The organism is Paenibacillus amylolyticus, assembly GCF_036894225.1.
GTDB lineage: Bacteria > Bacillota > Bacilli > Paenibacillales > Paenibacillaceae > Paenibacillus > Paenibacillus amylolyticus.
On record NZ_CP145892.1, the window covers coordinates 1,903,159 to 1,960,829 of the forward strand.

The window sequence follows — 57,671 nt, forward strand, 5'->3', positions numbered from 1 at the left end:
ACGTTGGTCGGAGTGGAGCAAACTTTCTCATATGCAGATGGAGAACATCTGCAAGGCGTCGGGAAGATGTGGCAGGAAGCGTGGACAAGCGGTACAGAGGATCGTTTATTTGAACTGAACAACGGGGATATATCAGGGTTACTTGGCGTCGTTGTGGATCAGAGCGAAATCCAGGAGAAACAGATGCAATACTGGATTGCTACGACTTACGATGGTGAAGTGCCGGAAGGATTATCAAGCTTCACCATGCCTGCTTCCAAATGGAGTGTATTTGAGGTAGAAGGCCCGATGCCGGAGAGTATGCAGCTTCTGTGGAAACGGATTATTTCGGAATGGTTTCCATCCAACCCTTATGAGCACGCATATATGCCGGAGCTGGAAGTATACCCGGGCCTCAATCAACCGCCACAAATCTGGATACCGATTAAATAAATTTTAACCGTTTCTAACTCGATCATTGTCGCCCATAAACATTCGGATAACCGAACCTGTTTATGGGTTATTTGGTTGTGATTAATCAGAGTTCGAAGTTGTACAGAGGATGTTCAAGCGTTGTTCATTTTATTGCAGATAGGTAAACATGATATATTGGAACGAAGGTTAACAGCAATAAGAGGACAACGAGGTAAACCGCAGGAGGCAGATATGTTATATGAGAACCCATTCATTCAGACGATCATCAAACACGAGCAATTAATGCATGACCTGCGGAGAGTTCGTAGTCTCCATTTGCCTCAAAGTTACATAGGTGCAGGATATATTCGTAATTATTGAATAATAAGTGATTTGCGGAATAATGGGTACAAGAAGGAGTGTCTACGGATTTGATAAAAAAGTTCTTACAAAAAAATGGACTGATCATTGATCTTGTCCTGTTGGCATGTTTTGTGGCATTTCTGGCCTTCTGGGGGCAAAAATTCTCAGTCATGTTTTTTGGAATGATCACGGTGGCTTTTATCGTACTAAGACGGATTGACTATCAGAAGCATGTTATTCTGAAACGGATTATCCTTACCGGAATTAGCGTGGCTGTCGTCTCTTTTGTCATTATCGAAGCCCTTGTATTCACACAGCTTGGTTCGAATGATCCGGAAGAAGCGGACTATGTCATTATTCTGGGTTCAGGCATCAGAGGAACGGAATTGTCATTGACCCTGAAGCAAAGGTTGGATGCCAGTCTGGACTACATTCGCAGCCACCCTCAGACACCGGTCATTGTATCGGGTGGGCAGGGACCTGGAGAATCGATTCCTGAAGCGCTCGCCATGAAAAACTATCTAATTGAACAGGGGATTAACCCCGCCCAAGTCATTATGGAAGATCGCTCCACAAGTACACAGGAGAATTTGGCCTTTTCCAAAAAAATCATTCTTCAATCGGGGTTAGAGCACCCTGAGATCATGATTGTCACCAGTGACTATCATATGTTTCGCTCCAAGTATATCGCTGCCAAGAACGGTTATGCGGCAGAATACGGCATATCGGCTCCGTCACCGGGTTATCTGAAACCCGTCAATATGATCCGTGAATATTTTGCTACGATCAAAACATTTATCTAATGCACATGACAGAGAAACGGAAACAGGACGAAGCGGAGATCTATGATCTATGCTTCGTCCTGTTTCCATATAAGGATGGCTATTGCTCTTTAACGATAGGTTATTTTTCTGAAGGAGCAGGTACAGTTACTGAAACCTTATCCCCAGGAAGAGCTACCATTTCAGGAGATTCACCGGTAAAAGGAACAGTGGCTGATTCTACAACTTTAGCCTCAGAAGGTTCAGTAGTAGATGGAACAGTAGTAGAAGGTACAGTAGTAGAAGGTACAGTAACAGACGGAACTGGCACAGCTTCGGAAACTTCATCCTCAGGGAGAGCCACGATCTCAGGAGTTTCGGAAGTAGAAGGAGCAGTTACAGCTTCGGAAATTCCAACCTTGTTGGGAGAAGCTACGATTTCAGAAGATCCACCCGTAGAAGGAACAGTCACAGCTTCAGAAGCCTCAGCCTCCACTTTAACTGTGTGGTTTGATGCCCATACGGCGGTGGACGTACTTACACCTGTAATAAGCAGGAGGGCTCCCATACTTAACATCCAATGTTTCTTTTTCAGTTTCTTTACATTAAACATAATCATCAATCTCCTTTTTAATTGTTTGCCTTCACCCGATAGAGACGAACAAAATTGAGCAGGCATTTTCTTGGTTCCCGCCATCACATTTAAAATTGTCTCACCATATCGTCTTCGTTCTTCGTGGGACATCTCTTTCACCACATCTTCATCACAGGCCAACTCGCTCCAGGTATGAATGTCCCGGCGAATGATATGAATCAGGGGATTGAACCAGTGCAGGGCACTAACCCCCAAGGTCAAAGCTTTGACCCACAGATCTTTATGTTTTAGATGTACCAACTCATGATGAATTACCATGCTGATGTCCATTTTCACCGTATTTTCGGGTGGCAGATATATCGTTGGTTTAAACAAGCCAACCAGTATAGGGCTTCGTACTAGCGTGCTGTGAGCAAGCGTGATATTACGTTTGAGACCCAAAGCTTCTTTGATTAATGGTAGCTGTACAGCTGCTTCACTATGACAGAGGACTGGGGTACGTGTACGAGATAATTCATTCAAAAATCTTCGATAACAGTACACCTGCCATGCAGAAAAACCAATGACTCCAATGCCCCATACGCATAACAAGAACCAGGCTGTGGTTACCGAAATGGTTTGTTCGGGGATAAATGTTCCTGCAACTACACCCGAAGCTACTGCATTCTCCGTGCCCGGTATAGTTGATGTCGTTTGGAATGCAATATCCAAAAGCCTCGAAAGGCCAAGAGATACCGGGAACAGATAAAACAAGAGAGCCAGTTTACCGAGTCTGTAGAGCCACTTGGTCGGAAAAACAGATATGGGTATAAGTCGTAGTGCCAAAATACAAACAGAAACGATACTTCCCGCCACGGTCAGGCTGCACAGAATCTCAAAAAAGATATTCATCATCTGCACCTACTTTTCCGAAAGCCATTTTTTCAATTCTGAAATGTCATCGTCTGAAAGCTTGTCACCGTCATACATGGCCGAAACCAAATTTTTAACTGAACCTTGGTAGAGTCCATCAAGAACGTGCTGCGTTTCCTGTAGTTTGTAATCTTCGGGCTTTAGAAGAGGTTCATAATCATTGGTTCGTCCACGTCTCGTGACGGTAAGTGCGCCTTTATCCACCAACCGTGACAGAAAGGTAGACATGGTCTGCGCTTTCCACGCTTTCCCTTTCTCAGCAAATATGTCTAATAGTTCTGTCGAGGTGACCGGTGGGGCGCATGACCATATAACAACCATTAACTCCATTTCTGTTTCGGATAATTTTTGAATCTGGTTCACAGTGAACACTCCTTAACATCGTTATGCGTCCATAACGATCGTATTACTACACTACGTAGTACGTATAAACTACTACAACTTGTAGTGGATAGTCAAGTTATCCTGATAGATGATTGCCAAACCATGTTATAATATAGGTCATTAATAGAAGAACGATGTAGGAGTGAATGATTATTACAGCATATCAATTACCTGCTCTTTATGAGCAGAAGCGAGTTTCAATGCAAGCGATGGAAGAGATTGTACGCCTGTTGGCGCAGGCACCACTATTATATGATGATGGACAGGGCATCCAGGTTCAGGATTACATGGGAGGCTTGGAGGTCGAACTTGAACATGAGGTACGCCGTGCAGTGACCGAGTTGTACGAACTAGCTGTTCAGGCCTGCCGGGTCTTCGCCGATCCATTGGCGTACGAGCAACTTCAGGATGCGCTTGGGTTACAGGCTGAGTTATGGCAGGAGGAAGTGCTTACTCTTGCAAAGTGGATGGACTGGCTGAAGCAGATCAGTGAAGGAAAGAGAACACTGCCCGAGTACAACTTTACAGCCATGCTTGGCAATCTGCCAGATGGATTCATGATCCATGATTTTTATGATGAACTCCGATATCAGCTGGAACAAAACCCTGCAAACGCATGGGCTATCGAAGAGCGGGATCGCTTGTACGCAGCTCTGGGTGCGAAATAAATCAAACCAACGGGTCACCGGCGGTGTTAATCTAATATCTGTATTTTGCATGCATAGAAACATTCCAATCTATATCTTGCGAATTCTTTACCCAGTATGGGAAATGAGGGGATACCGTGAAGAAGGTTGTATTAGCTGGTGGAACGGGATTTGTTGGACAGGATTTTGCCCAAAGGTTCAGAAAGCTGGGGTATGAGGTGTTAATTATCTCGCGTCAGCCCGGTCATATTGCCTGGGAGGATCCTGCAGGAATTATAGGGGCACTGGAAGAGGCGGAAATGTTGATTAACCTGGCAGGTAAATCGGTGAACTGCCGTTATACGGAGGAGAATCGCAAAGTCATTCTGGAATCCAGAACCCGTACAACGCGCATTCTCGGCGAAGCCGTCCTGGCTTGTAATCAACCTCCTGAACTATGGATTAATTCGAGTACAGCGACCATATACAGACATGCTGAAGATCGTCCCATGACGGAAAAAGAGGGCGAGATAGGCTCCGGATTCTCGGTCGACGTTGCCAAGGGATGGGAACAGGCTTTCTTTGAATTCAGTCTGCCGTCTACGCGTCAGATTGCACTGCGGATCGCGATTGTGCTGGGCGAGGGTGGCGTTATGGTGCCCATGACGAACCTCGTCCGTTTTGGACTGGGAGGATCTCAAGGCGCAGGAACACAGCAGTTCAGCTGGATTCATATCGAGGATCTCTTCCGCATGGTAATTTATCTGCAAGAGCATCCACACTTGAATGGTGTGTTCAATGCGTCCTCTCCGCATCCGGTGACGAATCGGGAGCTAATGGCGCGTCTGAGAGAACAGATGGGGGTGCGGATTGGACTACCTTCTCCTCGCTGGATGCTTGAACTGGGCGCACGCTTCATTCAGACCGAGACGGAACTGGTTCTCAAAAGCCGTTGGGTGATTCCCGAGCGAATGGAGAGTGAAGGCTTCACGTTCACATACGGTACACTAGATGCCGCTCTTGCCGAGATTTTGAATAAGAAGAAATGACACTTCATACAAAAGAAAACACAACAGGAAGGGCAGAGGCATCTGCCCTTTTGTTATATATGTTCAACTAAACATTTACACGATAACAGCGATCGGAAAGTTGTTCTGTCATCGCAGTGTCTGTGTAAATACTAATTAGCTGAACTTATAGAGGTTTTTCAAAAAGTCCGCTTTTGATTACGAAGGATGCCTATCGGCATCATCAGCATCGAATATGGAATTCAGCCGAAATAAGCTGGAGGCTTACGAAGTATGTTTCCTTTGGAAACATTGTGGTTGCTCACGTAGTTTGCCTACGCTCCGCTACTCCATTTCTAGCTTCATCCCATCTTCTCGGTACTGAAAACCGGTCTTTTTGAATACGAGCTTATATTATATCAGTCAGATGAACAGAAAGAGGTTGGGGAAATGCAACTTAGAAGAGTAAGGATCGCAGGAACAGGGAAGTACCTGCCTGAACAGGAAGTCACCGATGAGGAACTGGATCGCCGCTTGGACGTGCCTGCGGGCTGGGTTAGCAAAGCTACAGGCGTAGGTGTGCGACATTATGCTTCGGGTGAAGAAACTTCCTCTTTCATGGGCGCACGGGCTGCGGAAGCTGCACTGGCGGATGCAGGATTACAATTCAGTGATATCGACTGTCTGGTGTGTACCAGTGGCACGAAGGAACAACCGTTGCCAAGTACGGCGGTATTTATCCAGCAGGCCATGGGGCAGCAAGATTCGGGCGTACCTGCCTTTGATATGGATGCAACCTGCCTAAGTTTCCTGAACGGACTAGATGTGATTTCCTATATGGTAGATGCTGGACGTTACCAGCGAGTACTGCTCGTAGCCACTGAGATTGCCTCAGCCGGACTGAATTGGTCGGATAAAGAAAGTGCGGCCCTGTTCGGAGATGGAGCGGCCGCTGTTATTATTGAGCGTTCGCCTGAAGGGTCATCCTCTCAGATTGTACATGCTTCCCTTCAAACCTACAGCCGAGGTGCTCGCTTCTCGGAGATTGCAGGTGGAGGTACACGGCTGCATGCTTCGAATTATAAGGCAGATCAGCCTGAACCCTACCTTTTTCATATGGATGGACAGGCGATCTTCCGCATGGCTTCCAGACTTTTGCCTGGATTCATTGGTGATATGCTGCAGGCGACCGGGAATCGAATGGAGGATTTCCAATTGGTCATTCCTCATCAGGGAAGTGCCATGGCGATGAGACTGATTCGCAAGAAGCTTGGCATTGCTGAAGATCGGTTTATGGACATCACACGAAATCACGGCAATACGATTGCGGCATCAATCCCGATGGGGCTGCATGAAGCGATTAAACAACAGCGTATTCAGCGTGGAGATCGGGTGTTGATGATTGGCACGGCTGCCGGATTATCATTGGGAGGACTCATTTTTGACTACTAGATCTGGGGAAACTGGACATCGTACAGCTGCTTCTCTCCGTGTGTTACTTACAGGCGGAAGGGCTCCCGTAACGCTTGATCTGGCACGCATGCTTCGCCGAGCAGGCCATCGGGTCTATGTTGCGGAGAGTGCCGTACGGCATCTGACCAGATCATCCAGTGCAGTGGAACAGTGCGCTGTGGTCCCGTCGCCACGTCATGACACAGGTGCGTATCTGGCGGAGTTGGAACGGTTGGTTCAGGATTGGCAGATCGACCTGTTGATTCCGATGTGTGAAGAAGTCTTTTATGTTGCTCAAGGGGCAGACAGACTGCGTGTATATTGCCGTGTTCTGGTTACAACCTTGGAGCAGCTGCATGAGCTGCACCACAAATATGATTTTATCCAGCTTGCAGGGTCACTCGGTCTTTCGGTTCCGGATACACACCTGATCCACAGTCGGGAGGAATGGATGGAAGCTCAGTCTGTTCTGGGAAAAGTAGGAGATTGGGTGTGGAAACCGGTGTATTCCCGTTTCGCAGCCAAAGTTCGCATGCCAATACTCGTGACCGATGACGCTGGGGCAGGGACGGATCAGCAAGGAAACGTAAGTGAAAAGAAACGTCGACATTTCCGTAACGACCTTCCGGACGAGGTAGCACTATCATCTATTTCACCTTGGGTTGCACAGGCCTACATTCCTGGTCAGATGTTGTGTACATACAGCATAGCGCATGAAGGGCAACTGGTTGCACATGCCACTTACGACAGTCGCTATCGTACAGGAAGCGTGGGAGCCAGTGTTTTTTTTGAACAGGTGGAACATGAAGGTGCCCTTGCGTGGGTGAGACAATTTGTTGAGGCAACGGGGTTTAGCGGACAGATTGGGTTTGATTTTATAGAAGGTCAGGATAGGCGAGTGTACGCGATTGAGTGTAATCCGAGGGCAACGAGTGGAATTCATCTGTTTCACCCCGGAGATGACTTGGTGCGTGCACTAACTGAACCGGAGACGTTGGTAAAAGAAAGAAAAATGATCACGCCCGCACGGGGCAGCAAAGCCATGCTCATGCTCCCCATGTTGGGAAGTGGAGTACAGCAGATCTTTGGCAAAGGGAAGCTCCGTGCATGGATAGCTGCATGGCGTGGAACCAGGGATGTGGTCTATGTAGGGCAGGATATCCAGCCTGTATTTGAACAATTCGAAGTGGTGCTAGCTGCATGGCGTCTGGCAAGATCGCAGAAGTGCTCGCTGACTGAAGCTTTGACTCATGACATAGAATGGAACGGTGAACAACAATGAATAGAGCATTGGTTACAGGAGCTACGGGATGTCTGGGCAGGCATCTCGCGATACGACTTGCTAAAGAGGGATGGGAAGTCACTGGCATGGGCCGACAGCCAAAGGTTGGTGCAGAACTTGATTTGGCAGGAATCCGATTCCTGAATGGAGATATACGGGATGAGGCTGCAGTGAACAAAGCGTGTACGGGACAGGATGTGGTGTTTCACTGTGCAGCTCTATCCTCGCCATGGGGCCGATATCGTGACTTTTATAGCAGTAATGTAGAAGGCACACAAAACCTCATTGATGGCTGCCTGCATAATGAGGTGCAGCGATTCATACATGTCTCAACTCCGAGTATATATTTTAACTACAACCCGCGGTATAACGTACATGAGAATGATCCGTTGCCATCCAAACCAGCCAATCATTATGCAGCCACGAAGCTTCTCGCTGAGCAGGTTGTAATGGAGGGGCATGCGAAGGGACTTCCATCGATCATGATTCGACCGCGAGCCATTTTTGGTCCGTATGATCAGACGTTATTTCCCAGAATTGTCGTAGCAAACGCAAAATCAGGCGTGCCCATGATCGGTGGTGGACAGGCGTTAATCGATCTGACATGTGTGGATAATGTGGTGGATGCCCTATTATTGTGCCGCGATGTCGGTGCAGAAGCACTTGGCAGAGCCTACAATATTTCCAATGGCGATCCAAGGGCGTTCAGTGAGTTGGTGAGCAGCCTGCTTGGCATGCTGGATATGCCCTTGCGTCGTCGAAACATTCCTTATCGGATGGCATATGGTGTGGCAGCGTTGCTAGAGCGAGTTCATGGCTTTATCCCTGCGATGGGTGAACCTGCATTGACACGGTATACAGTCGGCTCCTTATCTATTCCACAGACATTGGATATTACGGATGCAAGGGAGCAATTGGGGTATGTCCCTCGGGTGTCCATTGAAGAGGGATTACAACAATTTGCAGACTGGTGGAGGGCTGAATCATGCTGACAACAATTCCTGTTGAACTATATTTGGGTGCGGCGGGTTATTGTACACATCCAGAGTTTCTGACGCTGCGTGGTGGTCGATTGAGCCCAGTACCTTTCCCGGCAGGATTTGCCTGCATCATTCATCCCGTACATGGACCGATCCTGCTGGATACGGGATATAGTTCCCGCTTTTTCGAGGAAACGGCTCATTTGCCTAACGCACTGTATCGTCATATTACACCTGTGGTCTATCGTGAAGAGGATAGTGCCGTTCATTTTTTGGTTCGAATTGGACTGAAAGCTTCGGATATTCGGTATATCATCCTCTCGCATTTTCACGGCGATCATATCGCGGGTGTACGAGATTTCCCGGAGGCACAATTCATCTATCTGCCAAGAGCCTATGATGCTGTGCGCTCACTTGGTCCGATTGCGGCTGTAAAAGCAGGTTTTCTTGCGGGGCTGTTGCCCGAGGATTTTATAGTCAAATCATTGCCAGTTACGTGTGAGCCTGAGCGATGGATAAGAGCGGGGGAAGCTTTCCCTTTTGATGAGGTCTACGACATCTTTGGTGATGGCAGTCTGCTTGGGGTGGATGTATCCGGTCATGCGGAAGGCATGATGGGACTCCTGTTGCGTACAGAAGAACATGACTATTTTCTCTGCGCGGACGCGGTATGGTCAAGTCGGGCTTTTCGGGAACAGCGCAGACCGAATATTCTTGCTGGAATCATCATGTCGAATCGACAGGAATACCATCGTAACTTTGACAAGCTGGTTCAGCTGCATCAGCAGTTTCCCCACATTCAGATTGTGCCGAGTCATTGCCGAGAGGTATTGGACGCTTGGGGTACAGGAGGGCTGAAACGATGAGTAATACCTTTCGTATTGTGGTTCATTATGCACTCGCACGTGGGCTGCGAACATGGAAAACACGAGAACAACTTGAGCGCTGGCAAGAGCGCCGGATTATTCGGCATGTTCATCAGATCCGTGCCCGATCTCCGTTTTACCGGAAGTGGTGGGGTGGCGTGGACGCAACCGACTGGAGAAGCTTTCCGTTGATTGACAAATCAACCATGATGGAACATTTTGATACACTGAACACGGTGGGTATTACCAAGGACAAAGCGCTGGCTCTTGCAGGTGAAAGTGAAGAAACACGTGATTTCAAACCTTCCATTCAAGGCGTGACGGTTGGACTGTCTTCGGGCACGTCAGGGAACCGGGGGATATTTCTGGTGAGTGATCGGGAGCAGGATGCGTGGACGGGTACGGTGCTGGCCAAGTTGCTGCCTGGTGGACTGTGGAAACCTGCGAAGATTGCGTTTTTCCTGCGGGCCAACAGTAATCTGTATGAATCGGTGCAACGTGGCAAATTGCAGTTTCAGTACTTTGATCTGCTGGAACGTGTGGAGACCTTGGTTAAGCGGCTGGAAACCTACCAACCTACCGTGTGGGTGGCTCCTCCATCCATGCTGCGTCTGTTGGCGGATGCGTATGTGGTAGGATATCTGACTGCTGTACCGGATAAAATCATCTCTGTTGCCGAGGTGCTGGACCCCCTGGATCGCAAGGTGTTGGAGCGGGTCTTCGGACAGACCGTTCATCAAGTCTATCAGTGCACAGAAGGGTTCCTGGGTGCAACCTGTCGTTATGGCACACTGCATTTGAATGAAGATATCGTGCATATTGAAAAAGAGTTCATTGATCCCGCCACCCGACGGTTCGTGCCCATTATTACGGACTTCTCCAGAACATCACAGCCGATCATCCGATATCGGTTGAATGATATTCTGACCGAGGCGGCGCTGCCATGTGCCTGTGGTTCCCCGTTTACTGCCATTGAGCGGATTGAAGGCCGCTGTGATGACACGCTTTATTTTTCAAACATGCATACGGGTGAGGCGGTACCGGTCTTTCCGGATTTCGTTACCCGTTCGGTCATTGCGGCTTCGCCGGATATTGAACATTATCGTGTGGTGCAGCAAGGGGACGGAACAATGGAGGTATCCCTTCGACTTGGCGGGAACGCAGTGATGGCTCAGGTTGAGACCAATGTACTGCTGGAACTGATGAAGCTGGGAGAGCGGCTTGAATGCACCTTACCTGAGATCAGATTTGTACCGTATACGTTTGAACCGGGACTTACGAAGCTGCGCAGGGTGGAGAGACGGCATAATGGAGTGGCGGATTAAGCAGCAGGGGCCGTGCGGTATAGGTAGGAACGGGAAGTAAGTAATTTACCGAGGAAAGAAGGACACACCGTGACAGTAGAGGAAAACTTAACAGAAGCCGGACAGGGACGGATTAATGCAGGTTCTGATGTAGTGAAAAAGACGAAGGAAGGAACTAACGCTCCGGTGGCCTTAATTACGGGTACCTCCAGTGGTTTTGGTATGCTTACCGCGATCACCCTTGCCAAGCAGGGATACCTTGTTGTTGCTACAATGCGTGATCTGAGTCGAAGAGAAGAATTGGTGAAACTGGCTGAACAGGCGGGGTTAGCTGATCGTTTGCAATATGTGCAACTGGACGTGACCGATGCTGAATCGGTGCAGAAAGCTGTGGGGAGCGCACTTCACAACAATGGCCGAATCGACATGCTGGTGAACAATGCAGGATTTGCGGTGGGCGGGTTCATTGAGGAAGTATCGATGGAGGATTGGCGGCGCCAGATGGAAACGAATCTGTTTGGATTAATCGCCGTGACACGGGCGGTCCTGCCTGTGATGCGTGAACAGAAGCAGGGGTTAATTATAAATTTGTCCAGCGTCAGTGGGTTGTCCGGTTTTCCAGGGTATGCGCCATATGCTGCCTCCAAATTCGCTGTGGAAGGATTCACGGAAAGTTTGCGGCATGAGATGTCTTCGTTCGGTGTTCGGGTGGTATTAGTTGAGCCTGGCTCTTATCGCACACCGATCTGGAATAAAGGTTTGGGTGAGATTCACCGGAGCGAGGACTCTCCGTATAAGCATAAGCTGGACGCGGTTCTTCGTTATTCCAAATATGCGAGCGAGACAGCGCCTGATCCACAGGAGGTAGGCGATTTGATTGGCCGAATTGCACGGATGCGTGCACCAAGACTTCGATATGCGCTCGGAAAAGGTTCGCGTGTGCTCATCATAGGTAAAGCACTGCTACCCTGGAAGTGGCTGGAGCGGATCATCGCCCGTGGATTAAAATAGAGATTAGGCAGGAACCAAAATTGTACAGTTTGCAGACGGGAGGGGTTAGCCATATTCGAATTCATCGTCATTATTTTACTTCTTGCGATTGTGGGTCTGCTCTTTCATATCAATAGCAAGCTGCCAGCGCGTGACCGGGTGAAGGAAGCAATGGAACGGGATCGGAATCAGAAACATAATCAGGATGCTCCAAATTAAAACGCGGAGGTTACCAATGAAAATGGCATTCGTTTTGTTTGATGGACTGACTTTCCTTGATTTTGCAGGATTTTATGATGTGATCAATCGGTTGAATTTCTTTGAACCTACCAAAGGAACGACGTGGGAAACCTGTGCCATGACAGACCAGGTCACGGATGAGTCTGGTCTAACATTGAAGGTGGATCGAGTGAAGCCTGACCTATCGGAATATGATCTCGTGTTTATCCCCGGAGGCATGGGAACGCGCAAGCTTCGATATGACGAGGCCTTTGTAGGTTGGCTGAAACAGGCTGAGTCTGTGCCTTTGAAGGTTTCGGTGTGCACAGGCTCTCTGCTGCTGGGTGCGGCTGGTTTTTTATCCGGCAAAAAAGCAACAACACATCCCCGTGCATATAATTTGCTTGAGCCGTATGTCACCGAGGTGATTCAGAAGCGGATTGTAAAAGATGGAAATGTAATAACTGCCGGTGGTGTGGCCACGTCCATTGACCTTGGGATTTATGTTGTTGGGTTGCTTGCAGGACAGGAAGCGGCAGCGAATGTAAAACTTCAGATCGATTATCCTTATGAGATGCAGGGAGTGGTCGAAGAATGAATGCAGATCGCAAGCAAGAGACTTATATCATTCGCAATATTCAGCGGGATGAAGCAGACATCTACTGGCCTTTGCGACTGGAAGCACTGAAAACACATCCTGAAGCCTTCGGGGCTTCGTTCGAGTTGTCCATTCAACTCCCCATGAGTGAAGTGCAGGAGCGCATACATAATGAACCGGATGATTATATTCTGGGAGCATACACAGAAGAAGGAACCTTGGCGGGAATGATGGGTTTCAAAAGAGAATATGGCCTAAAGCTCAGGCACAAAGGCATGATCTGGGGCGTCTATGTTGCTCCGCCATATCGGGGAAGTGGGCTGGCTTCGCTCTTGCTCCGCGAGGTGCTGGATCGTGGAAGACATCTGGAAGGCATCAAGCAGATTAATCTGAGTGTAGTGACAACGAATGAATCAGCCCGACGTTTATACGAGCGATATGGATTTGAAGTTTTCGGCATCGAGCGTAACGCATTGGAAGTCAACGGTCAGGGATATGATGAGGCGCATATGAATTACTTTTACACGGAGCATTCAACATTGAATGAAGATACCAGCACAGGAGGAGTCCGATGACAGATCAATTTGAACTTGAGATCGACGGTGTTTCCTTTGTCTTAAAAGAGTCTCATTCTTTCGACTGGTTACAGCCCTTGGGTACGGTCTTTCGCGTATTCGATCAGCAGGATTCAGGGAATCTCTCTTTTGGTATTGTGCAAAAGGATGGAAAGCGATTGTTCGTTAAATATGCGGGAGCACATACAATTCATGCGAATCATACGGGAAGTCCCCCGGAAGCCATTCGTAATCTGAAATCATCTGTTTCCGTTTACGAAGATTTGGCGCATGACACGTTGATTCGACTAACGGATCATTTTGCAACGGATGAGGGGTATGCCTGTGTATTCGATTGGGTGGATGGGCAGTGTCTGCACTCCCATTGGTATTTTCCGCCTCCGGCCAAATATGAAGATCCGCGTTCACCCTATTATCGGTTCAGAGAGCTTCCTGTTGAGACACGCATTCGGGCAATGGAGCAGATTCTGGATTTTCATATCGAGGTGGAACGAAGAGGTTATGTGGCTGTAGATCTGTATGATGGCAGTCTGATCTATGATTTTGACAGAAACTTTATGAAAATTTGTGATATCGACTTGTATCGGAAGGGCTCTTTTACCAATACCATGGGGCGCATGTGGGGATCTTCCCGCTTTATGTCCCCTGAGGAATTTGAGTTGGGTGCACCCATAGATGCGGTTACCAATGTATTCAACATGGGGGCAATGGCGTTTGGGTTGCTTGGTGGGGAGAAAGATCGTTCCTATGACAGATGGGATGCCGGAGAAGCATTGTATCAGGTTGTGATACGTGCAGTGAGCGATGATCGGTCCGAGCGGTACGCATCGATTGCGGAACTTGGTGAGGCCTGGAAACAAGCTGCGATTTAAGGTCAATGAGTGAGTGGTTGAATTTTCGCAAATGTGCAAAATCCATTCGTATATGTGTGTGAAATCCCGTATAATGGAAATTATTAAGGGGGTGCAGATGATGTGCAGATATGCCTTGTCAGGACCATATAAAGACATCTATGCATGTTTCATTTGTCGCAAATCATTTAAACAAGTTTCCAGACATGACCTGAGCCCTGAGGTGGTGGCACAACTTGAATATAAATGCCCGCAATGTGCCACGTCTATGGTCAGCATGGGACAGGATTTCCAGGCGCCCAAGCAAAATGATACCAAACAATGGACCAAAGTGATGATGTTGTATCGTCATGGTTTTACCTATCATAATTGCGGGTGCGGGGCTGGATATCGACCGGCTGATTTACGTGAATTATCCGATTTTCTGGAGCAGCAGGAAGCTGGTAAAGGCAGTGAAGGCAAACGATTATTGCAAAGGTTAACTTCATAGTTATGGTTCCAAAATCCAACCTGTCGTCTATGGAAATGTTGAAAATACAGGTGAGCACGTTGTATACAATCAATGAGCAGCAGCGTCTATTAAGCATTAACGAGCCAGGTGGTGGGCAAGCTCCAGCCATTTTTATCGGCATGACTTCTGCTGGTTCACTGATCTATTACCATGAGCAGTTACCGCCGGATCTAATGAATGAGTTGGGTAGGTATTGCGAGCTTCCGTTGGATATTCCGAAACTGATTCGCAAGGTGGAAACCTTTGAGCCAGTTAACCGTGTGTGGATGGGACCCGCCTATGCTTTTCCTGAGATATCTCACGAGTGGAATCAGAAGGTTCAGTTGATTGGTCAGGAGCAGCATTATTTGCTGGCAGAGCATTTCCCTGAATTAACAGACTACTTGTATGAGAAAAGCCCTGTTGCCGCTTATGTTATTGGGGATTCTGCTGTGGCAGTGTGTTGCTCCGCGAGGCTCTCCGATCATGGGGCGGAAGCGAGTCTGTATACGGCACCCGGTTACAGAGGACATGGATATGCAGTGGAGACGGTAAAGTGCTGGCAGTATTATGTCAAGGAGCGTGGACGCATGCCAATCTACAGTACATCTTGGGATAATCTCGCTTCACAGCAAGTTGCCCGTAAACTCGGATTAATTCAGTTCGGTGTGGATTTCAGTATCACAACTGTGGATTTGAGGAAGGACTGTGATGTCTGATGATTCGCACTTTCGTACAAAAGGATCTGCAGTATGTCATTGAAGCGCATATCCGAATTTATCGAAACGAGTATAATTATGATCATAGCTTTACTGAATTTATCACCAACTCGGTGAATTCGTTTGGACTTAAAGGCAATCATTCGAGGGAGATGTTATGGATTGTTGAGTTAGATCAGACAGCTTCCGGCTCCATAGGACTTACTCAGGTGAATGAAAATACGGCTCAACTTCGCTGGTTTTTGATCGAACCGGAAGCACGTGGTGCAGGCTGGGGCGGGGAGCTTATCAAACAGGCAATTCTTTTTGCAAAAGAAAAGGACTACACATCCGTGATCCTGTGGACCAATGAGTCTTTGATCAGCGCGCGTAGATTATATCAATCTGTGGGCTTTGAAGTGAAGGAAGTCCGCAAGCAGATGTTGTCAGGTCAGGAGCTTACCGAAGAACAATGGGAACTTGTTCTGTAGTTGGCCGAGGGATTGAGCATGAAAGTCGAATCTGTTGCGTTAACTCGTTGTTGAAAGGAGTGGTACAGTGAATCGGAGAAGACTGATTCTGGGTTTGTTATCCGTATGCACAGCATTGACGGTAGCAGCATGTTCGATTCGGACAGAAGACCAAGCATTAACAGCATCGATTGAAAGCAACCTGCAGCAGATGGTTAGCGACCCTGTCCTCCTGACCAGCAGCAATCCGAATGATTATATTGCTGGTAACCGGGAGGCTTACGACGACATCTTGAATACGGGGGAGGCAGGACTGCCTTTCCTGCTACAGCAGCTCGAATCCAGTCCGGATAATGGTCTCAAGGAATGGATCATGGCTCAGGCAAGTACTGAACTGCTTGGAGAGCTTAACCCTGTAGAGGCGTGGCATAGTGGCAAGGACTGGCTCAGACAGTATAAAATGAGCGTAGAATAATGGCTCATCTTCTCTATAGTACCTGACTTAGCGGAAGTAATGGAGGGGGCGGAATCGATTCTGAAGAAGCGATAGCGTTCGCCTTGTCTCCGAATTTATACATCTATAAGGTTATTTAAGAAAATTTGGAGACAACAGCGATCAGAAGAACGATCCGTAACCGGAATGGTTCCCGCAAGCCGTCAAGCACTGTAGTGTGTGATGAGCCGGAAGTACAAACCTCACCTCCAGTCAGCATGAGCAGCATTGAGAGGTTCTTGGAACCCGAAAGAATACATTATAGAGGTGAAATCCTTGAATAAAAAAATTGCTTTTTTTGATTCAGGCATCGGTGGTTTAACCGTTTTGCATCAGGCATTACAACAGTTTCCTGAAGAAAAATTTCTGTATTATGCGGATACCTTGCATGTCCCGTATGGAACCAAGTCTGCGGATGAGGTTAGAGGACATATTTTTGATTGTGTGGAAGCCATCGTTCAGGAGGATGTTCAAGCAATCGTGATTGCTTGTAATACAGCAACAAGTCTGGCTGTGAAGGATCTGCGCGCCAAGTACGATATCCCGATCATTGGCATGGAGCCTGCGGTGAAACCAGCCGTGGAGATGAATCGTGATAGTGGGAAGAGAGTACTTGTATTTGCCACGGCCCTCACCTTGAGCCAAACCAAATATAACGAACTGGTATCGCGTGTTGATGATCACCACAGTGTGGATTCCATTGCGCTGCCGGAACTTGTGGAGTGGTGTGAACAGCTGGATTTTGATCCGGGCAAAATCGCTGATTATTTCCGGTTCAAGCTGGCAGATCTCGATCTTCAAGGGTATGGCACAGTGGTGCTTGGCTGCACGCATTATCCATTCTATACGTCCATTCTGCGCACGGTTCTGCCCGATCATATACAGATTATTGATGGCAGTACAGGTACAGTGAACCATCTGAAGCAGCGGCTTGGACTGGTGGCTCAACATGGAGACAGAACAGGGAAACAAGTCACTTTCCTCAGTTCATCAGGCCGACCGGAAGAGCAGGAGAAGATGTACAGTGCACTTCAATATCTTGAGATGAACTCGAAGTAGGTTACACCATAGGAGGTGATAGCTATGCAGTCCATTTATCTTATCCGTCACGCCAAGGCCACAGGGCAGGAACCCCATGCAGAGCTTACAGATGAAGGGATCAGGCAGGCTGAAAAACTTGCAGATATCTTGGCTCATCACTCCATAACGTATATTGTCTCCAGTCCATGGAAAAGGGCCGTTCAAACGGCTATGCCACTGGGCATAGCAACGCTGCAACATATACATACGGATGAACGTCTCCAGGAGAGGGTACTTAGCTCTCTTGATCTGCCTAACTGGATGGATGTATTGAAACGTACATATGATGATGTGGATTGGGTGGAAGAAGGCGGGGAATCTTCGAGAAACGCGGCTGCAAGGGGGCTGGCACTACTGGAAGAGTTGTGGAGCAGACCGGAACAGCATGGGGCCGTGGTTACACATGGAAACTTGTTATCACTGCTTATTCGTGAGTATGAACCATCCTTTGGTTATGAAGAGTGGAGCAAACTGTCTAACCCAGATGTGTATGTGCTGGAGCGACAACGACCAGATGCAGGGTTGTCCACCATTCGAAGAATTTGGACAGATTAAACAGTAAAAGAGTGCTCCAGCGATATTATATCAGCCAGAACACTCTTTTCGTTTATCCACGGAGCATATTACAATGCAGCAATCATGATCATAACCCATCCAGCCAAAAATGCGACTCCGCCAAGTGGGGTAATGGCTCCCAATCTGCGAACACCCGTTACACTTAAAACGTACAGGCTGCCAGAGAACAGGATGATTCCGGCGAACATCAGCCACCCGGCAAGCATGACGAGTGAAGAGGATTCAAGACGGTCTGCCAGCAGTCCGATCAGGATGATGCCCAGTCCGTGGATGAGGTGATATTGAACACCGGTTTCATAGATTTTGATCATGTCAGCCGATAGTTTGCGCTTGAGCGCGTGTGCGCCAAAAGCACCCAAAGCAACAGCCAGGAACATCATAATACTGCCGAGTATAATCAGGGTTTGCAATGTGTTTTTCTCTCCTTTTAAGGGTAATTAGATATAACATCAAGGTGTACTGCACGAGTGTTGTCTACAGTTTGCGCAATTGAATCTGCCCAATGGAGTGGTCGGCTTCCTTTTTCAGAATCAGTCTGGCACGTCCTTTGGTTGGCAAAATGTTTTCATGCAGGTTTTTGGCATTGATGTCCTGCCAGATCTGGTTGGCCGTACGCACGGTTTCTTCTTCATCAATATTGGCGAATCGTTGATGGAAAAAGGAATCCGTGTTCTGAAACGCTGTATTGCGGAGTAGCTTGAAACGCTCAACGTACCAGTGTCGTATATGCTCTTCTTCCGCATCAATGTAGATGGAAAAATCGAAGAAATCACTGACCAGCAAAGGCGTTTCCTTTTTGATCTGAAGTACATTGATACCTTCAATAATGAGAATATCCGGTTGACAGATCTGCTTCTCTTCTCCTTGAATGACATCGTAGGCGAGGTGAGAGTAGACGGGTGCTTTCACTTCGGGCTTGCCTGATTTCACATCACCCATGAACTGAATCAGGGATTTGATATCATAACTTTCCGGGAATCCCTTGCGGTTCATGATACCCTTCTCTTGCAGCACCGCATTGGGATATAAGAAACCGTCGGTTGTGACAAGGTCAACCTTCGGGCTATTCTTACCTCTGGCGAGCAGTGCCTGTAGCAAGCGGGCCGCTGTACTTTTGCCCACGGCAACACTACCCCCGATTCCAATGATGTAGGGGGTGGGGAGGGCTTCTTTTTTCATAAAGGAGGCCGTCAGTTGATTCAGCTCTCGTGAAACTCTTGCATATAGGTCAATAAAGTGGGTAAGAGGCAAGTATATATCTTCGACTTCTTGAATCGATACCTCTTCATTCAATCCCTTTAACTGTTCTAATTCGGCTTCCGTCAGTGGAAGAGTGGTCTGATGTTCTTTAAGTTCAGCCCATTCCTTGCGGTTAAACTCGATGTAAGGAGAGTATAAATTCATGAGATCCCGCTTTCTGTATGTAATATAATTGTGGACACAACCTTTAGTGTATCAAATTTCAGGAAACTGACAACACCTTTACATTGTGCCTTTCATAATGCCTTTCGTCAAAAAGGAGCGAAAAACAACTTACTAGGAAAGTTTAACCCAATTTATGTTAAAGTCAACGTATACCATGCGGAAGGGTGACAGCACATGATCGTATATGAGAGAGAACATGATTTTGTTTTGACCGCACAGCATGAGCATGGATTAGTAGCCGGAGAGATGGCTTCCCACTGGAAAAATGAATTATTAGCCGATGCTGCGCATCGGGATGAATTGATTCTAGCGGCCAAGGAACATGACCGTGGTTGGATTGAACTGGATTCATCTCCGTTCTGGAATGATTACAGTCAATCACCGTATTCGTTTCGTGACTTTCCATTGCGTCCGCGTTTTGTATTCTACCATAAAGGGATTGAAGAAGTTCGTCAGAAAAACCTCTACGCCGGATTGTTGTGTAGCTTGATGTATACGGAACTGTTTCAGAAAAATCTGGGGGCCAATGCTCAGGATGATGATGACATCCGAGATTATCTGCAACAAGAACACGAACGTCAGCTGGATTGGGAGAAACAGCTTGGTGGTGATGCTGAAGCACTGAAACAGAGGCTGCAAAGTGATGTGGAGATCATGCTTTTCTGTGATCAGCTCAGTCTGTTTCTCTGTATGGAGGAACCTGGAACACCTGCTGCGCGTTATGATTTTTTTGCAGAAGGGCTCAGTTGTACATTTGATGCCTGTTCCAGACAACCGATTCAGGCAGAGTGGTTATCCAATGAAAAAGTAGGCCTGTCTTTTTTCCCGTTTGATGAGGACTTTACGATCGTTTTGCCTTATAAATCGGTGCCAAAGGCAAGTATCCGCAAATTTGGTATGCAACAGGCTTATCGCCGGGCTGAATGGAAGGAACGCCGGGTGTTGATTACGGAATTGAACTGAGGACTGGAAACTCCAGACTTGAGGAAAGAGCAGCATAGAATATCACAAAACAGGCGGGCTTCTGATGTACAGGTGTACAGGGCGTCCGCCTTTCGTATGCATATATATCATCATAGACTATACTGTGAGACCGGTGAAAATACGAATGAATCAGAGTGGGAATAAAGAAGGAAAACACAGGTTATTCCCAGAAATGTTAGTGTACAGCAGAGAAGCGCACGTTAGCAGGAGGACGAATATGGATACTAGAATAGAAATATTAACGATGTGTATGGTATGGGACAAAATGAATGATCAAGTGTTGCTAATGAATCGGCCGGATCGCAAAGGATTTCCGGGATACATCGCTCCTGGGGGGAAGGTAGACTTTCCGGAGAGTATCGTGGATGGCGCCGTGCGGGAGGTTCTGGAGGAGACGGGGCTAGTAGTTAATGAAATTACGTATAAAGGGCTTGATGAGTTCTGTGATCCCGAACAAGGATTGCGGTACATGGTATTTAACTATTTGGCGACTTCATTCGAGGGTCAGTTATTGCAAGATCCGCCCGAAGGCGAACTGTTATGGGTGCCTATGAAGCGGGTTTTTGAGCTGCCTATGCAGGATTGGTTTGCTGAACGTTTCCCGCGTTTTTTCCAAAAAGGCACTTTTGAGCGGAGTGTGATCTGGGAGAAGTCATCCGGACGTACGTTGCAAGAGACATTTATGGTGTATAGCGATTCGGTACTTGAACAGAGTGGGACCTGATAAGTTAAAAGGTCAGAAGGAGGAAAAATCATGGGATACCAGCATGCCCTGCAAGGATACATTGCGGCGACGCTTGATGGGGAATGGAAATTAATCCATGAGCATTTAAGCTTGGGTTAGGATAAAAAATAATGCCTCATAATGTATCATCCATATCTATATATTTATATCCAAATATTATGATATAATGAAGTTTACTATTTTTATAGGAGATGACTAGTCTGTGGGTAATAGTGTGTGATTAATAGATTGAGTAAACTAGTTTGTTGAAATGAAGAATGATATATTTGTAGATTTGCCATACATAGGCTTCTGCAAACAGAACGTAAATGAATATTGTACGATGAAAAGGTGGAGATTGGCATGAAATTGTCGTTCCGGATTTTGGACTGGGAAGAAGAGAGACCCTACGAACTTTTGTTGATGGCTGATCCTTCAAAAGCAATTGTGGATGAATACCTGAGTCGGGGTGTTTGTTTTATTGCCGAGTACGAAGGAGAGATGGTTGGGGAGTTCGTATTGTTGAAGACTCGTCCAGAGACTGCGGAGATTGTTAATATTGCCGTACAGGAAGAACTGCAGGGACAAGGTGTAGGCAAACACATGATTAAGGAAGCGATGGAAGCTGCACGTAGATTGGGATGCCGAATTCTCGAGATTGGGACGGGCAACTCCAGCTTTCATCAATTGAAGTTATACCAACGTTGCGGTTTCCGCATTATCGGGGTTGATCGTGACTTCTTTGTGAGGCATTATGAGGAAGAGATTATAGAGGATGGTATCCGCTGTGTGGATATGATCCGTATGGCCATAGATCTGGATGCTGTTACAGAGGATGAAAAGAAATAGGAAGTATTTGCTGGGGTGAAATTTGCTGAATCCAAAGAAGCTGCTCGGATAATTTATGTCTGGGCCAGCTTTTTGCTGTGGGTCTCCTGAAGAAAACCCCAATTATTTGTTGAATGTGACGTCAAATGGTTAATGTTTAACTTGACGGTTTGTTTTTGCACATAATGGACCACAATTCAATTAAGGAGGTAAAATGGGAGATCGTATGCCTATTTTGTTGTAATTAAGCGTTCGTTGTTCTACCCAAATTGATCGATTTATTCGATTCATCTAATTTATGCATCAATTGAACTAAAAATAGGAAATGCTCCTGAGCGTAAAAGTTTATAGAATAGATAGTAGAACATGGACTTCACTTGAAGAAGTGGAGAAAGTGTAACCTTCGAACGGATCAGGACAGTATTCGACATCTGTGCGACGGTATATACAATCATTGTTTTACTTTGATTTTGAAAACGCAGACAAACCTTGACGGGAGCGTCGGACTAACGTTACTACCACCAACAGCACGATTATTGGACTTCATGAAAAATTTCGCTTAAAATGTTGAACGAACGCAAATTACGGCTTAGTCAATGATTTCCGTCAAAAACTTATGACTAAATCAAGACGGAGGGAACGTCGATGACGATCGTGGAAGGCAACAAGAAGCCCTGGGAAAGTTACTATGGCCCCAATATGGGATACGTACAGGAACAATATGAATTATTCACTCAAGACCCTGGTTCGGTTACACCGGCTTATCGTGAACTATTTGAACAATGGGGTGCACCGCCGATGTCTGGCAGGGATGCACGCACAACCTTGAATTCCGGCAACGCCCAATCGGCTTCCGGAAGCGTAGACATTCAACTATTACAGAAAGCGGTTACAGCGGGTAAACTGGTATGGAACATCCGCACCTATGGTCATCTTGCTGCAGATATAGATCCGCTTGGAATCAGTGAAGATACAGACACATCTTTGCTGGAACCTCAGCATTTTGAATTAAACGAAGAAGATCTGAAAGCTTTGCCTGCTTCCCTGATCTGGGAAGGTGCAGATGGGCAGACAGCAACCGGATGGGATGCAATCCAACGTTTGCGTCAGATATACACTGGACCCATGGCATACGAATTCAGTCATGTGCACGAAGTTCAAGAGCGTGAGTGGCTGAATCGTCGTGCGGAATCTCGGACATCACCGGCTCCACTTACGCCGAAAGAACGTAAGGCTTTGCTGGAACGTTTGGTTGAAGTCGAGCAATTTGAAGATTATCTTCACAAAACATTTGTTGGGCAGAAACGTTTCTCCATCGAAGGTAACGATGTGCTTGTGCCGATGCTGGATGAAGCTGTTCGCATCATGGCAGAAGCCGGATCAAGCCACATTCTGATGGGGATGGCCCACCGTGGACGGTTAAATGTACTGGCTCATGTTTTGGGCAAACCGTACAGCAAAATTTTCTCTGAATTTCATCATGCTCCGAACAAAGATTTGGTTCCATCGGAAGGTTCGACTGGAATCAACTACGGTTGGACGGGGGATGTCAAATATCATATGGGTGCCAACCGTTTTGTGAAAGACGGGGAAACTGTGCAGGCACGCCTTACTCTGGCGAATAACCCGAGCCATCTGGAATACGTTAATCCGGTTGTACAAGGGTTTGCTCGTGCGGCTCAGGATGACCGTCGTGACCCTGGATATCCGAAGCAAGACGTGACGAAGGCAGCTACCATTTTGATGCACGGTGATGCAGCATTCCCTGGAGAAGGGATCGTTGCAGAGACGCTTAACTTCAAAGCTCTGCCAGGATATCAGAATGGCGGAACCATCCATATTATCGTCAATAATCGTCTGGGTTTCACTACAGATAGCAGTGATTCCCGTTCAACTTACTACGCAAGTGACCTTGCTAAAGGGTACGAAATTCCGATTGTACACGTGAATGCGGACAATCCGGATGCTTGTATTGCAGCCATTCGTATGGCAGCCGAGTATCGCAATCGTTTCAAAAAGGATTTCCTGATCGACTTGATCGGTTACCGTCGCTACGGCCATAACGAAACCGATGATCCCGAAACAACTCAACCTATCGTTTATGACAAGGTGAAAAATCATCCAACGGTAAGCCACTTGTATCAGGATCAGTTGAAAGAGGAATCGATTATCGATGATGCATCCATTACGAGCATTCGCGATGGAGTAACGAACAAATTAAAAGAAGCTTATGACCAGATGAAGAAAAATGAAGTACATGAATATTATCAGCGGAAAATCAGTGAGCCGGAGGCTGTTACGATTACTCCGACTGCGGTACCGCTTGAGAATCTTCGCAGCATTAACGCCGATCTGCTGAAATGGCCTGAGAACTTCAATGTGTATCCGAAGTTACAGCGAATTTTGCAACGCCGGAGCACTTCCCTGAACGAAGGGGAAAAAGTGGATTGGAGCCTTGCGGAGACACTCGCATTTGCAACCATTCTGGCAGATGGCAAGCCAATTCGGATTAGTGGACAGGATGCCGAGCGTGCTACATTCGCTCATCGGAATCTGGTGTTGCATGATTCGGAGAATGGAGCAAAGTTCTGCCCATTACATCACTTGCCACAGGCAAGAGCATCCTTTGCAATCTATAACAGTCCGTTGTCTGAAGAATCCGTTGTTGGATTCGAATACGGATATAACGTATATTCACCCGATACACTGGTCATCTGGGAAGCTCAATTCGGTGACTTTGCCAACTGTGCACAGGTTATCTTTGATCAGTTTGTATCAGCGGGTCGTGCCAAGTGGTCTCAGAAATCCAGTCTGGTCATGTTGCTTCCACATGCGAATGAGGGTCAGGGACCTGAGCATACAAGTGCTCGTCTTGAACGCTTCCTTCAGCTTTGTGCAGAAGACAACATGACGGTTGCCAACTTGTCGAGTGCTTCTCAGTACTTCCACTTGTTGCGTCGTCAAGCTTCCTTGACTGAAACGGAAGATGCTCGTCCACTTGTGATGATGTCACCGAAAAGTCTCATTCGGAATCCGCGTGTTGCTTCACCGGCAGTCGAATTCAGTGAAGGCAAGTTTGAGCTTGTGCTGGAGCAAGCCGGACTGGGTACACAGCCGGATCGCGTAGAGCGCATTATTTTGTGCAGTGGCAAGATTGCCATTGACTTGGAAGATGCTTTTGAAAAAGATAAAGCTGATTGGTCATGGCTTCACATCATTCGAGTGGAACAGCTATATCCGTTCCCGGCAGAAGAGATCAAACGCATACTCGCACGTTTCAGCAATGTAAAAGAACTGGTATGGGTACAGGAAGAAAACAAAAACATGGGTGCCTGGACATACATGGAGCCTCGTCTTCGTGAAGTTGCCCCGGAAGGCACAACCGTTAGATACGAAGGTCGCCCGGAACACGCAAGTCCTTCCAGCGGTTATCAGCTTGTGCATAGTATGGAACAGCAACAGATTATTACATCTGCGTTGAAACAGACGACGAAGAATAATATTCCACTGGGGAGGTAACAGCTGTGAGTGAAATTAAAGTACCTGCAATGGGTGAGTCAATAACTGAGGGAACTGTATCCAGATGGATGGTTAAAGAAGGGGATACCGTTAATCAGGGTGATGTGCTTCTTGAACTGGAAACGGATAAAGTAAATATTGAGATCAGCGCAGAAGAAAGTGGCGTGCTGGAGAAGATCATTCGTCAGGAAGGAGAGACGGTAGTGATCGGTGAAACGATCGGTACACTCTCAGCTGGTTCTGGAGGAGGAAGCGGTGCACCCGCTTCCGAACCAGCAGCTGAAGAGAAAAAGGCCGTTACTCCTGCACCTGAAGCTCCAACACCACCATCGGCACCTGTTGCGGCAGCGCCAGAGTCATCTGATAGTGCTAAGACGGCTTCACCGTCTGCCCGTAAGCTTGCACGTGAACGTGGTATCGAGTTGGATCAGGTTCAGAGCAAAGATCCAATTGGACGGGTATACCAGGACGATGTGAAGAGTCATAACAATCAGGCTCCTGCTCCTGCTGCTCCACCTGCGAGTAAAGCTCCAGCAGCACCAAGTGCTCCGGCAGCTGGAAATTCAACCTATACCAAACCAGTGGAGCGTCAGCGGATGTCTCGCCGTCGTGCAACCATTGCGAAACGTCTGGTAGAGGCTCAGCAGACAGCAGCCATGTTGACTACGTTTAATGAAGTTGATATGACTGCGATCATGGATGTACGTAAACGCCGTAAGGACAAGTTCAAAGAGAAACATGAGATTAACCTGGGCTTCATGTCCTTCTTCACCAAAGCGGTTGTGGGGGCTCTGAAAAAATTCCCTACAATTAACGCAGAGATTGATGGCGAAGATGTTGTACTCAAAAAGTATTATGATATCGGCATCGCCGTATCTGCGAAGGAAGGACTGGTTGTACCGGTTGTGCGTGATGCCGATCGTCTGGGCTTTGCCGAGATCGAGAAGAGCATTGCGGACCTGGCATCAAAAGCTCGTTCCAACACGCTGGCGTTATCTGATCTGCAAGGTGGAACGTTCACCATCACCAATGGTGGAACATTTGGTTCCTTGTTGTCTACGCCAATTCTGAATACACCTCAAGTGGGTATTCTGGGGATGCATAAGATCCAGCTTCGTCCAGTGGCGATTGATGCAGAACGGATGGAGAACCGTCCAATGATGTACATCGCGTTGTCCTACGATCACCGGATTATCGACGGTAGTGAGGCTGTTCGCTTCCTCGTAACCGTGAAAGAACTGCTTGAAGACCCGGAATCCCTGTTAATTGAAGGTTAATCCATAACGTTTGATTATAGCTATTATTCATATCGCTTGACAAGAAAACCCCTGAACTGGTGCGCAGCGTGAGCTGTGCATCCGATTCAGGGGTTTCTTTTGGCTCTTGGTATGTTGTCTCCGACTCTATTATATAGAGTCAGCCGTCTCAGTCAGGTTCAACGGACTAGGGGGTGTATTCGAGTCAGGGGTATTCCGCTTTAGCCAGTTCACAACGTGCTGGGCCACTTCTGTTCGGTTAATCTCATGCAGCATTTCATGGCGTCCATCCGGATAAAGGCGATACTCAATATTCTCCAGGTGAAGTTTCTTATACTGCGAGACCAGATTAAGAACGCCTTTGCCATGAAGTCCGACAGGGTCCTTCTCACCTGAGAACAGGTATACGGGTTTGTGTTTGGGTATGCGCTCCATATTGTGTGGAAGATGGACTTCAAGTAGCAATTTGAAGAAGTCGCGGAAAAAGCCTGCTGTACAGACGGCTCCGCACAGGGGGTCATCAATGAATCGCTGAACCTCTTGTGAGTCCCGGGACAACCAATCAAACGGTGTCGTTGCAGGGCGGAAAGAGCGGTTAAATCCACCAAACACAATCGCATTGAGCAGCATGCTGGGGTGGGTAGCACCCTGTATGCCGCACTGCAAGAAGGCCAGCTTCTCTCCAAACCGGAGCAGACCACGTCTGCCGTTTGTCCCGGATAAAATAAAGGCATAGTACTGCTCATGACCAGCGTACATGAGATGTTGTACCAAGAATGAGCCCATGCTATGTCCCATTAGAAACAAGGGGACCCCAGGATTCTCCTTGGCGGCTACTTCGCCCAGATTGATCATATCACTCGCCATCCAGCGGAAGGCATCGATACCAGCATTACCAAGCAACTTGGCATTCTCCACAGTTTTGCCATGACCCCGATGGTCATTGGCATAAACCGCATAGCCATTTTGGGTAAGGATGTCGGCAAATTCTGCGTATCGGGCTGCCGTCTCGCCCATGCCATGTGCAATTTGCACGACACCTTTAACGTTACATTCCGGATCGGGAAGCCAGCGGTACACATGAATACGGGTACCTTCACTAGCGACCAAGGCAAAGGTAGATTCCTGCATCTCGTGTAATTCCTCCTTCACAGGTCACATATAAGCTTAATTTAGGGTAGATAAGAGCGAAGAACAGTGGTATTCCCGTTCAATGTATAAGAACCCAGATTGGCTGGCAAGAGATAACATTGTCCAGCTTTCAATTCAATGCTGTCTGATTCAGCATGTGCCCACTCCAAAGTTCCTTCTCCTTCACAGACAACGAGAATCGTGAAGCTGTCAGGATTAGTGGAGAGTTCCCACCGTTCAGTCACGATCCCTTTTTCCACCACAAAATAAGGGCATTCCGCAAGCTTGAGCCATTCACCAGGAGTAGCGTTATTTGTTTTCATCGTTGAGGCACCTGCGCCCTCATAGGCGGTTACATTCAGCGAGTCTTCAACATGCAACTCACGTGGTTTGCCATCCAGCCCTGGACGATTGTAATCGTAGATCCGGTACGTCGTATCTGAGTTTTGCTGAATCTCAGCGACAACGACACCTGCACAGAGCGCATGCACTGTTCCAGCAGGGATAAAGAACGTATCACCAGCTTCTACAGGTACCTGACGAAGGGTATCCATCACCGTGCCGTTTTCCAATGCTTCTTTTAATGTTGCCCGATCAACGCCTTCATTCAAGCCATAGATGATGTGTGCGCCCGGTTTTGCGTCGAGTACATACCACATTTCTGTTTTGCCAAGCTCGCCAGGAGGAAGTGCCTCATACTCGTCAGTTGGATGAACCTGAACGGACAGGTCATCGTTGCAGTCAAGCAGCTTAATCAGAAGGGGGAAACGGCCGCCTTTTTCAGAGACACCTTTGGTTCCAAGCCATTCGGTGCCCAGTTGTTCACGAACTTCATCCAGACCCTTGCCAGCCAGTGCTCCATTTAATACCTTGGTTGTACCGTTGGGATGATCTGCAATCATCCATCCTTCTCCGATATGTCCTTCAGGGGGCGTAAGGCCGAATTGCTCCAGCGCACGACCGCCCCACACACGTTCTTTGAACTCAGGTTGGAATTGTAATGGGTATGGCGTAGACATCAGTAATCTCTCCTCTAGTATATGAAATGGTGGATCGCTTTAATCAGTCATGGGCATGTAGTCGCCATGAGCAAACAAGTGAATACGTTTGCATATGTAGATGTAGAACACAGATCGCAGTAAGAAAAAGCCGTTAATAGCTCGCCTTGCGATTGTGTCTAGTTTATTGTATTTGGTGAACAAAGGAAATTATTTTTTCTCGATTCCGATCAGAAAAGGAGAAGTTTCTCGCTGCAATTGGCGATAGATCACAACCTGTGCCTGTTCCACCGGAAGGGCAGAGGACCAGTCCAATACAGCTTCTGCTTCCTGTGCCCCTCCGTCATGACCGGGGTAGAGCACAACCGTAATAATTCCGCGAGGACGTAATAAAGCGAGTGCAGCCTCGAGTGCAGCGATCGTGCTGTCAGTCTCGGTGATGATGGAGGAATCTGCACTTTCTGAAGGCAGGTACCCCAGATTGAACATAACTGCACCAACCGTACCAAGCCATGACTCAGGAACTGCTTCTGCCATTCGATCATGGCTTAGTTGAAGCATGGAGATGGAGCCAAGCTTGGCTTCATCATTTTGTTTTCGAATCCGGGCCTGTGCCAGCGTGAGGGCTTCACTTTGAATATCGAATCCAATGACTTGACCACGCCGGCCAACTTGTTGTGCCAAAAATAGTGTGTCTGCTCCTGTACCCACCGTTGCATCTATCGCCAGATCACCTGGCTGCAGACGGGAAGCAATCCACTGATGCGCACAGCTGAGAACTGAAAGAAAGCCCATCTATGCTCGCCTCCAATACTTACCTTGCCATGAATCCCGCTCTCGCAGCTCACGATCAATGGAGTTTAACACTTCCCATTTGTTCATGGACCACATCGGTCCAATCAACAGATCACGTGGTGCGTCGCCTGTAAGACGGTGTACGATCATTTCCGGTGGAAGCATCTCCAGTGTATCTACGATCAGCTTGATATACTCATCCTGATCCAGAAAACGTAAAAGACCAGCTTCGTATTGCTTCACCATTGGTGTTTTGCGCATCAGATGCAGCAGGTGAATCTTGATTCCCTGTACATCCATATTGGCAACTGCCCGTCCAGTGTCCAGCATCATCTCATGTGTCTCTTGAGGCAGACCATATATGATATGTGTACACACTCGTATATTCCGTTTGCGCAGTTTCTCAACCGCTTCTTCGTAACACTTCGTGTCGTGCGCGCGATTAATCAATGTGGATGTGGAATCATGGATCGTTTGAAGGCCCATCTCAACCCACAGATAGGTGCGTTCGTTCAGTTCAGCCAAATAATCAACAACGTCATCTGGCAAACAATCCGGGCGAGTGGCGATGGACAAACCAACAACACCGGGTTGCTCAAGAATTTCTTCAAAATATTCGCGCAGCTCTTCAACCGGAGCATACGTATTCGTATAGGCTTGGAAGTAGCCAATATAATGCGCTGTAGGCCACTTGAGATGCTGTTTATCTCGAATTGTATTAAATTGGGTGACCAGATCTTCACGTCTGCTGCCAGCAAAATCGCCTGATCCACGCGCACTGCAGAAGGTGCAACCACCTTTGGCAATGGAACCATCGCGGTTGGGACAGGTGAATCCAGCATCCAGCATCACTTTGAAAACCTTATTGTTAAATTGATCTCGCATCTCATAATTCCAGGTATGGAATCGTTTATCTCCCCACAGGAGAGGGGACTGTAATGCAGGTGCATTCATCTTCAGGGTACTCCTTTGGTTGTCGAATTACCGTAATCATACGTGAACAAAAGAAGAAGCGCTATGCGATTTCCGTCATAGACGATGGATAGCGATTATAGGTGTCTTCATGAACTTTAGCATTTTGCATTATTCGATTTCAATCGCTCACGGGTACAAGATATGGACAGGAAAAAGCATCCTGATCCATATCTTGCTGATTGGAAGACGCTTATGGGATTTATGCAAAATGCTCACTTTATCATTGTATCAAAAAACTAAAAAAAAAGGGAATCGAAACGCAAAAATAGGCCGTAAAATCAAGGTTTTTCCCTTGCTATAGTTTACACCTTATGTTATATTCAAATCAGCGTCAGACACCATCTAATGGGTATTATTCATCATAGCATTTGAATCAACGTTGACGTCATGGACCATACTATACCGTGAGGTGATATGAATGAATTCCCAAGTTAAAAACAATGAGTTGAATCATGTGTCTGTTGAATTGACGGCAGAAGAAGCACTGGCTTTAACAGGTGTTCGTTTTAATGGAAATCCGAAAGTGAAAGCGGCTGCAAGACAAAAAGTTCGCGATGCTTTCGAAAAGACATTTGATTTTTCACACCAAGATAAGGTAGACTATGAACTACTAAAGTAGTTGGACCCCAATTCCAAATAAATCGAAGAGGGAATCTTTGAGATTTGCCCAAAGTGGCAGATCCGAAGATTCCCTTTTCATTGCTCTTTACAATTTGCCAGTTCTTCGGCAAAATAAGTCTGAGACAAGTATGGGACAAACGGAGGAATAAAATGCGTTTACGTGGCAGAAAAGGGATAAGAGAAAATCTGGAGCAGCAAGTTGATCTTGTTGTACTGGACCCGAAGCAACATAAAGGAAAATGGTCTGAACTGTTTGGCAATGACCATCCGATCTTCGTGGAATTTGGTATGGGTAAAGGTCAATTTATCAGCCAAATGAGTTATAAATATCCGGAATTTAATTTCATCGGTATTGATATGTATGATGAACTGGTGCGTCGTGCCAGTGAGAAAGCTCGTAATGCGTGGAGTCAGGCTGATGTGGAGACACCTCCGAACCTGAAGCTTGCGCTGGCGAATATTGAACAGATCGAAGAAGTTTTTGAACCGGAAGAACTGGAACGCATTTATTTGAACTTCAGTGATCCTTGGCCAAAAGCAAAGCATGCACGTCGTCGTTTGACGCACCCGCGCTTCCTGAAGAAATACACGGAATTGCTTAATCCCAAAGGTCAGATTCATTTCAAAACCGATTCGGAGACGCTGTTTGATTTCTCACTCAACGCCATTGCCGACTTCGGCCTGCAAATGACCAATATTTCTTTGAATCTGCATCGTGATGGTTTGAATGAAGAACATGTGATGACGGAGTACGAGCAGAAATTCATGGGTAAAGGTATGAACATTCACCGGGTTGAAGTGATTGTGGGTGAAGAGGCCCTGCGTGAGTATCAGCAGACACGTCTGGACAAGTATAAAGTTCGTGAAGCTTCTGATGAGTCTGGTGAAGATCAGGAACAGGAATAAATCGAAATCTAATTTAAACTCAATTAAGTAGAGCGACACATGAGGTGAATGATTCATTCTCATAAGTCGCTCTTTTTTTGCATTAACAATCGATGTGCATTACTCCATAAACTCAAGTCTGGGATGATTTCAGAAGTTTTCTGAATGAAATTCTTTGCGGCGATAATCGTTTGGTGTAACCCCGTTGAACTTTTTGAACATGCGATAGAAGTATGAACTGTTGGTGAATCCGGTTCTCTCGGCAATGTCGGCAACGGAGTTCTCCGTCTCCACCAGCAGATGCTGGGCCTTGGCTATGCGGGTTTCGTTAATCACGTCCGTGAGCCCTTTCAGGGTGAGTTGTTTGTAGAGCCTGCTTACATAGATGGGCGACATGCCCAACTCATCTGCGATAGAAGTTAGACATAGATTGGGGTCCGCATAGTCCCGCTCAATAATGCCATTGATTTTACGAATCAGTTCTTCATGTTTCAGCGTACGTTTCTCCTCCACTTTGGAACCAAGCTCATCAAACATCCGATAGAAGTGTTCATGTACTTCACTGATGTCTTCCGCGTCTTTGACAGGCAGCATTAGACCATCCGAGACTGAATCAAGCGTGAGTTGATTATTCTTCTTGAGGGTATTTCGTACATGGTTCAGTGTCATCGTCAGATGGGATAAAGCTAGCTGGAAGACGGTAAATGGATATGCTGCTGTCTCGCCGACGATATCTGCATAGACTTGTTTTGCTTCTCGCGTCTTACCTGTCATTAGATGATCGACAAGTTGTCTTTCCTTACCTGCTGGAAATGCGTACTCCTTGGCGTGATAAGCCATGATGTCAGAGGTATAGATCAGACAGCCCGCTCCCATGAACAAACGATGAAGGGAGGCTTCGGCTGATCTGGTGTAGGATGCAATACTGTCTTCCAATGAATCTTCTTCCGTGCCGATCGTACAGGAGATGGAGCATTTCAAATGGGTCATTACAGCAGCCTGCATCATACGTAGCAATTCTTCGATCCGGTTAGGAGCAGGTTGCTCAAGTTCATGGTTTTCCGCTTTTTCATTGAAGATGAGTGTGATCAGATCACCGCCCATGTCGACAGCTTCCGCATTGTAGTGGAGATCGGCTGTCTCGGTGCATATGTTCATCATGGCGTATTTTACAAGCTGGGTCTCATCACGGTACGTTTCGCAGAATTCGGTAAAATGGTCAATACGCAGCAATACCAGTCTGGATGCACGGTGAACATCAATGGAGGAACCATAGAACTTCATCCGTTCTTCCAGCATACCTCCAGTTACTGTTTCGCGGCCTTGCAGGGCTCCTCGTAGAAAATCCTGCCGTAACAAATGAAGACTGCCACGTCGCTCTGCTTCCATCACACGTAAACGAACAAGCACCTTATCAATAGGGTGATATAGTTTTCGGGACACAAGGTAAGAGAGCAGCAAGCCTGCAATGAGAAGTCCAACACAAAACAGAACGGTATGTGTGCGCATACTCCGTATATCTGAGGTAATCAGATCATAAGGTGTTATTCTCACATAACGCCAACCCAGATCATCGGGAGCGGTATAGGTAATGAGAGATTTTTCTCCATCGACCTTCTCGGTAAAGTAAGTTGATTGCCCCGTATCCTGCATAATTGGCTTCATAAAAGCTTCGCTGGAGAGATTTTTCATCAATGCACGGTCGCCAAAGTCAGATAAAAGGTCTCCATTCTCATTCACGATAAAGGTTTTGCCTGGTTGATCCACAGCATTCATATTCGGACTGAGCCAATCATCCTTGATATTAACGATAACAGCATAGTTTAGCTTCGCATTATCATTAATCGTGTCATAACAGAGATAGGTGTAGCTGTTAACCTCTGTTGCTTCGGTAGAGCCGACCTGATATGTCCGCGGGATGGGCACAAAAGGTTTATAGTCATGGAAGCGTTGGAGGATGCTTGTAATCCCCTGATCGTCGATCTCCGAGACGGACTGCTGCCCATTGCGCACGTCGGAACTGATAAAGAATTCATTGCTTTTGGAGTTATATACATAGATGGATTCGATAAAGGGAAGGGACATACGGTAGTTGTCTAGCTGCTCCATCGCCGATGTGATCTCATAGATATTCGGTTTGGAATAGAGCAGTAATGAAGAGATGGTGTAGTCCTGATAAATCTGATATGACAATGATTTTGCAGTCTCGGTCATTTTGGCCACTTCACGGCTGGTTTGAGTAAGACTGTTCATATCTGTACGATACACCTGACGAAGAGCAATCCGATTATAGTTGACGTACAAAATAGAAGAAGCCACAAGTAAGGTAGCGACGGTACTGATAATAATGCCGATCAGAATCCGTGTGAAGACCTTCTGACTGTCCTCTGAACGTTTACGCATTCTGTTTCCCCCTCAGACCTCCTATTTTGGGTGAACCACATAGAATTTCATATACATACGTGAGGCTTCATAGTTGGATGAGCAGAAGAGCAAGAGTAACTTGAATTATATATTATGTATGCGTTTACATCAATGATAGACAGGCTGTTTGGCCTGTTTTCTCTACATAAAGTTCAACTTTCGCTGAATTGTTCACTAGGTGTAGCCTATGCACGATATCAACATTTGTGAACGGATGTGTGTGGATGTCTGTTCATTTCATGGTTCGTTCATTTTGTTCATAGTTCATTTCGCAGAATCGTTCATTTTCTGAAGGGAAGCTTCAGTATCCGTGAGTGAAGAGAGCATCTACAATAAAAAGAGAGCTCCACCACGCAGCACCGCAAGAAATTCGGGAGGGATCGAGCCATGCTCAAAGAATTGAACAAAAACAAAATCATGTTTCTGATGCTGTTGCCCACGCTGATCTTTTTTCTGATTAACTCGTATTTTCCGATGGTCGGCATCTATTATGCGTTCACCCGGTATGATTTTGAAGGCGGATTATTTGGTAGTCCATTTGTCGGTCTGGAGAACTTTAAGTTCCTATGGCAATCCGGAATGTTGCTGAAGCTCACAACCAATACCGTGGGTTACAATATCGCCTTCATTATATTAGGAAACGGTCTGGCGATCTTCTGTGCGATCATGCTTAGCGAGATCCGGGGCAGGTTATTCAAAAAAATCACGCAATCCGTCATGTTTTTGCCGTATTTCATCTCATTTGTACTATTAAGTGTAATCGCTTACAACATGTTTAACTACGAGTCGGGTTTTGTGAACACGGTGCTCAAACGTTTTGAGGCCGGCCCGGTCGACATTTATAATACACCCTGGATCTGGGTGTTCCTGATCATCATCTTTTATCTATGGAAAAATCTTGGATACAGCATGGTCATCTATCTGGCCGCTATAACGGGTATCAGTGACGAGTATTATGAAGCTGCCCGAATCGACGGGGCGAATATATTTCAGCGGATCTGGTACATTACGGTACCAATGCTGAAGCCAACCTTTGTCATCCTGTTGTTGTTCTCACTCGGCAGCATTATGAAGGGGCAGTTTGACCTGTTCTATCAACTGATCGGTAATAATGGGGTGCTGTACAATGCTACAGATATTATTGATACGTATGTGTACCGTTCACTGAAAGTAACGTTTGATATCGGGATGGCAACGGCTGCTGGTCTGTATCAGTCCTTGTTTGGATTCATTTTGATCATGACCGTCAACTATATTATCCGCAAAGTAAATGAGGACTACGCCTTGTTCTAGAACGCCCGCAGGGCAGGAGGGAGAACGATCATGAACACGCCAATGAATACTCACACTCGTACGAATACTCGTCTCAGAGATTCGGAATTTACTTTCATGTTTCAACTGATTTCCTACAGCTTCATCATCATTTTATCAATCATGTGCTTGCTACCGTTTCTGCTGATTCTATCCGGTTCATTCAGCAGCAACGAGTCCATTGTGAGGGATGGTTATCACCTCTTTCCAACGGACTTTTCCCTGGAAGGTTACAAAATGGTTTTTACATTCCCTACAAAGGTACTCAAGGCTTATGGGGTAACGGTCTTTACAACGGTGGTGGGGACTACGCTTGGACTGTTTCTCATTACAATGGCAGGCTTCGTGTTGCAACGTAAAGACTTCAAATATCGGAATACCTTCTCGTTTTTTATCTACTTTACAACGTTGTTTGGTGGGGGGCTCGTGCCTTGGTACATTATGCTGGCGAACTACTTCAACCTTATGGATACGTACACTGTGCTGATTTTCCCGGGGTTGATGACGCCATTCCTCATTATCCTGATGAAAAACTTCATTCGCTCGGCAGTGCCGGATGAATTGATTGAGTCAGCCAAAATTGATGGAGCAAATGACTTCCGCATCTATTTCAGCATTGTGTTGAAACTGGCGATGCCTGGTATCGCCACCGTAGGTCTGTTTTTGGCACTGGGTTACTGGAATGACTGGTTTACCTCATCCCTCTTCATTAACAACCCGGATATGTACCAACTGCAATTTTATCTCTACAACACGATGAACACGATTACATTCATTGACCAGATGGCGATTGGCACAGGAATCACACTCAGTCAGGATGTGCCTACCGAATCAACCAAGATGGCAATGGCCATCGTTGTAACGGGACCGATTTTGTTCCTGTATCCGTTTGTACAACGTTATTTTGTTAAAGGACTCACCATTGGTGCAGTGAAAGGTTAGAACGTGAACGCGCTGTGGGCGTCAGGCCATTGACATCATTTCAGGTCTGAAGCATGGCGAGTCTGCGCTAACATATAAAGGTTCACCACAAAAAGGGAGGATGCGTATGCGTAACAAAACAATTCGGCACCTGTCTCTGGTACTTGCCCTGATGTTGTTCGCCGGGGTACTTGCCGCATGTAATAACGGTTCGGGGGGATCGACGCAAGGAAGCGAGCAGGGAGGAACATCCGGGAACAAAGGAGAGAAAGTCACGCTCCAATTTTACATGCTTGGGGATGCTCCGAAAGATCTACCTGTTATTGAATCCGAAATCAATAAGCTGGCGGAGGCTGATCTGAACGTCAATGTGAAATTCAACTACACCTCATGGACCGACTGGGATCAAAAATATAAATTGTTGCTGTCTTCCGGGCAGCCGATCGATCTGATCTTCACAGCGGATTGGACATTCTACCAGTCCTATGCCAAGAAGGGTGCGTTCCTGCCACTGGATGAAATGCTGCCTACAGCAGCGCCAGCGCTGAAAGCTCATGTACCTGATGACATGTGGAATGCTGTCAAAATCAATGACAAAATCTATACTGTTCCATCAACTTGGATTGAGTATGTAACCGAGGGGATTGCGTACCGTGAGGACTTGCGCGAGAAGTACAATCTTCCGAAACCGGAATCCTTGGAGACGCTCGAAGCATATCTGGAGGGCATCAAAGCCAACGAACCCAATATGATTCCGATTGCCGATAGCAATGCCAACCATACCCATGGTATTCGTCAATTGACATCCAAGCTGGTTAATACAGCAGGTCAACTTCCATATGGACTAGATATTATGTATGAAACACCAACAACCGTGACGTCCTACTGGGGATCGGCGCAACACCTGGAAGACCTGAAAACATACAAACGCTGGATGGATAAAGGCTTTTTCCCGAAAAACGTACTGAATGTAAAGGATACTTCCAACTCATTGCTGCAAAATGGAAAAGCGGCTGTTGTTCTGTCCGGGGAGAACCCTAACAAATTTAATGCAGATGTCATCAAGGTGCAGTCTACTCATCCAGATTGGAAACTGGCTTATTTCCCGTACCCGAATGCGAAAGGGTTTGCACAACCGGTTCACCCGATCCACAATGGTTTTGCGATTCCGCGTAGCAGTAAAAACCCGGAAAAAGCATTGGCATTTTATGAGAAACTGGTGACAGACAAACGATATAATTGGTTGACTGAATACGGCGTTGAAGGCAAAAACTTCGAGGTAGATAATGGATACTACAAAATGGTCGGAGATGCACAAACCAACGGCTTCCCACGTGAGGGTATGAATGGTTGGGCATGGCGTAATCCGGAATTCATGCTCTATGATAAAACCTTTGATGACGTGCTGACCATGTTTGAAGATCTCGACAAAATCAAAAAGCCGGATATTTATACCGGATTTGCTGAAGACTGGACACCGTACCAAGCCGAGAAGGCTGCATTGGAACAAGTGGAAAAACAATATCTGTATCCGCTTAATGTAGGTTTGGTGGCAGACGTAGAGGCTGGATTGAACACATTTATGGAGAAGGCTAAACAAGCAGGATTGGAAAAAATTCAGGCAGAATACACCAAGCAGTGGCAGGAGTATTTGAAGTCTAAAGGCATACAATAGTTTGTACTTTCCTTCATAAAGAAAAGGTGCCTTCTGATTCGAAGGCACCTTTTCAATGTGGTTGCAGGCTTGTTTGAAGCCGTTGGTTAGAGGCATGATTGGACGAAGAATACGGGAAGCGACATCCTATTGGGATAAATTCATAAACGGGCCTCTTCTGCGGATGAAGGACGAACGTCCTCCAGCAGATCGATAATACTTTGAGCGCTCTGCATTGGATGAACCTTGGCGATTTCCGCCAGATGACGTTTGCGTTTACGTACAACATCCGGGTAGTGATGCAACAGCTTGTTCATCCATTTAACCACTACGTCGGGCGAAGTTATGGGTTCTCCCAACCCTCTTGCCGTAAAATAATGGACGTTTTCTTCTTCCTGACCAGGTATAGGATTGTGGAACAACATGGGAATTCCTTTGGCCAAGCCTTCACTACATGTCATTCCCCCAGGTTTGGTAATCAGAAGGTCGGATACTTCCATTAATTTGTCCACTTCGTTGGTGTATCCCATAATGTGAATGTTTTCTTTGCGATACATGGGGTTCTGTTCCATGCTGATCCGTGTTTTATCGTTGCGACCGAGACAAAAAATGATTTGAATATCTTCATGCCAGCGTGTCAGCAGCGGATGGACCAGCTTGTCGCTGAGCATTCCCCAACCGCCGCCCATCACCAGTACAGTAGGCATGTTCTTGAGGTTAAATCTGCTTCGGATCTCTTCTCGCCCGGGATGCTCCCAGAAATTTGGATGCACCGGAATGCCCGTGACTCGAATGTTTTCTGCAGGTACGCCTCGTAGCATTAGTTTGGACTTAACCTCATCTGAAGAAACCAGATAAAGGTCTACTTCACGGTTAATCCACGTCCCATGTGCATCATAGTCGGTGATGACTGTGCATAGGGGAACCTGTACACCCAGACGTTTCAGTCTGGATATGACAGCACTTGGAATCGGATGTGTACAGACGATCGCATCGGGACGTAACTGGCGCACAACGCTACGTGTGTGTGTATAGAACAGTTTATGCAACGCCAGTGTTGTCAGCCTGTTCAATGATTTTTTATATTGGTGTCTGTATACGTATCCGAAAAGTTTGGGTTGGTTGGTAACCGTTTTTTTGTATGCTGTTATAATCAGAGGTGCAACCTTTGGATTTAAGAAACTTCCCAGTTCAAGCACTTTTGTCTGCACGTCTGGCGAGAGCTTTCGCAAATTGCTGGACAGTGCATAGGCGGCTTGAGTATGACCCGTACCAAAGCCTTCAGATAATAGTAATACTCTTTTTTTCTCCACGCTTGCTTCACCTGTTCCTGCTAGGTTTTTCTGAGTCTAACATATCGGCTTTAAGACCAGAATGCAACTGTTGCAAGTGCGACTAAAGTACCTATTGTGGCACCCGCCAGAACATCGGAAGGATAGTGTAACCCCAGATAAATTCGAGAGAATCCGACAATAAGGGCCACAGGCAACAATATTAGCAATAAGATCGGATCAGTGGTCATAAAGGGAACTGTGACCGAAAAAATGGCAGTTGTGTGCCCTGAAGGAAACGAGTGATCCGTCAGGGGATTACGGAACGTAATTGTATCCGGTAAGGCCAGATAAGGTCGAATGCGGGGATACAATTTTTTCGCGATAGCTACAGGGATGTGGCTGACCGCAAGGGCGATACATGACTGAAGTCCTGTTGTGCTCCATGGAGCTGGAGCAAGCAGCCAGATTAACAACGATATTGCAATAGATGAAGTTGCTCCACCCAGATGGGTGAAATAATACAGCCAAAAATTCATAAAACGATTATGAAGTCGGCCGTTGATCCACATAAAAACATTTCGATCATAATCTTGAAACTTTAAGAATAAACGGCTCATATTGGCCTCCTGCCAGTCAGGCCGCCCGTAATGGCGGCATTATTTCCGGTGATTTTCTGCATCCGGTTTCGTCCTGATTAGTATATAACCGTTTTTCATGAACTTGAGGTTATTTCAGGTATATGTTTATCATATTTTTAAATGTTGTCCTTTTCAAGGAGAACCCATGTAAAGAACGTGAAATTCATGTTAAAGAGTGGATATATACCCATCTTAACTTTTTGACTTGGGTCAGCCAAAAAAGATACAATGATTCAACATGGCTGAAATGAGGTAAAAAAATGTGAGTTCTGTTTCAAACTTTTTGAGGTCTGTTTGCGTTATTTGTTATAGAGCCTCTGACGAAGAATAACATACTGATGAAAAAAGCAGGGACTTTAGAAATAAAAATCAAGTAAACGGCTGAAAATAAGATATAACAGGCATGAATGCGAGGTTGTGGTATCACGAAGTGTCTATTCAGCGTTTAAAGATCACATTTCTGCTTCAAAAGTGAAATTGGGGTTTTGACAAATGACTGAAAAGGATACAGAATCGATAAAGCAGCCAACTGATAGCAACCAAGCTTTGAAACATTGCCTGATATATTCACGTAGTACACAAAAGAACAGGGTCATATTCTGCAGATCAAAAAAAAATAAATTGCAGAATCAGGAAGAGAAATGCTTGAGTAAACTGGGTTTTGAAAAAAAGGGGGTAACAGAGAACGATGTTGGACGCTATATTCGTCACGATGCAGGTCATTCTGGCACTGCTAGCCGTGTACCAATTCACGTTTTCGCTGTTCGGTCTGATTAAGAAAAAGAAAAAGAAACATTATCCGGCGACAAAATCATTCGCTGTACTCGTCGCAGCACACAATGAGGAACAAGTCATTGGTGCCTTGATGGAGAACTTGAAACAACTTGATTATCCGGAAGATCTGTACGATGTGTTTGTCATCTGTGACAACTGTACGGATGGAACGGCTCAAATTGTCAGAGAGCATGGATTAAATGCCTGTGTACGTACCAATGCCGATTTAAGAGGTAAAGGGTACGCCATCGAATGGATGCTTAAGTACCTGTGGAAATTGCCACGTCAGTATGACGCAGTTGTTATGTTTGACGCGGATAACCTGGTTGACCGTAACTTCTTGCTTGAGATGAATGATGACTTGAACAATGGTTCACGTGTTATCCAAGGATACATTGATACGAAAAATCCGGAGGATTCCTGGATTACTGCAGCTTACGGTGTTTCTTACTGGTACATCAACCGTCTGTGGCAGTTGTCTCGTCATAACTTGAATATGGCGAATTTCCTCGGAGGAACCGGAATGTGCTTTGAGACCAACCTGTTGAAGGAAATTGGTTGGGGTGCAACAAGTCTGGTTGAGGATCTGGAGTTTACGATGCGCAGTGTGCAACGTAATGTGTATCCTGTTTTCAACTATGACGCCAAAGTATTTGATGAGAAGCCATTAACATTCAAAGCTTCAGCGAGACAACGTCTGCGCTGGATGCAAGGTCACTTTACAGTTGCGCGTAGATACTTCTTCCCATTGCTATGGCAGTCCATTAAGGAAAGAAGCCTGGTGAAATTTGACCTTGCTATCTACGGAGCCAATGTCTATGTGGTGTTGCTTACGTTCCTGATGACGGCTGTGATGTGGGTAGACATGGCTATATTCAGTGGTCCGCACATTGCTAATATTTATGGATACTTCCCGTTATGGGTTGGGTTCGTGGCTATTGGTTTGAACATTCTGACGTTCCTGTTGTCCATGGCGCTGGAGAAGGTTACCTTTGCCAAAGTTTATCTATATCTGATTTTGTTCCCGATCTACCTGCTGTCTTGGTACCCGATTACGTTCTACGCTTTCTTTACACAGAACAACAAACAGTGGAGCCACACTCAACATACACGTGTTGTACGGTTGGATGAGGTGCAAAGCAAACAAGGGTAAGGAACATGCATGCGATACTTTGTTGACATCTGATATCACAAATGGGTAATTCACGAAAAAAAAGTTGTGAAAAATGTTGACAATGTATTTCATGGGTGATATAGTATTCAAGTGCCTTAAAGCGAATAGCGATGGAATCACAAGCAGAAGTCCGACTTCTCACCTGATCAACAAACATGTTGGCTGGTCAACGATCCCAATAATTTATGAAGTGTATACTCATGAAGAATTGTGTTGATTACAGGGATGTCGGTAGCTTGACCGGCATCCCTTTTATTTTTGTGTAACTGGATATTCAAAATGACCTGGAGGTGGACGATTATTAGTAAAGATCACATGATTAATGATGAGATTCGGGCGAAGGAAGTACGCCTTGTCGGAGCTGAAGGAGAACAAATTGGGATTACGCCCATTCGCGAAGCACTGCAAATGGCGATTGACCTGAATTTGGATCTGGTCAATGTGGCACCACAGGCTAAACCGCCGGTGTGTCGTATTATGGACTATGGCAAATTCCGCTATGAGCAACAAAAGAAAGATAAAGAAGCCCGTAAGAACCAGAAAATTGTTGATATTAAAGAAGTATGGTTCCGTTCCAATATTGAGGAGCACGATTATCAAACGAAGCTTCGTAATGTAGTTAAGTTTTTGAACGAAGGCGACAAAGTGAAATGTTCTGTTCGTTATCGCGGACGTGAAATTGCACATGCCGCGATTGGTCAACGGATTTTGGAACGCGTTAAGGTAGAAGTTGCAGAACTTTGTACTGTTGAACGTCAACCGAAATTGGAAGGCCGCAGTATGATCATGATCTTGGCTCCTAAAGCCTGATAACATTGGAGGAGGAAACACAAAATGCCTAAAATGAAAACACACAGCAGTTTGAAAGGACGCTTCAAAATTACCGGTTCCGGTAAGGTCCTTCGTTACAAAGCTCACAAAAACCACTTGCTTTCCCACAAATCCAAACGTGCTAAGCGCGTTCTGAACGGTAACCCAGTTATGGCTGCCGGGGATGTTAGACGTTTGAAACAAGGCTTGGCTAACTTGAAAGGCTAATTCTAATTAGTAGATTCCGTATGGGGGATCGGCTACGGCCGTACACATACCACGGATACATTTATATTTATTTGGGAGGTTCTTTAATATGGCAAGAGTAAAAGGCGGTTTTGTAGTACGTCGTCGTCATAAAAAGGTTTTGAAACTGGCAAGAGGTTATTTCGGTTCCAAACACCGTATTTTTAAAACAGCTAACGAGCAAGTAATGAAATCCCTGGTATACGCATACCGTGACCGTCGCAACACGAAACGTAACTTCCGCAGACTGTGGATCGTTCGTATCAATGCTGCAGCACGTATGAATGGTTTGTCTTACAACAAACTGATCCATGGTTTGAAACTTGCTGGAGTAGACATGAACCGCAAAATGTTGGCTGATCTGGCCGTTAACGACATCAATGCGTTCAACTCTTTGGCTACTGTAGCTAAAGGCAAAATCAACGCTTAAATTGTATGATACAAGCCGCCGTACCTATATGGCGGCTTTTTTTACGGCTTGGAAGAAATTCGAAGATGAATCTCTGAATGAGTAGAGCGAATAGGCTGTAGTCTGGAAGGGAACAATGAAACTAGATAACTGGTGAATAACGATCCATGGGAATACATAAAATACGAACGGTGAAATAATACAAATAAAAACAGGTAAATCCCACTCATCACTAAAGTTCGCGATATGTTTTTGTTATATAACATCACATCGTTGTAACGTTAGTGTGTTAAATCGCTAAATTATTAAGCGTTTTCAATAAAAAAAGAACAAAAATATGTGATATTTGGTGATGAAACATCTGGATTTTAACACTGGTTGATTGTATAATCACCTCTAGTAGGCTAGTCCTAGATTTTTCTCTCCATGTCATAATGTTCGGTTTTTCGACAGATGATAGGATGCTTTAAGGGTGAGAATGCGCTTTTAATGTCGAAGAAACCATACATTCTGCATAAAAGTCATTCCTGCTATCTGTTAACCGTTCAATTGTAGGCTGGATTGGAATGAGGGATATATCATTAAGGGGGAAAAAGAGAAATGAAAAAGATGCTCAGCTTGTCTTTGGTAATGTTGCTGGCGGTATCGGTTATGCTCGCAGGTTGCGGTAGCAAACCGAAAGAAGAAACAAATGCCGGAGGAGATAAAGGTGGTACACCCACTGAAGAGAAATCCGATCTCAAAATCGGTATGGTTACTGACGTAGGTGGAGTTAATGACAAATCCTTTAACCAATCCGCTTGGGAAGCTTTGCAAGCGACCGAAACAGAAACAGGTACTGCTGTTAAATACCTGCAAAGTAAATCCGATGAAGAGTACATTCCTAACCTGAACGAATTTGTTAAAGGCGGATATGATCTGACTTGGGGTATCGGTTTCCAATTGGCTGATGCAATCAAAACTGTAGCTGAGCAAAACCCTGATGCTAAACTCGCGATCATCGACAGTGTTGTTGATGCTCCTAACGTTAAATCCGTAACATTTGCTGAAGAAGAAGGATCTTATCTGGTTGGTGTTGTGGCTGGTCTGACAACTAAATCCAACAAAATTGGTTTTGTAGGCGGTATGGAAAGCCCACTGATCAAAAAGTTTGAAGTAGGATTCAGAGAAGGCGTTAAAGCAGTTAACCCTGATGCTCAATTCATTTCTAACTACACAGGTGCATTTGATAAACCTGACTTGGGTAAAGCAGCAGCAGCAACACTTTACAATGAAGGCGTAGATATTATCTTCCACGCTTCTGGCGCAACAGGTAATGGTGTGTTTAACGAAGCAAGTGCTCGTAAGAAGCAAGGTCAAGATGTATGGGTTATCGGTGTAGACAAAGACCAATCTCTTGAGTTTGGTGATGAGATCACTTTGACTTCCATGATAAAAAAAGTTGACGAAGCAGTTAAGCGCGTTAACAAAGAAGTAGTTGATGGTACATTCGCTGGCGGTTCCGAGAACCTGACTTTGAAAGAAAACGGCGTAGGTATTGCTGATACCTCTACTGCCAATGTATCTGCTGATACACTTGCTAAAGTAGAAGAGTACAAAGAAAAAATCATCAGCGGCGAAATCAAAGTTCCTACAGAGTAATTTTGATCTAAGTTGCAAATGAATAATCATTGGGGCCGGTCTTGACCGGCCTTATGATTGCAAGAACAGGAACATTTGATCAAGTCATCATAACAATTGTACAAGGTCACTGTGCACCAACGCTCCGGTAAGAGCTTTTCTTAAGATAATGGAATTGAGTTGTTCTTAATGAGCTGAACCATTCGATTATCGCAAGAAAAACTTCAGCTAAGCGCGGTCTGTCTTCTTTGAAAGTACGTCGATAGACGTTTTTTTTTACGTTTGCGGAACCACACTATATCAGTTATAAGGGTGATTACATGGGTGCAGCAACCCCCGTCGTTGAGTTAAAACAAATTACGAAGCGTTTCCCAGGCATTGTTGCCAACGACGCCATCAGCCTTCAGCTTCGTAAGGGCGAGATCCATGCGCTACTGGGCGAAAACGGCGCTGGTAAGTCAACGTTGATGAATATTGTATTTGGTCTCTATCAGCCAGATGAAGGTTCCATTGAAGTGAATGGCAAGCCTGTCATCATCGACAGCCCTAACCGAGCGATCGATCTTGGCATAGGCATGGTGCATCAGCATTTTAAACTTGTACAGCCGTTCACGGTAACAGAGAACATTATTTTGGGATCTGAACCAACGAAGGGTCTCAATATTAACTATAAAAAAGCAGCCGCTGAAGTTCAGCGTCTTTCCGAACAGTATGGACTGAAGGTGAATCCTCATGCCAAAATTCATGATATTTCTGTCGGAATGCAGCAACGTGTAGAGATTGTTAAAACGTTGTATCGCGGTGCAGACATTCTGATATTTGACGAGCCTACAGCCGTATTGACTCCTCAAGAGATCAAAGAACTGATGATTATCATGAAGAAGCTTGTAGCTGAAGGAAAGTCCATTATTTTGATCACGCACAAACTGAAAGAAATCATGGAAATCTCCGATACGGTAACGATTATCCGTCGGGGTAAAGTAATTGATTCGGTTAAAACATCGGAAACCAATCCGAATGAGCTGGCAGAGAAAATGGTGGGGCGGAATGTCACATTCAAAGTGGACAAAAAACCGGCTACACCTGGAGCCAATGTGCTCGAAGTCAGTAAATTAACGGCCAAGAATAAAGAAGGTATTTCGGTTCTGAACCAACTTAACCTGAACGTACGTGCAGGAGAGATTGTTGGAATCGCAGGCGTGGATGGTAACGGCCAAAGTGAACTGATTGAAGCTCTTACCGGACTTCGTAAAGTAGAGAGCGGTTCGATTCTTTTGGAAGGCAAGGAGCTGTCCAATCATTCTCCGCGCCATATCTCGGAGTCGGGTGTAGCCCACATTCCGGAAGATCGCCATAAACACGGACTTGTACTTGATTTTTCAGTGAGCGAAAATATCGTTCTGGAATCGTATTATAAAGCACCATACACCCGTAAAGGGTTCCTTAACTTCGATGCCATCAAACAGCAGGCGAAGCGGCTTGTTGAGGCATTTGACGTGCGTACACCAAGCATCGAGACCAAAGCTCGGTCCTTGTCCGGAGGAAACCAGCAAAAGGCCATTATCGCCCGTGAGGTAGATAAAAACCCTGAACTGCTTATCGCTGCGCAACCAACACGTGGTTTGGATGTAGGGGCTATTGAGTTCGTGCAAAAGCAACTGATTGCACAGCGCGACCAAGGGAAGGCTGTTCTGCTGATTTCATTTGAGCTTGATGAGATTATCAATGTATCTGACCGAATTGCAGTTATTTATGAAGGACAGATCGTTGGCGAGGTGCTGCCGGAAGAAACCAATGACAGGGAGCTCGGCTTGATGATGGCGGGCAGCACCCAAAAGAGAGGTACTGCGCATGAATAACGTATTGAAATGGTTTACCCGAGATTCATTTATTTTGCCTGTAGTAGCTATTATTATGGGTCTTATTCTCGGTGGAGTTGTCATGCTGATTGGTGGTTACAATCCAATTGAAGCCTATGGTGCATTGTTCACCAAGGTATTTGGCGACATGTACAACTTTGGTGAAGCAGTACGGGAAATGACGCCACTAATTATGACTGGACTAGCATTTGCATTTGCATCACGTGCAGGGTTGTTTAATATCGGGGGAGAAGGTCAATTTCTCGTTGGTATGACCGCTGCAACATTTGTTGGTGTTAAGTTTGCAGGTTTGCCGATCTACCTTCATGCGCCACTGGCTTTGATTGCCGGTGCATTGTTTGGTGGTCTGTGGGCCGCTATTGCTGGTTATCTGAAGGCGGCACGTGGGGTCAATGAAGTTATCAGTAGTATCATGTTGAACTGGATTGGTCTGTATCTGGCCAACCTTATCGTTCGCCAATTCTTGCTGTTGAAGGGCGAGAATCGTTCCGTGGATATCAGCGAATCGGCTTCGATTAGTTTGACATGGCTCTCTGAACTGATGGGCAATTCGCGTGTACACATGGGGACGTTGATTGCCATTGTGATGGCTGTGCTCTTTTATATCTATATGTGGAAAACAAAACAAGGTTATGAAATCCGCGCGGTAGGTTACAACCCTAATGCGGCTGAATATGCAGGTATGCATGTTAACCGGAATATCGTAAAAGCGATGTTTATCAGTGGTATGCTTGCCGGTCTTGGTGGTGCATTCCAGGTTCTTGGTGTGTTCCAATACCAAACCGTAATGTCGGGTTCACCGGGAACAGGCTTTGACGGAATTGCGGTTGCCCTGATTGGTTTGAATCATCCGTTTGGGGTGTTATTGGGGGCAGTGTTGTTTGGTACCCTCACGTACGGATCTGCAGGTATGAGTTTTGCTGCGGATGTTCCGCCTGAGATTATTCGGATTGTGATCGGTTCGATTATCTTCTTCATTGCGGCACAAGGCATCGTGCGCTGGATACTTAAACCGTTCTATTCGAAGCGTAAGAAAGAGAAGGTGTTGTAGATGGACTTGTTGACAATTGGGCAAATTATCAATACGACGCTTGTCTTTGCTACGGCATTGATTTTTGCATCACTCGGCGGAATTTTTTCGGAAAAATCAGGTGTAACCAACCTTGGACTTGAAGGTTTTATGGTCTTTGGTGCCTTTGCAGCTGGAATCGGGGCGCATTATGCTCAAGAATCGGGCATGGGCGGAACGACATCGGCCTGGATGGGAGTTTTGCTAGCGATTGTATTGGGCGTACTGGTATCTCTGATTCATGCCGTTGCGTCTATCACATTTAAGGCAGACCAGATTATCAGTGGTATCGTCATTAACTTTTTGGCAGCAGGAAGTACGTTGTACTTGGTTAAACTCTTGTTTGAAGGTTCTGGTGATTCACCGTTGGTTCAAGGCTTCAGCAAGTTTGATGTGCCATTGTTGAAAGACATTCCTTTGCTTGGAGAAGCCTTCTTCAAGAACGTATATCCAACAACATATCTGGCCATTCTGTTCGTATTCCTGACGTATTACATCATGTTCAAAACGCCATTTGGTCTGCGCCTTCGTTCTGTAGGTGAACATCCAAGTGCGGCTGATACGGTTGGTGTTAAAGTGCTTCGTTATCGCTATATTGGCGTTATGATCAGTGGTGCGCTTGCGGCCATTGGTGGAGCTGCGATTACGTTGACGACTACGGGTACATTCTCACACAATACGGTTTCCGGCCAAGGTTATATTGCCATTGCAGCTATGATCTTTGGTAAGTGGAATCCGATTGGTGCCTTTGGTGCAGCTGTCTTCTTTGGATTCTCACAAGCGATCCGAAATTATGTACAGTTGTTTGAATGGTCACAAAGTATTCCCCAGGAAATTATTTTTATGTTGCCTTACCTGCTTACCATCATCGTTCTCGTTGCAGCGGTTGGACGTTCTTCGGCTCCGTCTGCACTCGGTGAAGCATATGATCCGGGTAAAAGATAACAACCTTTTCCATATCAGTTTAGCTATTCAGAGTTTTGACAAAGGGTCCGCCTTGTGCGGGCCTTTTTTGTTTTCTTGAACGCCCAGCGACTTTTACATGCTTAACTTGGTTCTCGTGCATATACCCATATTTTCAGGTAGGGACAAAGAAACAGGCGAATTCAGTGATGGACGAATACACTGTTTTGAACGATCCGAGGAGGAGGGGAAAGTATGAAACAACAAGTTACGCGTGATGAAGCGATGAAATTAATAGGCAAAAATATTGTTGCAATCAAAAAAGACGGCACTCGGGTTACGGGAAAGCTGTTGAAAGTATCTGGAAACAAACTGGTACTCAAGCGTTTGAATGGCAAAAAAGTACGTACAAAAGCGATTCTGCCACTGGTATTGTTTGATCTGCTCGCTATTGCTACACTGCCTTATGCTTATGGAGGTGGTCCCGGCTTCGGTCCCGGATATGGACCTGGACCAAAACCAGGCCCTGGATATGGTCCAGGCTACGGACCGGGATATGGACCTGGAGGACCTGGAGGACCTGGTGGCGGATATGGACCTGGTCCTGGATTCGGCCCTTATGGTCCAGGTCCACGCCCACCAGGATTTTTCTAGGACATTCTATAATGTTTTTTCCAATTCGTAGCAGCGGCTTATCATGATGTATCGAATCGCGCTGTATCCATTTTTTTGATAAAACTGAAGCCCTTTGGTATTGCCCTCATCCACCATCACTTTAGATCTTCGACAACCCCGAGATACCGCAAAGCTCTCTGCTTTGAGCAACAAAGTTTGCCCGTAACGTTTGCGTTGTTCTTTCGGACTAACGGCCATCATATCGACATAGAGCAATTCCCCATGCATGAGAAAATGGATGAATGCCACAGCAGCTTTGTCTGGCTCCGGCGAGACAACAAAGGTCATGCCCCTGTTCATTCGCAGGGGTATTTCTTTGCGGATTTTATTAATTTCCTTTTCGCTCATATGGGATAAAGGAACAAGTTGAGTGTCAATCAGCTTCATGATGGCGCCATCATCCAGCTTGGATGTGCGTTGCCGAATCACCATGCGGAGCCTCCTTTCAGGACCAGTCGTGCTGCTCGTATATCCTATGCCCGAAGCAAGATAAAAGGTGACTGAATGAAGCGCTAGGATTAGGGCAACCTTATAGGCTGAAGAGGGAGGAAGGAAGGTTCTCTGAATTTTTATGCAAAACAGGTATTGACTTATCGGTTGGAGGAATCATATAATGTTCCTAACATTTAACGAGAATATTTCATCGGCTATGAAGAGGACGAAGTTTTAAGGGCTCTTTTGCTCAGAGAGTGGCTGGAATTGCTGAAACCACCACCATTACCCCTTATATACGAGCTCACCTCGGAGCTGTTTTCCTGAAAAGCACTGGATGTCACTCCTTTCGCGTATTAGGGAAAATCGTATGTCTGCGTTACAGACAACAGGTATGGGAAACGACTATGTTCGTTTGAGCTATTCGTTTTGTTGTACCTGGTAAGGTCCGTTATTGCGAAATTTCGGGCAAAGTTGGGTGGTACCACGGAAGCGATAACCTTTCGTCCCTCGCAAGCATGAACTTGTTTGCAGGGGATGGAAGGTTTTTTTTGTAACTTTAAATGTCAGAATGGTGTAAATTCCGAGAGGAGGATGACTAATGGGAGCTCAAATTCCAGAAGTACGATCGACAGATGAATTACGTGAAAAATGGATGAAGCCGGAGGTCATTAGCGGTTCCGAGATTCTGCTGAGAAGTTTGTTGCTTGAAGGTGTGGATTGCGTATTTGGTTACCCGGGTGGCGCAGTGTTGTACATTTACGATGCAATGTATGGTTTCGAGGATTTCAAACACGTCTTAACCCGTCACGAACAAGGTGCAATTCACGCAGCTGACGGATATGCACGTGCAAGCGGCAAAGTTGGTGTTTGTATCGCTACCTCCGGGCCGGGAGCAACCAATCTGGTTACTGGAATAGCCACGGCATATATGGATTCTGTGCCGCTGGTTGTCATTACGGGAAATGTTAATTCCAGCCTGATCGGTTCGGATGCTTTCCAGGAAGCGGATATTACCGGGATTACAATGCCGATCACCAAACACAGCTATCTGGTAAAAGATGTTAAGGATTTGTCGAGTATCATTCATGAGGCATTCCATATTGCCAACACCGGCCGTAAAGGTCCTGTACTGATCGACATTCCGAAAGATGTCTCAGCCAACAAAACCTTGTTTGAACCGAGTACTGAACCTGTTACATTAAGAGGGTACAATCCACGGACAGTACCAAACAAACTGCAGGTTGACCGTTTGGCTCAGGCCATTCAGGAAGCAGAACGTCCAATGATTCTGGCCGGTGGCGGTGTGGTATACTCGGGAGGACATGAAGAACTGTTCGAGTTTGTTGAGAAGACAGGCATTCCGATTACGACAACCCTTCTGGGGCTTGGTGCATTCCCAAGTGGGCATGAACTATGGACAGGGATGCCAGGAATGCACGGAACGTACACATCCAACCTGGCCATCCAACAGTCGGATCTGCTGATTAATATCGGCGCACGATTCGATGATCGGGTAACAGGTAAGCTGGACGGATTCGCTCCACATGCCAAAATCGTTCATATCGATATTGACCCGGCTGAGATTGGTAAAAACATTGCAACCGATATTCCAATCGTTGGTGATGTGAAGACCGTACTTGAAATAGCCAACAAAGAAGTTGGACGTGCAGAGCGTGCAGATGCATGGAGAGACCAGATCAAACAGTGGAAACAAGAGAAGCCATACAGCTATACGGATTCAGACGAAGTGCTGAAACCGCAGTGGGTTGTTGAAATGTTGAATGATACAACCAAAGGTGAAGCAATTGTGACTACGGATGTGGGACAACATCAGATGTGGGCGGCACAATATTACAAGTTTAATCAACCACGTTCATGGGTAACTTCGGGTGGTCTCGGAACGATGGGCTTTGGATTCCCTTCTGCAATTGGTGCTCAGATGGCCAATCCGGACAGACTCGTTATCTCCATTAACGGTGACGGCGGAATGCAGATGTGTTCCCAAGAACTCGCAATCTGTGCCATTAACAATATACCGGTAAAAATTGTGATCATTAACAATCAGGTACTTGGAATGGTTCGCCAATGGCAGGAACTCATCTATGAGAACCGTTACAGCCACATTGATCTGGCAGGAAGCCCGGATTTTGTAAAACTGGCTGAAGCATATGGCGTGAAAGGATTACGTGCAACGAATAAAGAAGAAGCAGCGCGTGCTTGGCAGGAAGCTTTGGATACACCAGGACCAGTCGTTGTAGAATTCGTAGTACGCAAGGATGAAAATGTGTATCCAATGGTTCCGCAGGGAGCAACAATTGATCAAATGCTGATGGGGGATGCTGACGAATGATTAGACATACGATTTCAATATTGGTAAACGATCAGCCAGGCGTCCTTCAGCGTGTATCAGGGTTGTTCGGTCGACGCGGATTTAACATTGAGAGTATTACCGTAGGTCAATCGGAAGAACCTGGACTCTCCCGGATGGTTATTGTCACCATTGGTGACGATAAAACGCTGGAGCAGATTGAGAAACAATTGTACAAAATCATCGATGTTATTAAAGTGGTTGATTTCAGCCTGAAACCGATGGTAGCCCGTGAACTCGCTTTGATTAAAGTGAAAGCAGAGCCTTCCGAGCGTCCTGAAATTCTGGGTGTGGTAGAAACATTCCGCGCATCCGTTGTAGATGTTGGTCCAGGCAGCCTGATTGTGCAGGTAGTCGGAGATACGGACAAAATTGATGCTATGATTGAATTGCTCAAGCCATATGGCATTCGCGAATTGTCCCGTACAGGCATAACTGCATTGGTACGCGGCAACGTATAAAGTTATAATGAATGAAGAGGGACGACGGTTAGCTAACATATACAGTTGATCTTATGTGAGTGTCAGTCCCTTAACAGTTGTAATTTAACATTTTAGTGATGTAACGCTTGAAAATATAGCTACATTCCCGCATTAATGGGCGGGTGTCTGAACGGATCGGATCAGACCAGAGATGCTTTTGACACTCCAAGCGAGGCGGTCCCTTGAGACACCCGCTCATTAATGAAGGGTTCTTTACAATACAAAGGAGGACTTATAAACATGCCAGTAACTACTTATTATGAACAGGATGCAGAGCTTAACGTATTGAAAGGAAAAACGATCGCGGTAATCGGTTATGGTAGCCAGGGCCACGCCCAAGCTCAAAACCTTCGTGATAGTGGATTGAACGTAGTTATCGGACTTCGTGAAGGTAAATCCTTCGACACTGCAAAAAATGACGGATTTGAAGTTCTGTCCCCGGCTGAAGCAACAAGCCGCGCAGATGTAGTTCAAATCTTGCTGCCAGACGAAACTCAAGCTTCTGTATACAAAAACGAAATCGAACCAAACCTGAAAGAAGGCGCTGCATTGCTCTTCTCACACGGTTTCAACGTTCATTTCGGTCAAATCGTTGCTCCAAAAAACAGCGATGTATTGCTGGTAGCTCCTAAGTCCCCTGGTCACATGGTACGTCGTACTTATGTGGAAGGTTTTGGTGTACCGGGCCTGATCGCGATTGAGCAAGATGCAACGGGTAAAGCTAAAGAAATCGGTTTGGCTTATGCTAAAGGTATCGGTTGTACACGCGCAGGGGTTATCGAAACTTCCTTCCGTGAAGAAACAGAAACAGATCTGTTCGGTGAGCAAGCTGTTCTGTGTGGTGGCGTGAGTGCATTGGTAAAAGCTGGATTCGAAACATTGACAGAAGCGGGTTACGCTCCTGAAATGGCATACTTCGAATGTCTGCACGAACTGAAGCTGATCGTTGACATGATGTATGAAGGTGGACTTTCAAGCATGCGTGATTCCATCAGTAACACAGCTGAGTACGGTGACTATGTAACTGGACCTCGCGTTGTAACTGAAGATACGAAGAAAGCAATGAAAGAAGTCCTGACAGATATCCAACAAGGTAAATTCGCACGCGACTTCATTCTGGAAAACCAATCCGGACGTGCATTCTTGACAGCAACTCGTCGTAACGAAGCTGAACACCCAATCGAAGTGGTTGGCGGACAATTGCGTGAGATGATGCACTGGATCAAGAAGTAAGCATTAACTTCTAGAGCATGCACTTTAAGGTAATCAAGTAAACTTAGAGCTTTAACTGGGAATAGCGGCCGTGCTTATGCGTGAGCCGCTATTGCTGGTTCAGAGAAACATATAATAACAAGTACAGGAGGTGCGAAGCGTGCGTAAAATCTATGTATTTGACACAACGCTGCGTGATGGAGAGCAATCCCCGGGAGTCAATCTGAACACTCGTGAAAAGGTGGAAATTGCCCATCAGCTCGAGCGGCTTGGCATTGACCGGATGGAAGCGGGTTTCCCGGCGGCATCTCCAGGTGATCTGGCAGCTGTCAATGCAGTAGCAAATGCGGTCAAAAATGTGACTGTAATTGGCTTGTCCCGTTCCAGAGAGCAAGACATTGATGCGGTTAAGGAAGCACTTAAAGGTGCACAGGACCCGTGCATTCACGTTTTCCTGGCAACTTCACCTATTCACCGCCAACATAAATTGCGTATGGACAAAGCGCAGGTACTGGATACAGCTCGTTCCGCGATTCGTTATGCAAAGAAAACATTCTCGAAGATCGAATTCTCCCTTGAGGATGCAGGTCGTACCGAGTATGATTTCCTCGTGGAAATGGTGAATATGGCTGTTGAAGAAGGTGCAGCCGTCGTGAATATTCCGGATACGGTTGGTTACCTGAGCCCATATGAATACGGAAACATTTTCAAACATCTCAAGGAGAATGTACACGGTATTGAAAAGGTACAGCTGAGTGCCCACTGCCATAATGACTTGGGTATGGCGACGGCCAATACACTTGCAGCCATTCTCAACGGAGCCGATCAGATCGAAGGTACGATCAATGGCATTGGTGAACGTGCCGGAAACACGGCGATCGAGGAAATTGCTATGGCGCTGGAGACACGTCAGGAATTTTTCCAGGCGAAAACATCGCTGCAGTTGTCTGAGATTGCACGGACCAGTCGTTTGGTTAGCCGTTTGACAGGTATGGTTGTGCCTGGAAACAAAGCCATTGTTGGGGCAAATGCCTTCGCACATGAATCCGGCATTCACCAGGATGGTATGCTGAAGGAAAAAACCACGTACGAGATCATGACCCCAGAGTCCATCGGTCTGAAGGAAAGTAAACTTGTACTGGGTAAACATTCTGGTCGTCATGCCTTCCGTGAACGGTTGATTGATCTGGGATATGAGCTGGAAGAAGAAGCATTGAATCGGGCTTTCGCCCAGTTCAAAGATCTGGCTGATAAGAAAAAAGAAGTTACTGACGAAGATCTGCTTGCCGTAATTGAAGAGAAATTGCAGGATGCACCTGAGGTGTATAAACTGGAATCCATCTTCGTAACGTACGGAGATGAATCGGTACCAACGGCCAAAGTCCGCATTGCAACGCTTGACGGGGATACGCTTGAGAAGCAAGCAGAAGGTAACGGATCGGTAGATGCGATCTACAATGCGATTGACCAAGTGAGTGGGGAAGATGTAACGTTGTCTGACTACTCCATCAAATCGGTAACGCATGGTAAGGATGCATTGGGTGAAGTACATGTTGTGCTGACTCAGAATCAGGTTTCGGTACAAGGACGCGGCGTAAGCACAGATATATTGGGTGCAAGTGCACGTGCCTATGTAGACGGCCTGAATCAATTGATTGAGAAGCGGAAGACATACACAAACCGTGTAAACGTTAATCTGTAGGCTCTCAATGCAAGAAGCACGCAGCCTTCATTGAACTGAACTTTAAGCCGAGATACATGTATGCTGCTAGAATGATCTATCTTTAATTTAATGGATATAGAAGATCGTTCGGCTTGCTTTGTTACGTTCAGTGAGGGACGTAAAGAGTCTGACTCTCCTGTGGAGGGTCAGACTCTTTTGCTTGTATTTGAGCATTTTGCATAAATCCTCTAAGCGTCTTCCAATCAGCAAGATATAGATCGAAATGATTCTGTTCGTCTATACCTTGGTTGGATCAGGATGCTTCTTCCTGTCCAACTCTTGTACCCGTGAGCGGTATAATTCGAATTATGCAAAATGCTGATTTATATGATTATGGCAGTAAAACACAGTACATTTTCTACGCTTACTATTGCATTGGCTTACACTATCAAGCTATTACCACGCGTATGCATTAGGTGCATGTCCACCTGGACCCGGGAAAATCTCATCTAGACGTTTGAGCACGGCTTCATCCAAAGTCACGTCCAGACATTTGAGTGCGGTCTCAAACTGCTCCAGCGTACGCGGTCCGATAATCGGGGCGGTCACTGCCGGATTGGCTGCAACCCATGCCAAAGCCACCGTATCCTGTGGTTCTCCGAGATCACGACACAGTGCGGCAAAGTCTTCAAGCTGAGTTTGCTGCTGCTCAATCCGTCCAGCGATGCCCCCGCTGCGTGTTCCTTCCAGCTTCTGCAGAGCGTTACGTCCCAATAAACCACCATCCAGTGGACTCCATGGAATGACGCCGAGGCCCAGCTCTTTGGCAGCGGGCAGTACTTCCAACTCAGGCAAACGACAGTTGAGACTATATTTATGTTGTTCGGAAACCAGGCCGAGGAAATGACGATTCTTGGCTTCACTTTGAGCGATTGCAATCTGCCATGCAGCAAAGTTACTCGATCCTACATAACCGATTTTACCCTGATGAACGGCATTCTCGAACGAACCCCACAGCTCGTCCCACGATATGGCAGGGTCTACATGATGCATCTGGTACAGCTCGATATGATCGGTCTGTAAGCGGCGGAGGGAACCCTCCAGATGCCGTCTGATTTTGTAGGCGGAGAGGCCAGCTTCGTTGTTGGGGCCATCTGTATCATCATGCATGGAGCCATAGACTTTGGTGGCCAGAACTACTTTTTCACGTCTGCCCCCACCCTGGTTGAACCAGCGTCCGATAATTTCTTCGGTAAGGCCGGAATTCTCACCCCAGCCGTAGATGTTAGCGGTATCAAAAAAGTTCACGCCTGCATCGAGTGCTGCGTCCATAATGCGAAAAGCTTCTTTTTCATCTGTAGCAGGCCCGAAATTCATGGTACCGAGACAGATTCGGCTGACCTTGAGGCCTGATTTACCCAAATACGAATATTGCATGTTGCTTATCCCTCCTGCGTACCTGATTTGATTTCAGCTATATTTTAACCCAGCCGGGAGGTCAGAACAACTTGGAAAGGTCAATCTCTATTGGCTTATAGGTAAAATCTATTAAAGTCATAGATTGTATATCTTGGTCAAATGACCATGGAATATGATACAAAGGAGAGAGTTAATATGAGACGT

General features: G+C 46.2%; 56 protein-coding genes (1 of these 56 running past the window's edge). 43 read left to right on the plus strand and 13 right to left on the minus strand.

Annotated features, from left to right (window positions below; genetic code table 11):
• The 3 genes from V6668_RS08685 to V6668_RS08695 form a co-directional block, all read left to right on the plus strand.
• Positions 1-432 carry the 3' portion of an AraC family transcriptional regulator gene (locus V6668_RS08685; RefSeq protein ID WP_338708179.1) on the plus strand. 414 nt of this gene lie to the left of the window's left edge, so 432 of the gene's 846 nt are visible here — the last part of the coding sequence; the start codon falls outside the window, past its left edge; it ends in the stop codon at positions 430-432.
• 213 nt (positions 433-645) lie between these two features.
• Positions 646-774, plus strand: a complete 129-nt coding sequence (locus tag V6668_RS08690; RefSeq protein WP_338708180.1) for a hypothetical protein — start codon at positions 646-648, stop codon at positions 772-774.
• 50 nt (positions 775-824) lie between these two features.
• Entirely contained in the window at positions 825-1,559 is a 735-nt protein-coding gene (locus V6668_RS08695) for a YdcF family protein (RefSeq protein WP_338708181.1), read from the plus strand.
• A gap of 100 nt (positions 1,560-1,659) precedes the next feature.
• Here V6668_RS08695 and V6668_RS08700 read toward each other — a convergent pair whose 3' ends face one another.
• Positions 1,660-3,006, minus strand: coding sequence for a M56 family metallopeptidase (locus V6668_RS08700; RefSeq protein WP_338708182.1), 1,347 nt, complete (start codon positions 3,004-3,006; stop codon positions 1,660-1,662).
• Positions 3,007-3,012: 6 nt separating this feature from the next.
• A complete protein-coding gene (locus V6668_RS08705) occupies positions 3,013-3,387 on the minus strand; it encodes a BlaI/MecI/CopY family transcriptional regulator (RefSeq protein WP_017689706.1) in 375 nt (124 codons plus the stop codon).
• 167 nt (positions 3,388-3,554) lie between these two features.
• On the opposite strand from V6668_RS08705, the gene V6668_RS08710 reads away from it, so the two are divergent.
• The 17 genes from V6668_RS08710 to V6668_RS08790 all read left to right on the plus strand — a co-directional run bounded on the left by V6668_RS08710 (position 3,555) and on the right by V6668_RS08790 (position 17,944).
• Complete coding sequence (locus V6668_RS08710; RefSeq protein WP_100529546.1) at positions 3,555-4,076, plus strand: hypothetical protein; 522 nt, start codon at positions 3,555-3,557, stop codon at positions 4,074-4,076.
• 116 nt (positions 4,077-4,192) lie between these two features.
• On the plus strand, positions 4,193-5,083 hold the full coding sequence (locus V6668_RS08715) for a TIGR01777 family oxidoreductase (protein WP_338708183.1): 891 nt from the start codon (positions 4,193-4,195) through the stop codon (positions 5,081-5,083).
• A 408-nt stretch (positions 5,084-5,491) separates the two neighbouring features.
• On the plus strand, positions 5,492-6,493 hold the full coding sequence (locus V6668_RS08720) for a beta-ketoacyl-ACP synthase III (RefSeq protein WP_036669682.1): 1,002 nt from the start codon (positions 5,492-5,494) through the stop codon (positions 6,491-6,493).
• Positions 6,483-7,775 carry an ATP-grasp domain-containing protein gene (locus V6668_RS08725; RefSeq protein WP_338708184.1) on the plus strand — a complete coding sequence of 431 codons (1,293 nt, stop codon included), beginning with the start codon at positions 6,483-6,485 and terminating at the stop codon, positions 7,773-7,775. The genes V6668_RS08720 and V6668_RS08725 overlap by 11 nt, the downstream gene beginning before the upstream one ends.
• Positions 7,772-8,767, plus strand: coding sequence for an NAD-dependent epimerase/dehydratase family protein (locus V6668_RS08730; RefSeq protein WP_338708185.1), 996 nt, complete (start codon positions 7,772-7,774; stop codon positions 8,765-8,767). Before V6668_RS08725 ends, V6668_RS08730 begins: the two co-directional genes overlap by 4 nt.
• Positions 8,761-9,621: an MBL fold metallo-hydrolase gene (locus V6668_RS08735; RefSeq protein ID WP_338708186.1), complete on the plus strand. Its 861-nt coding sequence runs from the start codon at positions 8,761-8,763 to the stop codon at positions 9,619-9,621. Before V6668_RS08730 ends, V6668_RS08735 begins: the two co-directional genes overlap by 7 nt.
• Positions 9,618-10,946, plus strand: coding sequence for a F390 synthetase-related protein (locus V6668_RS08740; RefSeq protein ID WP_076327074.1), 1,329 nt, complete (start codon positions 9,618-9,620; stop codon positions 10,944-10,946). The genes V6668_RS08735 and V6668_RS08740 overlap by 4 nt, the downstream gene beginning before the upstream one ends.
• Before the next feature lie 69 nt (positions 10,947-11,015).
• A complete protein-coding gene (locus V6668_RS08745) occupies positions 11,016-11,936 on the plus strand; it encodes an SDR family oxidoreductase (protein ID WP_338708187.1) in 921 nt (306 codons plus the stop codon).
• 214 nt (positions 11,937-12,150) lie between these two features.
• Entirely contained in the window at positions 12,151-12,732 is a 582-nt protein-coding gene (locus tag V6668_RS08750; protein ID WP_017689696.1) for a DJ-1/PfpI family protein, read from the plus strand.
• Positions 12,729-13,307 (plus strand): GNAT family N-acetyltransferase, encoded by a 579-nt coding sequence (locus V6668_RS08755; protein WP_076252494.1) that lies wholly within the window; start codon positions 12,729-12,731, stop codon positions 13,305-13,307. Before V6668_RS08750 ends, V6668_RS08755 begins: the two co-directional genes overlap by 4 nt.
• Positions 13,304-14,179, plus strand: coding sequence for a serine/threonine protein kinase (locus tag V6668_RS08760; protein ID WP_338708188.1), 876 nt, complete (start codon positions 13,304-13,306; stop codon positions 14,177-14,179). Before V6668_RS08755 ends, V6668_RS08760 begins: the two co-directional genes overlap by 4 nt.
• Before the next feature lie 97 nt (positions 14,180-14,276).
• The gene (locus tag V6668_RS08765) at positions 14,277-14,648 is read left to right on the plus strand and encodes a hypothetical protein (RefSeq protein WP_321163442.1); all 372 of its coding nucleotides are present in this window, start codon (positions 14,277-14,279) and stop codon (positions 14,646-14,648) included.
• Between the two features lie 59 nt (positions 14,649-14,707).
• Positions 14,708-15,367, plus strand: coding sequence for a GNAT family N-acetyltransferase (locus tag V6668_RS08770; protein ID WP_338708191.1), 660 nt, complete (start codon positions 14,708-14,710; stop codon positions 15,365-15,367).
• Positions 15,367-15,837, plus strand: a complete 471-nt coding sequence (locus tag V6668_RS08775) for a GNAT family N-acetyltransferase (RefSeq protein ID WP_338708192.1) — start codon at positions 15,367-15,369, stop codon at positions 15,835-15,837. The genes V6668_RS08770 and V6668_RS08775 overlap by 1 nt, the downstream gene beginning before the upstream one ends.
• Positions 15,838-15,904: 67 nt before the next feature.
• Entirely contained in the window at positions 15,905-16,291 is a 387-nt protein-coding gene (locus V6668_RS08780; RefSeq protein ID WP_338708194.1) for a hypothetical protein, read from the plus strand.
• 294 nt (positions 16,292-16,585) lie between these two features.
• On the plus strand, positions 16,586-17,368 hold the full coding sequence (murI, locus tag V6668_RS08785; protein ID WP_338708196.1) for a glutamate racemase: 783 nt from the start codon (positions 16,586-16,588) through the stop codon (positions 17,366-17,368).
• 24 nt (positions 17,369-17,392) lie between these two features.
• Entirely contained in the window at positions 17,393-17,944 is a 552-nt protein-coding gene (locus V6668_RS08790; RefSeq protein ID WP_047842232.1) for a histidine phosphatase family protein, read from the plus strand.
• A 68-nt stretch (positions 17,945-18,012) separates the two neighbouring features.
• Here V6668_RS08790 and V6668_RS08795 read toward each other — a convergent pair whose 3' ends face one another.
• Positions 18,013-18,375, minus strand: a complete 363-nt coding sequence (locus V6668_RS08795) for a DUF423 domain-containing protein (RefSeq protein WP_047842233.1) — start codon at positions 18,373-18,375, stop codon at positions 18,013-18,015.
• Between the two features lie 64 nt (positions 18,376-18,439).
• On the minus strand, positions 18,440-19,369 hold the full coding sequence (gene coaA, locus V6668_RS08800) for a type I pantothenate kinase (protein ID WP_036610217.1): 930 nt from the start codon (positions 19,367-19,369) through the stop codon (positions 18,440-18,442).
• A 195-nt stretch (positions 19,370-19,564) separates the two neighbouring features.
• On the opposite strand from coaA, the gene V6668_RS08805 reads away from it, so the two are divergent.
• From V6668_RS08805 to odhB, 5 genes are all read left to right on the plus strand, one after another.
• Complete coding sequence (locus V6668_RS08805) at positions 19,565-20,353, plus strand: DUF3891 family protein (protein WP_253506943.1); 789 nt, start codon at positions 19,565-19,567, stop codon at positions 20,351-20,353.
• Positions 20,354-20,591: 238 nt separating this feature from the next.
• Positions 20,592-21,098, plus strand: a complete 507-nt coding sequence (locus V6668_RS08810) for an 8-oxo-dGTP diphosphatase (RefSeq protein WP_338708197.1) — start codon at positions 20,592-20,594, stop codon at positions 21,096-21,098.
• 363 nt (positions 21,099-21,461) lie between these two features.
• Positions 21,462-21,947 (plus strand): GNAT family N-acetyltransferase, encoded by a 486-nt coding sequence (locus tag V6668_RS08815; RefSeq protein ID WP_076209233.1) that lies wholly within the window; start codon positions 21,462-21,464, stop codon positions 21,945-21,947.
• A 624-nt stretch (positions 21,948-22,571) separates the two neighbouring features.
• A complete protein-coding gene (locus V6668_RS08820) occupies positions 22,572-25,445 on the plus strand; it encodes a 2-oxoglutarate dehydrogenase E1 component (RefSeq protein WP_047842236.1) in 2,874 nt (957 codons plus the stop codon).
• A 5-nt stretch (positions 25,446-25,450) separates the two neighbouring features.
• Positions 25,451-26,722, plus strand: coding sequence for a 2-oxoglutarate dehydrogenase complex dihydrolipoyllysine-residue succinyltransferase (gene odhB, locus V6668_RS08825; RefSeq protein WP_338708198.1), 1,272 nt, complete (start codon positions 25,451-25,453; stop codon positions 26,720-26,722).
• Between the two features lie 129 nt (positions 26,723-26,851).
• Here odhB and V6668_RS08830 read toward each other — a convergent pair whose 3' ends face one another.
• The 4 genes from V6668_RS08830 to V6668_RS08845 form a co-directional block, all read right to left on the minus strand.
• Positions 26,852-27,832: an alpha/beta hydrolase gene (locus tag V6668_RS08830; protein ID WP_338708199.1), complete on the minus strand. Its 981-nt coding sequence runs from the start codon at positions 27,830-27,832 to the stop codon at positions 26,852-26,854.
• Positions 27,833-27,873: 41 nt separating this feature from the next.
• A complete protein-coding gene (locus V6668_RS08835) occupies positions 27,874-28,851 on the minus strand; it encodes a type I phosphomannose isomerase catalytic subunit (RefSeq protein WP_338708200.1) in 978 nt (325 codons plus the stop codon).
• A gap of 189 nt (positions 28,852-29,040) precedes the next feature.
• Entirely contained in the window at positions 29,041-29,625 is a 585-nt protein-coding gene (locus V6668_RS08840; protein WP_036610195.1) for a class I SAM-dependent methyltransferase, read from the minus strand.
• Entirely contained in the window at positions 29,626-30,579 is a 954-nt protein-coding gene (locus tag V6668_RS08845) for a TIGR01212 family radical SAM protein (RefSeq protein ID WP_036610193.1), read from the minus strand. It lies immediately after the preceding gene.
• A 439-nt stretch (positions 30,580-31,018) separates the two neighbouring features.
• Here V6668_RS08845 and V6668_RS08850 point away from each other — a divergent pair, with 439 nt between their 5' ends.
• Both V6668_RS08850 and trmB read left to right on the plus strand, forming a co-directional pair.
• Positions 31,019-31,219, plus strand: a complete 201-nt coding sequence (locus V6668_RS08850; RefSeq protein WP_036610190.1) for a hypothetical protein — start codon at positions 31,019-31,021, stop codon at positions 31,217-31,219.
• Between the two features lie 152 nt (positions 31,220-31,371).
• The gene (trmB, locus tag V6668_RS08855; protein ID WP_076252463.1) at positions 31,372-32,127 is read left to right on the plus strand and encodes a tRNA (guanosine(46)-N7)-methyltransferase TrmB; all 756 of its coding nucleotides are present in this window, start codon (positions 31,372-31,374) and stop codon (positions 32,125-32,127) included.
• A gap of 129 nt (positions 32,128-32,256) precedes the next feature.
• Here the strand turns inward: trmB and V6668_RS08860 are convergent, their stop codons facing one another.
• A complete protein-coding gene (locus V6668_RS08860) occupies positions 32,257-34,509 on the minus strand; it encodes an AraC family transcriptional regulator (protein WP_338708201.1) in 2,253 nt (750 codons plus the stop codon).
• Between the two features lie 408 nt (positions 34,510-34,917).
• On the opposite strand from V6668_RS08860, the gene V6668_RS08865 reads away from it, so the two are divergent.
• The 3 genes from V6668_RS08865 to V6668_RS08875 all read left to right on the plus strand — a co-directional run bounded on the left by V6668_RS08865 (position 34,918) and on the right by V6668_RS08875 (position 38,437).
• Positions 34,918-35,823, plus strand: a complete 906-nt coding sequence (locus V6668_RS08865) for an ABC transporter permease (protein WP_338708202.1) — start codon at positions 34,918-34,920, stop codon at positions 35,821-35,823.
• A gap of 96 nt (positions 35,824-35,919) precedes the next feature.
• Complete coding sequence (locus V6668_RS08870) at positions 35,920-36,783, plus strand: carbohydrate ABC transporter permease (RefSeq protein ID WP_422395271.1); 864 nt, start codon at positions 35,920-35,922, stop codon at positions 36,781-36,783.
• Positions 36,784-36,883: 100 nt separating this feature from the next.
• The gene (locus V6668_RS08875; protein WP_422395248.1) at positions 36,884-38,437 is read left to right on the plus strand and encodes an ABC transporter substrate-binding protein; all 1,554 of its coding nucleotides are present in this window, start codon (positions 36,884-36,886) and stop codon (positions 38,435-38,437) included.
• Positions 38,438-38,577: 140 nt separating this feature from the next.
• On the opposite strand, the gene V6668_RS08880 is transcribed toward V6668_RS08875, so the two are convergent.
• A complete protein-coding gene (locus V6668_RS08880; protein ID WP_076327057.1) occupies positions 38,578-39,729 on the minus strand; it encodes an MGDG synthase family glycosyltransferase in 1,152 nt (383 codons plus the stop codon).
• Between the two features lie 50 nt (positions 39,730-39,779).
• On the minus strand, positions 39,780-40,307 hold the full coding sequence (locus V6668_RS08885) for a phosphatase PAP2 family protein (RefSeq protein WP_338708204.1): 528 nt from the start codon (positions 40,305-40,307) through the stop codon (positions 39,780-39,782).
• Positions 40,308-41,016: 709 nt separating this feature from the next.
• On the opposite strand from V6668_RS08885, the gene V6668_RS08890 reads away from it, so the two are divergent.
• From V6668_RS08890 to V6668_RS08930, 9 genes are all read left to right on the plus strand, one after another.
• A complete protein-coding gene (locus V6668_RS08890) occupies positions 41,017-42,255 on the plus strand; it encodes a glycosyltransferase family 2 protein (RefSeq protein WP_036610177.1) in 1,239 nt (412 codons plus the stop codon).
• A 336-nt stretch (positions 42,256-42,591) separates the two neighbouring features.
• Positions 42,592-43,086: a translation initiation factor IF-3 gene (gene infC / locus V6668_RS08895; protein WP_017689666.1), complete on the plus strand. Its 495-nt coding sequence runs from the start codon at positions 42,592-42,594 to the stop codon at positions 43,084-43,086.
• A gap of 24 nt (positions 43,087-43,110) precedes the next feature.
• A complete protein-coding gene (gene rpmI, locus V6668_RS08900) occupies positions 43,111-43,314 on the plus strand; it encodes a 50S ribosomal protein L35 (RefSeq protein ID WP_017689665.1) in 204 nt (67 codons plus the stop codon).
• A gap of 88 nt (positions 43,315-43,402) precedes the next feature.
• Complete coding sequence (gene rplT / locus V6668_RS08905) at positions 43,403-43,762, plus strand: 50S ribosomal protein L20 (protein WP_017689664.1); 360 nt, start codon at positions 43,403-43,405, stop codon at positions 43,760-43,762.
• A 579-nt stretch (positions 43,763-44,341) separates the two neighbouring features.
• The gene (locus V6668_RS08910) at positions 44,342-45,382 is read left to right on the plus strand and encodes a BMP family lipoprotein (protein WP_076327056.1); all 1,041 of its coding nucleotides are present in this window, start codon (positions 44,342-44,344) and stop codon (positions 45,380-45,382) included.
• A 299-nt stretch (positions 45,383-45,681) separates the two neighbouring features.
• Positions 45,682-47,220, plus strand: a complete 1,539-nt coding sequence (locus V6668_RS08915; RefSeq protein WP_036610171.1) for an ABC transporter ATP-binding protein — start codon at positions 45,682-45,684, stop codon at positions 47,218-47,220.
• Positions 47,213-48,292 carry an ABC transporter permease gene (locus tag V6668_RS08920; protein WP_036669750.1) on the plus strand — a complete coding sequence of 360 codons (1,080 nt, stop codon included), beginning with the start codon at positions 47,213-47,215 and terminating at the stop codon, positions 48,290-48,292. Before V6668_RS08915 ends, V6668_RS08920 begins: the two co-directional genes overlap by 8 nt.
• Complete coding sequence (locus tag V6668_RS08925) at positions 48,293-49,255, plus strand: ABC transporter permease (RefSeq protein WP_047842245.1); 963 nt, start codon at positions 48,293-48,295, stop codon at positions 49,253-49,255.
• Positions 49,256-49,468: 213 nt separating this feature from the next.
• Complete coding sequence (locus tag V6668_RS08930; protein ID WP_036669752.1) at positions 49,469-49,867, plus strand: hypothetical protein; 399 nt, start codon at positions 49,469-49,471, stop codon at positions 49,865-49,867.
• Positions 49,868-49,873: 6 nt separating this feature from the next.
• Here V6668_RS08930 and V6668_RS08935 read toward each other — a convergent pair whose 3' ends face one another.
• The gene (locus V6668_RS08935; RefSeq protein ID WP_036611020.1) at positions 49,874-50,317 is read right to left on the minus strand and encodes a GNAT family N-acetyltransferase; all 444 of its coding nucleotides are present in this window, start codon (positions 50,315-50,317) and stop codon (positions 49,874-49,876) included.
• Positions 50,318-50,921: 604 nt separating this feature from the next.
• Here V6668_RS08935 and ilvB point away from each other — a divergent pair.
• The 4 genes from ilvB (at position 50,922) to V6668_RS08955 (ending at position 56,087) form a co-directional block, all read left to right on the plus strand.
• The gene (gene ilvB, locus V6668_RS08940) at positions 50,922-52,673 is read left to right on the plus strand and encodes a biosynthetic-type acetolactate synthase large subunit (protein ID WP_036610160.1); all 1,752 of its coding nucleotides are present in this window, start codon (positions 50,922-50,924) and stop codon (positions 52,671-52,673) included.
• The gene (ilvN, locus tag V6668_RS08945; RefSeq protein ID WP_024628317.1) at positions 52,670-53,152 is read left to right on the plus strand and encodes an acetolactate synthase small subunit; all 483 of its coding nucleotides are present in this window, start codon (positions 52,670-52,672) and stop codon (positions 53,150-53,152) included. Before ilvB ends, ilvN begins: the two co-directional genes overlap by 4 nt.
• A 261-nt stretch (positions 53,153-53,413) precedes the next feature.
• Positions 53,414-54,406 carry a ketol-acid reductoisomerase gene (ilvC, locus tag V6668_RS08950; RefSeq protein ID WP_036669754.1) on the plus strand — a complete coding sequence of 331 codons (993 nt, stop codon included), beginning with the start codon at positions 53,414-53,416 and terminating at the stop codon, positions 54,404-54,406.
• A 139-nt stretch (positions 54,407-54,545) separates the two neighbouring features.
• Entirely contained in the window at positions 54,546-56,087 is a 1,542-nt protein-coding gene (locus tag V6668_RS08955) for a 2-isopropylmalate synthase (RefSeq protein ID WP_017689653.1), read from the plus strand.
• A 417-nt stretch (positions 56,088-56,504) separates the two neighbouring features.
• On the opposite strand, the gene V6668_RS08960 is transcribed toward V6668_RS08955, so the two are convergent.
• On the minus strand, positions 56,505-57,485 hold the full coding sequence (locus V6668_RS08960) for an aldo/keto reductase (RefSeq protein WP_036669756.1): 981 nt from the start codon (positions 57,483-57,485) through the stop codon (positions 56,505-56,507).
• Between the last annotated feature and the right edge of the window lie 186 nt (positions 57,486-57,671).

Bases quoted from the DNA above. Each gene is read 5' to 3' on its own strand.
- V6668_RS08805 (WP_253506943.1), top strand. From the start codon at position 19,565: ATGATCGTATATGAGAGAGAACATGATTTTGTTTTGACCGCACAGCAT.
- V6668_RS08700 (WP_338708182.1), bottom strand. From the start codon at position 3,006: ATGATGAATATCTTTTTTGAGATTCTGTGCAGCCTGACCGTGGCGGGA.
- V6668_RS08690 (WP_338708180.1), top strand. From the start codon at position 646: ATGTTATATGAGAACCCATTCATTCAGACGATCATCAAACACGAGCAA.
- V6668_RS08890 (WP_036610177.1), top strand. From the start codon at position 41,017: ATGTTGGACGCTATATTCGTCACGATGCAGGTCATTCTGGCACTGCTA.
- ilvB (WP_036610160.1), top strand. From the start codon at position 50,922: ATGGGAGCTCAAATTCCAGAAGTACGATCGACAGATGAATTACGTGAA.
- V6668_RS08930 (WP_036669752.1), top strand. From the start codon at position 49,469: ATGAAACAACAAGTTACGCGTGATGAAGCGATGAAATTAATAGGCAAA.
- coaA (WP_036610217.1), bottom strand. From the start codon at position 19,369: ATGAATTTATACTCTCCTTACATCGAGTTTAACCGCAAGGAATGGGCT.
- V6668_RS08760 (WP_338708188.1), top strand. From the start codon at position 13,304: ATGACAGATCAATTTGAACTTGAGATCGACGGTGTTTCCTTTGTCTTA.
- V6668_RS08740 (WP_076327074.1), top strand. From the start codon at position 9,618: ATGAGTAATACCTTTCGTATTGTGGTTCATTATGCACTCGCACGTGGG.
- V6668_RS08710 (WP_100529546.1), top strand. From the start codon at position 3,555: ATGATTATTACAGCATATCAATTACCTGCTCTTTATGAGCAGAAGCGA.
- infC (WP_017689666.1), top strand. From the start codon at position 42,592: ATGATTAATGATGAGATTCGGGCGAAGGAAGTACGCCTTGTCGGAGCT.
- V6668_RS08885 (WP_338708204.1), bottom strand. From the start codon at position 40,307: ATGAGCCGTTTATTCTTAAAGTTTCAAGATTATGATCGAAATGTTTTT.
- V6668_RS08750 (WP_017689696.1), top strand. From the start codon at position 12,151: ATGAAAATGGCATTCGTTTTGTTTGATGGACTGACTTTCCTTGATTTT.
- V6668_RS08920 (WP_036669750.1), top strand. From the start codon at position 47,213: ATGAATAACGTATTGAAATGGTTTACCCGAGATTCATTTATTTTGCCT.
- rpmI (WP_017689665.1), top strand. From the start codon at position 43,111: ATGCCTAAAATGAAAACACACAGCAGTTTGAAAGGACGCTTCAAAATT.
- V6668_RS08755 (WP_076252494.1), top strand. From the start codon at position 12,729: ATGAATGCAGATCGCAAGCAAGAGACTTATATCATTCGCAATATTCAG.
- V6668_RS08830 (WP_338708199.1), bottom strand. From the start codon at position 27,832: ATGCAGGAATCTACCTTTGCCTTGGTCGCTAGTGAAGGTACCCGTATT.
- V6668_RS08915 (WP_036610171.1), top strand. From the start codon at position 45,682: ATGGGTGCAGCAACCCCCGTCGTTGAGTTAAAACAAATTACGAAGCGT.
- ilvN (WP_024628317.1), top strand. From the start codon at position 52,670: ATGATTAGACATACGATTTCAATATTGGTAAACGATCAGCCAGGCGTC.
- V6668_RS08735 (WP_338708186.1), top strand. From the start codon at position 8,761: ATGCTGACAACAATTCCTGTTGAACTATATTTGGGTGCGGCGGGTTAT.
- V6668_RS08875 (WP_422395248.1), top strand. From the start codon at position 36,884: ATGCGTATGCGTAACAAAACAATTCGGCACCTGTCTCTGGTACTTGCC.
- V6668_RS08910 (WP_076327056.1), top strand. From the start codon at position 44,342: ATGAAAAAGATGCTCAGCTTGTCTTTGGTAATGTTGCTGGCGGTATCG.
- V6668_RS08860 (WP_338708201.1), bottom strand. From the start codon at position 34,509: ATGCGTAAACGTTCAGAGGACAGTCAGAAGGTCTTCACACGGATTCTG.
- ilvC (WP_036669754.1), top strand. From the start codon at position 53,414: ATGCCAGTAACTACTTATTATGAACAGGATGCAGAGCTTAACGTATTG.
- V6668_RS08840 (WP_036610195.1), bottom strand. From the start codon at position 29,625: ATGGGCTTTCTTTCAGTTCTCAGCTGTGCGCATCAGTGGATTGCTTCC.
- V6668_RS08810 (WP_338708197.1), top strand. From the start codon at position 20,592: ATGGATACTAGAATAGAAATATTAACGATGTGTATGGTATGGGACAAA.
- V6668_RS08870 (WP_422395271.1), top strand. From the start codon at position 35,920: ATGTTTCAACTGATTTCCTACAGCTTCATCATCATTTTATCAATCATG.
- V6668_RS08850 (WP_036610190.1), top strand. From the start codon at position 31,019: ATGAATTCCCAAGTTAAAAACAATGAGTTGAATCATGTGTCTGTTGAA.
- V6668_RS08865 (WP_338708202.1), top strand. From the start codon at position 34,918: ATGCTCAAAGAATTGAACAAAAACAAAATCATGTTTCTGATGCTGTTG.
- rplT (WP_017689664.1), top strand. From the start codon at position 43,403: ATGGCAAGAGTAAAAGGCGGTTTTGTAGTACGTCGTCGTCATAAAAAG.
- V6668_RS08790 (WP_047842232.1), top strand. From the start codon at position 17,393: ATGCAGTCCATTTATCTTATCCGTCACGCCAAGGCCACAGGGCAGGAA.
- V6668_RS08765 (WP_321163442.1), top strand. From the start codon at position 14,277: ATGATGTGCAGATATGCCTTGTCAGGACCATATAAAGACATCTATGCA.
- trmB (WP_076252463.1), top strand. From the start codon at position 31,372: ATGCGTTTACGTGGCAGAAAAGGGATAAGAGAAAATCTGGAGCAGCAA.
- V6668_RS08845 (WP_036610193.1), bottom strand. From the start codon at position 30,579: ATGAATGCACCTGCATTACAGTCCCCTCTCCTGTGGGGAGATAAACGA.
- V6668_RS08960 (WP_036669756.1), bottom strand. From the start codon at position 57,485: ATGCAATATTCGTATTTGGGTAAATCAGGCCTCAAGGTCAGCCGAATC.
- V6668_RS08730 (WP_338708185.1), top strand. From the start codon at position 7,772: ATGAATAGAGCATTGGTTACAGGAGCTACGGGATGTCTGGGCAGGCAT.
- V6668_RS08835 (WP_338708200.1), bottom strand. From the start codon at position 28,851: ATGTCTACGCCATACCCATTACAATTCCAACCTGAGTTCAAAGAACGT.
- V6668_RS08720 (WP_036669682.1), top strand. From the start codon at position 5,492: ATGCAACTTAGAAGAGTAAGGATCGCAGGAACAGGGAAGTACCTGCCT.
- V6668_RS08775 (WP_338708192.1), top strand. From the start codon at position 15,367: ATGATTCGCACTTTCGTACAAAAGGATCTGCAGTATGTCATTGAAGCG.
- V6668_RS08815 (WP_076209233.1), top strand. From the start codon at position 21,462: ATGAAATTGTCGTTCCGGATTTTGGACTGGGAAGAAGAGAGACCCTAC.
- V6668_RS08925 (WP_047842245.1), top strand. From the start codon at position 48,293: ATGGACTTGTTGACAATTGGGCAAATTATCAATACGACGCTTGTCTTT.
- V6668_RS08820 (WP_047842236.1), top strand. From the start codon at position 22,572: ATGACGATCGTGGAAGGCAACAAGAAGCCCTGGGAAAGTTACTATGGC.